Genomic DNA, 57,671 nt, shown 5'->3' with positions numbered 1-57,671 from the left:
TGCATTGATCATTGAAACTAGAGCTTCCTCGTTTTCCACGAGATCTTTGTATTTTGCTTTATGTTTACCACCAGTAAAGACACGTCCTAGTGATGTCGACACACTGTCACTGGCTATATTTTTAACATCGGTTATGCCAGCAATTGGTAGTGGTAATCGGTCAAATCGAACAACCAGAGACTGTCCTAAATTCTGTGTAACTGCCTACACTTAATGCCGTAATGGCTAAGGAAAGGCAACATGGATAAGAAAGCACTTGAAGCTTTTGCTAAAGAAGCAGCAAAAGGAATTAAAAGCCCTGAAGATTTAACCGAATTCAGTCAGATGCTCAAAAAGATCACTGTTGAAGCAGCTCTCAATGCTGAAATGGATGAGCATCTTGGCTACGAAAAACACCAACAATCCAAATCAAGAAATAGCCGTAACGGAAAGAGTAGCAAGCGGATCAAAACCGAAGATGGGGAGTTCGAACTCGATACACCTCGTGATCGCAATGGCTCTTTCGATCCTAAGCTCGTTAAAAAACACCAATCTCGATTTACATCTATGGACGATAAGATTCTGTGGCTCTATGCACAAGGCATGAGCACGCGTGACATCGTCAATGCCTTTGAGGAATGGTACGGCGCTGAGATTTCACCGAGTCTCGTTTCGCGAGTGACAAACGCCGTCATCGATGAAATTGTTGTGTGGCAGTCCCGTCCGCTTGATGCCCTTTACCCCATAGTATACCTTGACTGCATTGTGATTAAGGTGCGTCAAGATAAACGTATTATCAACAAATCCATCTTCCTTGCCCTTGGAATTAATACTGATGGGCAAAAAGAATTGATGGGCATGTGGATAGCAGAAAACGAAGGTGCAAAGTTTTGGCTTAATGTTTTGACGGAGCTTAACCAACGTGGCGTTGAGGATATACTTATAGCTTGCGTGGATGGCCTCAAAGGTTTTCCTGATGCTATCAATACCGTGTTCCCTGAAACACATATTCAGCTATGCATCGTTCACATGGTACGTAACTCTCTGAAATACGTCTCTTGGAAAGACTATAAAGCCGTCACGGCTGACTTGAAGCGAGTATACCGTTCGGCAACAGAAGACGAAGCGTTACTTGAATTAGAGCGTTTTGGTGAAACCTGGGACGCCCAGTACCCTCAAATAACCAAGTCTTGGCGTAATCACTGGCAAAACTTGAATACGCTATTTAACTACCCGCAAGATATTCGAAAAGCCATTTACACAACTAATGCGATTGAATCACTCAACAGCGTGATACGTAAGGCTTTGAAGAAGCGTAAAATCTTCCCAAATGATGAAGCGGCAACTAAGATGGTTTATCTAGCGATTAAAGATGCCAGTAAAAAATGGACGATGCCCATTCAAAACTGGCGTCAGGCGATGAGTCGATTTATCATCGAGTTCGAAGACCGTGTCGAGAAGCACGTTAACTAAATGTCAGTTACACAGAATCTGTTACAGCCTCAACAACCAGTCTAGTCTTAGTTTTGGGGTCGAACGGAAATGCAGCCCTACTACCATCAACAAGCTTATATGACCAAAATTTGTCTGTATTATCTTTTTATGAATCTCTACTATAGACGATACTTTCCCCAAGATATTTACTGCATCTTTTCCAGATATTTTCATATTTTGCTATGTACTTATACGTACTTTAATTACCAAACTTACTCAAAATTGCATTATAAGTTAGCTACTTTTTTCATTAGTAATTGTTTCGCTACATCGAGTTTATCTGGGTCAACTTTGTTACTTAACTTATCTCGTTTTTTGTTTCCAAGAAAATAGGCAACGCGCTCGGAGTTTGCTCCGCTTGGATGTGGTAAGCCTAAGAGAAGTTGGCTACTTTGAAGTACGCCTTGCTTAACCATATACTCACACGCTTGCGATGCTGCTACTCCTAAAGGTAACCATAGACAATCAGAACCTAGCTCTTGTATCTCTTCCGCTAAATATGTATCGAGCATATTTAGTAAGAAAGGCGATGAAGTGACACGTGGTGTACCATTGTAATTGTTCCCATTAGCGAGCACAGTTGGATAACGAATAGCACTGGTATAGTGGACAAGTTCACTCTTCGCCTCAAACAATTCTATACAACTATCTAATCCAAGGCGTTTATTCAATCCGATCTCATCCATCATTGCACTTAATGGTTTTCTAAATCCTTTAAAACTAGCCACCTTCTTTGCTGAGTTCGAAGCCACCTCAATGCTATCACCTGCAATCAAATGGTTACGAGCAATTCGATTAGCTTCCATTGCTTGAGTTTTTCCTGGAGTAATTCCACAAATGACAATTTTTGCACGGTTGTTAATATGTTCAAAAGGAGAATAATAAACCGATATTTTACTGTCTTCGTGAAGTCTCAAACTTGATGACCATGGCTCATTTGAGTTGCATGATTTAATGGCGTCTATGAAGTGGTTTAACGTTTTCTTTTCCATGATTGCTCTTCCATTATTTTATAATCAGTGTGTTGTGGTGATTACAACACCGTCACGAGATAATACTATGTAAGGTTCTTTTTCGATTGTTTAAATGTACTCTCTCAGCTCAATTTATGCGCGACCGTTATAACTATGCCTCTCTCTGAAACAATGGCGTAATTATCTTTTTCGACCAATTGCATACAAGCTTTGAAGACTCTACGTAGTCTCTTTTTCTCTCTGTGGTCGAGTTCCAAAGATATAGCTCCTTGGATATGTTTTATTTCACAACCAAACATGTTCAATACTTCAATACAATCTGGAGTGATGCCTCTTTGCTGAGATCTTAGTTTTGCATGTTCAGTAAGTTCAATCATTCTGAAATCCTCTTTCTAAATTATTCCTAATCAATAACACCGAAATTAACAGCAGATTTAACTCCGCGGGTGGATTCAGTTTATCTTGATTGAGCTCAGTCCTACTAAGCTCGCGGGAGTTTTTATATCACGCCCACTCATCCGCACTTTATATCCTTTTTGAAGGTAACCCAAAATATCTTCTATAGAGTCTATGTAGATATAGTCCTCAGCGAATCGAGTCATGCTGACAACGTATTTGCCATTACTGTGCTTATGTGGGACTTGAATCTGGCCTTGATTTTTCCCAGACCGAGTTATGTAAGTTAATATTGTTTGTGATCTCTTGGGAGTTACCGATACTCTGTCGAGAGGAGACTTTGTTCCACCTTCTATTTCTAAAGAGAAACTCTCAACAAAGTGTTTCCGTTTTGTAAGCCATTCAATTGCGTCAAAACGGGTCACTAATTGCTTTCCATCCTCTTTGAAGGTTTGTAAACGATCTTCTTGCGAATATGCTGCGTTTCGAATCGAATTAACGTTTTTTACATTAGCTAATAGCGCTATTTCGTAAAGGTTAAAATCTTCAGCATGAGCAAATGGGAAAAAGACGCTAACAGTATCCCAGTCTTCATCAAGATTTATCCCCAAATCTAACTTTAAACGCGCGAGGTATTTGTGCAACATAGTCAAAACGAGGTAAGACGGCGACTCTGCTGAGAATAATTGCTCATATATAAAATCATTCATGTGCAATATAGGCAACATTCTTAATAAATCATCGTCAGAAAGGGTTCGCTGAAAGGCAATATTTCCTAATTGACCATATTGGTACATCGCATCAAAGAGCTTGTAAATTGGCACACTTTCAAGCATTTCTTCTGGATTTTCAACATAGTCCCATGTTTCAACAAATGCATTATGCTCCATTTCTTGAATCGCTTTCCCAAATGTCTCGGAAGACGCTAATTCAACCGCACCGATAAGCGTAAAACACGCTTTTTGGTACGTTTTATGGTCAATAAATCCAGTTACATCAAGTCTCGGTATCAATGAATAACTACGAGTTTCGGCGATGCTTTCACTATCAATTTTTTTAGTCATCATGCCTCCTTGGTAGGCCGTATAGTGTCTTACAATTACATCTTGTGGCTACTTAATGTATATTAGTCCGCATATTTTGCCTATGCAAATTTTTTAATAATTTATTTAACAGCGAAGTTCAACTAACCTAAGGTACCCACTAGGCATGTAACTGGTAATACGAAAAGTAACTCAAATAGCGCTTTGTTGAAGTGAGTGGTCAATCAATCGAAGTAAAGAATAAAAAAGTGAGCCAGTCATGTAACCAAGTTAGCAAAAGGTGGATTCGCTCAAAACGTGAAGTCATAACAGGGTGTTTCCAGCACCCTCTGACTAATGACCGTTTGAATTCTCACTTGTTGTCAAATAGGCCGCGAGCACGCTTTGGTATTTGATATCGAAGTTGCCAAATGTCGTTAGCGCTATGCATAAGTTATCGCATAATTTAATACCTGCGTTTAGTGCCAGTCCAAAATGCGGGTTACGATATGGAGATCCCAAAAACGAATGGCAAAAGAGAACTATTGGATAATCAGAGAGTTAAGGAGTTTTTATCGGAGGAAGTTGAGTGGAGGCTCTGTAATCTACTCACATCATTAAATGATATACGTATGTTCCCTTTATTTGTGTGATTCATAGTGATGGTTTCAACCTTACTCTAGCAAACTTTGGGGCAAAAGTAATTCAGTCCTATTGAGTCAAAGCGCAAAAAACACAAATCATGGATATTGATTAGTTTTCAAAATACAGCTTTCAAACAAGGGTTGTCTTCTAGAGTCAACCTACCTCAGTTGGCAAACAAGGGGGGTGGTTTTCCAAAACCTACCTACCCCAACTTTCAAAAAAGAGAGGAATACCGTAACTAATAAATATTATTAACTCACTTCTGGACACAACATAATTAGAGTTCATCAGGGTCAATCGTAGCGGATTCGACTCGATAGCCTCGTACGACTTGTAGAAAGTCGATGAGGTTCATTTCAAGCTACTCATCAAAGAGCAATTTACTAATAAAAGACAACTACACGATTGGGCTTGTTCAACACCCAGATAAAGTGTCGGCTGGGCGACACTTATCCTTATTTTTTATGTTATGTTACGTTTGTTTGCCTCCTCAATTTATAGATTTTAACTAAAAACAGACCAAAACTAGTATAATGATTGCAGCATAAAGTACTAAGGCGTATTTTGTTTTATGGTAAAAAGCAGAAGCTCCAGCAGCTGACATGCCGACTAGATCATCTAAGGAAGCCTTGGCAATCTCTTTGGCTTGATTCCTTGCATTCTTGATCCATCTGTACAATATTTCATCGTCAAATACATACTCTTCTTCAGCACTGCTTGAGGTGTACATACTAGAAGCTTTGAATGACTTATATTTTCCCAACTCTCTGTCATACTTAATGCGTGCCTCATCATCAATTAGTATTAATCGAGCCTCATTAATAATTACCATTCTATCTTTGGCATCATTAGAATTATTTTTATCTGGATGCCATTTAAAAGCTTCCCTTTTATAAGCTTTATTAATTTCTTTAGTGGACGCGTTGTCACTTACATTTAAAATCTCATAATAATTAATCATCAAGATTCTTGTTTAATACAGTTTTATTAGAATCTTCTGATGATTTTCCTTCATATTTATATATAGCTCGAATTGCGGCGCCAGCTCCACCAAATAAAATAACCATTTCTAATGCTCCTAACCTTGATTGCATTATTCCTTCAACTATTAGTTTTATGCTACTGGCAAGTATGAGTATAAAAACGATCAGGGCAGTTTTAATAAAAAGTCTCATTAATTTTTTCATTTGTAAATTCTCATTTTAGATTAAACATTTTCCAATATAGGAAATAAAGTGCTGACTACGTCAAGTAACATAACATTGTTAATAACTGGTCCGCTCATTTTCCGCTTGCCTAGCTTGCATTAAAGCTACTACAACCCAATGAAATATAATGCATATACTTCACATTTCGCATTCTATTTTTACATAAAAACGAGCGTGCATGTTATAACTTTTTAACAATGCGCGTTATCTTAGGAAGATAAACACTAATCCTATGATTGACAATCACTTATTAGATCTTGTGTCGGCAAAATGAGACTGGGCTTGTAACCACCCCCTAAAATAGGTGTATTCCGATTTAGAGTTCTTCCGTTTAAACTAACTTAAAACATAAAGGGGCAAAAGTAATTCAGCCATATTGAGTCAAAGCGCAAAAAACACAAATCATGGGTATGGATTAGTTTTTAAAATACAGCTTTCAAACAAGGGCTGTTTTTAAGAACCAACCTATCTCGACTGGCAAACAAGGGGGGTGGTTTTTAAGAGCCTACCTACCCCAACCTTCAAAAAAGAGAGGAATACCGTAACGAATAAAGGTCATTAACTCACTTCTGGATAAAAGTGAGTTTCGGAAAATAGGAAACGGGCAACTAGTGAATAACTACAGGTATGAAAAGCCATTCATTTGGTGGTGATTTAGTCCTGTTTAGTCGCTTCTATAGATTGAGAAAGCTCTTGAGCAAATGCTGAAAAGGTACGAGGTTTACGACCCGTTACTTCTTCAACGGTATTGGTAGTTAGGCCATAATCACCTTGTTGGAACCAAGTGATCATTCCCCCTATTTTGTCCGATAACCAGTCACCTAACCCCGCCTCTTTTAATGCACCGACAAGTGCAACTTCAGGGATGTCAATGTAAGTAATCTTTTTACCACTGGCATCACTCAATAACTGTGCATGCTGAGTTGAAGTTAGAGCTTCCGAGCCAGTAATATGATGAGTTTTACCTTCATGACCACTTTCTGTCAGAGCAACAACTGCAACCGCAGCGACATCGTTAATATCAACAAGGCTAAGTGCGGTGTCACCTAATGATGAATAGAAACGGCTCTCAGCGTTAATGCTTGGCAGGTTAGCGTAGAAGTTTTGAAAAAAGGTGTTGGGCTGAATCAAGGTATAGTCTAAACCCGATTGTTTGATCAGGTTATCTGTATACGCGTGCTCTCTGATCACTTCTGAAGTTGCATCTAAACTTGCTTTCAGGCCCGACTGCTTAACAATGTGTTTTACGCCAGCTTCTTTTGCAGCCTGAATGACATTTTTCACCCAAGTTGTTGCTGAAGGATGAATAGGCGTTAACAAATAAATTTTTTGGATATCTTTAAATGCGGAAATCAATGAAGAGACATCATTGAAGTTTCCAATACGAATACGTTCTTTTTCTAAATTGAGTTTTGAGGCTGCTTCATATCTTGTTGCCATAACGTTAAAATCAGCTTGCTTGTCTTTTAACTGATTAATAATTGCTGAACCTGTATTGCCTGTTGCGCCCAAAACTAAAATTGTCATCGTGAATTATCCTGTGGTTTATAACGAAATAACGAGCCCGACTGCTCGTGAATAAAACCACTATAGATTAAACCGATAATTTTAAGTACACTGATGAACGGGAAGGATAGTCCCGAAAAATGGGTTAATAAATCACTCTCAATCATCGGGTGAACAGAATGAAATACAGCAGTGAGTTAGTTGTTTTTATTGAGGTGGCGCGTCTTGGCAGTTTTGCAGAAGCTGCACGTTCACTTAACCTACCCACAACAACCATCAGTCGGAAGATTCAACTACTTGAAACAGAGCTAGATGTACGATTATTTAATCGCACCACCAGATCGCTATCTCTTAGTGAAGTTGGAGAGCGCCTATTGCCTAGGGCAAAGCTAGTGGTTGATACTGTGCGTGAATTGAAAGATGAAGCGACATTTCACAAAGCGAACCCTGTAGGCACTTTACATATTTCTGCACCTGCAACGGTGTTTTACCTTCTTGCGCCGTTGTTTTCGGCGTTTTCAGCTAAGTATTCAAGCATTAAACTAGAGTTTGACTCTTCAAGTCGAACCAAGGATTTAACCGCAGAGCGAGCTGACTTTGCCCTACGCCTTGGACCACTTAACGATTCCTCACTCATTGCTCTCCCCATATCTCGATTAAACTATTCTCTAGTCGCTCATAAGCAACTAGTAGAAAATCAACCGTTAATTAAGACACCTGAAGATCTGTTAAAGTGGCCTAGTATTCTTAACCACAATGATGGTTTGATATTGCCGTGGCGCTTTATGGTTCAGGGAGAGTCAATTGACCTAACTATGGATCACAGCTTGTTATTGGATGATCTTCTAATATCGGTACAGATGGCCTTGCAAGGTGCAGGAGTTGCGTATCTGCCCACTGGATTAGTTCAACAGCATATAGATGAAGGAAAACTAATAAGCTTGTGTAAGGAATGGATCCCACAAGGAAGAGAGTTATATCTGGTATATCCCGATAAGCAACACTTACCTTCTAAATCTAAAGAGTTCATCCATTTTATCAAAAGCAAAGGCAAAGAAATTACAGTGTTGTTAAATGGTAAGTCTGTTTAGCATCCAAAATGTTCATCAATAGATGAACATCCCCGGAGCTAAACATTCATGAGGTTATGGTTCGCTATCTAAGAACGGAGAGAGCAACCTGCAATATAGCCCTAACATCCTCACTGGTTTCGCCCTTCATCATCTGTGATTGAGCAAAACTGATTTGGGCATAAATATAGATAGCAGCAAATCGGCTATCCATATCCATCATTTTGAACTCACCTTTCTCTTTTGCCGCATCAATCCATTGTTCAAATGCCTGTATGACATTTTCATAGGTTTTATCGATTTTCTCGATTGTTGATTCACCTAAGTTCAAACGCGACTCTTTCATATTCGCAAACAGGCACCCTTTGAGCATTTCAGAGGTTTCATCTGCACTCGTACTGTAGAGTGCTAAACTTTGTAGGGTGTCATTGAATGGCGCATCCAAACTCAAAAAGCTGAGCATCGGGCCGAGTATTGTCTTGTCGTAACGCTCTAGCACGGCATGCATCAAACCATCTTCGTTTCCAAATTCGCGATAAATACCTGGCTTAGATACACCTGCCAGTTTGCACAATTCATTGATCGACACCTGCTTGATACCGAGTTTCCAATAACTTTGTTGTGCAATATCTAACACGTGGTTACGGTCGAATTTTGTGGGACGACCACGAGATGCTTTCTTTTCTTGATTCATATTTTGATACCGAGTGGTATTTTATTGTTGACAGGTAAATGACTTAGCAATAAGATACCACCCAGTACTTATTTAGGCAAGAAACTTCAAGGCTCCTACTATGGCAAAACAAATCGTTCTATTGACTGGTATTTCAGGTTTTATTGGTCTTCACATTGCTAAACAACTTTTAGACCAAGGCTTTCACGTTCGTGGCTCTATTCGTAATATGAAAAAAGCACAGAGCATCACAAATACGCTAGAGAAAGCATCAGTGAATATAAGCGAATTGTCATTCATTGAGCTAGACCTTACGTCAGACAAAGGCTGGGATAATGCCGCCAAGGGGTGTGACTATGTTATGCACGTCGCTTCACCGTATGCAGCGGCTGAGCCAAAACATGAAGATGATATGATCAAGCCTGCTGTCGATGGCTCACTTCGCGCATTACGTGCAGCGAAAAAGGCGGGCGTGAAGAGAGTCGTATTAACCAGCTCTACGATGACGATGATGGCCACAATGAAGAGTGGCACATTCGGTCCCAATGATTGGGCAGATATCCACTCTAAAGACATTGGCACCTACGCAAAAAGCAAAACCTTAGCGGAGCAAGCTGCTTGGGAATTTATGGAAAAGCAACACTCTGCAATGGAGCTTGTAACCATTCATCCTGGTGCAGTATTTGGGCCTGTATTAGGAGATAACATTACAGGGCAATCCATGACAATGATTGATCAAATGCTACGTGGAAAAATCCCAATGCTCGCCGATGTGACTATGCCTATGGTCGATGTTCGTGATGTGGCAAATATCCATGTACAAGCAATGACGGCTACTAAGGCTGCCGGTCAGCGTATTATTGCTTCTCATGCCGAGGCAACTCGCCTTGTAGATATTCCCAAAATACTCAAAGAGCATGGCTACAAGGGGCCAAGCACACGCATCGCGCCAAACCTATTAATACGTTTTATGTCTCTATTTGATAATGAAGCAAAAGGTATGGTGGGTTTGCTGGGCATGAATGTTCGTGCTGACAACAATAAAGCACAAGAGCTATTTGACTGGAGTCCTCGTCCGTTTTCAGAAACTGTACTTGATGCTGCAAAATCGATTATAAAGACTCAGGAAAAGTCATAGCTTAGAGAGAGCTATAGAGCTTTCCTATACATACTGAGACGCCCAAAATTATTGTCAGCTTTGGGCGTTTCTTTTAGCCAAATTGGAAATGACTTTCCCATATCATCATGTCATAAGTGTGTATTCGACTAGCGACTTCATTACATATTCTAATGGTGTACGAAAAGGCTTCTAGCTTGGATAGCGGCATTTCTGCGTTACGATGATCTGCCCCGTCAGCACGGATTTGGATAGAAGTATGTCAGTACTTCTCCTAAATTAGTAATTCATAGATAACTACAGGTATGGAAAGTCGTTAACTTTATGTCCAGTATAAATGGTACAGATCACCACAGTTCAAACTAAAAACTAACACATCACTTTATATATTAAATGATGTCCTATACTTATTTGAAATCATTGACTATTTCAAAATAATTATTAAACAATACACATATTGGATAAGGGACTATCATGCGTAAATTACTACTTGCGACGACCATTGCCTCGCTACCTACAGTGGCAACCGCATCTATTGAAACCAAAGACTGGCATGAATTTGCATCTAAAGACGCTCAAAAACATGTCGTCGATAACATCGTACTCGACTTTTACGCTTCACCAAGCGGTACGGGCTTTACCAAAGATTCTGAAGTGGCGAACTATATTGATTTGGCTCATGAGCGTGGCATCACTGGCGCATCGGTGACCCTTGGCGCACCACATACACCTAACCTGCTTGCGTTTAAATCTGAGCACGGAAAATGGACTAAAGCGTCTTCTTCAGCAAAAACACCGATTCGTTACGTTAAGAGCGTCGATGATTTTCAAAAAGCGCATGACAATGGCGAGTACGCCATTATGTGGGCAAGCCAAACGACCATGCCGTTAGAGGGTGATGCAGCAAACGTGGCCGTCATGGCTGAGTATGGCGTCAAAACCATGCAGCTCACTTACAACGAAACCGAACTGACAGGCTCTGGCGTGATTTCAATGATCAACGGAGATACCAGTGGTTTGACTGAGTTTGGTAAAGAGGTACTTGATGAGATGGTTAAGCATGGCATTACCGTCGACCTCTCTCATACTTCTCATTACACAACGCAAGGCATTACTGACTACATGCAGAAACATCATAAAGGTGTGCCTGTCATCTACTCACACTCTCCTATCGCCTCTACTTATGGTTGTGAGCCACATGAAACACTGACGGAAACAGAAAAGCGTATGGCGCAGAAGAACCTAAAAAAAGGTGATCCAGACTTTCGCCTAGCCGCTTGTTACCGCCTTCTTTCTGACGAACAAGCGAAAACTGTTGCTAACATGGGCGGTGTTATCGCTGTGACCGCAACCGAGTGGATGATGGATGGTGTGTGGCCTGAAGACATTACACCTAAGCAGTTTGCCGAAATGATTGATGGCGCTGTAAAAGTCGCCGGTATCGATCATGTAGGCATCGCAACCGATGATATGATGACCACAGCGAAAGTGGTTCCTTTCACCATCGCAAACCCAGATAAGTACGCGGATAACGGCTACATGGTTAATGCCTTTAACAAAGGTTCTACAGGCTGTGCGGAACTGTCAAAACACATAGCAGGTGTCGTCGATAGCTTATGGGCAATGGGTTATTCGAATGATGATTTAGCCAAGCTATTCGGTGGCAACCTAATGCGAGTTTATGAGCAAACATGGAAATAAAACGGACCTAATTCCAGACTATAACAGTAATGCTCACAGCTAGAATGATGTGAGCGTTTTTATTATTCAATCATAATAGATAGGACAACTTGGATTGATCAATCCAGTCCACAGTATGCGGCTACAACCTTTGTTGAGCAGTTTAACTATGGAGTGAAAGATGCTTTATTACTGAAGTGTGATGTCCCTGTTCCTACAGTCTCAGATAGTGACCATTTAGCACCATCGTAAGAAAGGAAATAATCATTCTGGTAATCAACCAGTAGCAACGCGATATTATTCATTATTAGGTAAGTTTTAACTTAAACCTAATCCGCCATCAGCACCAATCACCTGACCGGTTATCCAAGAGCTTTCTGGCTCAGCCAACTTAACAATCCAGCGACTTATATCTTCAGCATTGCCACGTCGCCCCATTGGGATCATGGATTCTTCTTGTTTTTCGACCTTATCAGCTTGCTCTTTAGAAAGCCCCATCATCCCAGTCAATGCACCTGAATAGGTTGGTCCAGGAGCGACCGCATTAACTCGAATGTCAGGAGCAAGCTCTAGCGCCCATGATTTAGTCAGATAATCGACCGCGGCTTTGCTTGCACCGTAATGAGATAGGCCCGCAGCAGGCATATGACCAATCGTGCTCGAAATGTTCACAATATTGCCTTTGTTTTCCTTGATATATGGTAGGCTAGCTTTTGAAAGCAAACTGGTAGCGACAACATTAATAGAGAATATATTGGCAATATCTTCACCATTCATTTCATCTAGGTTTGCATTAGTTCCAGCTCCTGCGTTGTTAACCAACACATCAATGCGTCCCCATTTTTCTATCGCAGCGTCAACGATGATCTGAGCACTAGATTCATCAGAACTATCCGCAACAATGGTTTCTATGCTTGCATGGCACTTGGCGACTTCAGCCAAAGGCTCTGCCCTGCGCCCTGTAATTAAGACATTAGCCCCTAATCGAGCAAATTCTAACGCGGCAGCTTTACCTATTCCGTTGCTTCCGCCTGTAATAATGACAACTTTATTGTTCATAATAATGTCCGATTTTAGGTAATTAAGCTTCAGCAAGTGGACGAAGGAAGATTTGCTCGCGTAAAACTTGCCAGCGTCCATCTTCAAATCGCAGTTCAATGTTGCAAAGTAATTTCATTTCTTCGCCATTCATTCCGCTGTGCTTGCGGCTTAATACGCACACAGCTGAGTCACCTAAAATGTGGTAATCATGCCATTCTGCCCATGTGTTTAGCTGGGTTTTGCCTTCTTCCGCTTGCTTAGCAAAGTGCGTCTTAAACTCAATTTTATTAAACGTTTGTACTGTGCTATCAGGCATAATCAGCGTGGTATGAAAGTCTTCGTGATAGATAGTATCTAGCGCTTCGATATCGAAGCTAGTTGCGCGGTCAATTAGGTGATCCATTGCTTCACGAATTGCTTGTTTAGTATGAGTAGCTTTCATTATTTATCTCTTCTATTGCTTAGTTGATCCCGAATTCAACTCCGAAGTGCGACATTCTTAATATTCAAGTAGCCTCCATCATTTCTCTAAAAATGACAGCAGGTTGCTTGAACCCTAAACACTTTTTTGGACGATAATTAATTCGTTGTTGCGCCCTTTCAATATCATCATCACTAACCGTTCTTAGATCTGTTCCTTTCTTTACGTACTGTCTCAACAGGCCGTTAGCATTTTCATTCGCTCCTCGTTCACAAGAGCTGTAAGGGTGTGCGAAGTACACGTCGGTTTCTAATGCCCGTGCTATTTCTTCATGACCTGCAAACTCACGACCATTATCTGCGGTAATAGTATGAACGAACTCTTTATAAGGCTTCAGCATTGCTATGGTTGCGTTAGTCACGTCTTTTGCTGACTTAGAGGGCACTTTCTGTGTCAGATAAAAACGCGTTTGACGCTCTAAGAGAGTGACAATTGCCCCCGTTCCATGCTTGCCTAAGACCGTATCAATTTCCCAGTCACCAAAGCGTTCACGACTATCAACAATGTCAGGCCTTTCATCTATTGAAACTGCGTTTTTGATTGCAGGTGCTTTCTCTGTCTTGCCCCGTCGATACCGCTTATGGCCTTGGCGCAAGTGCTTAAATAGCTTTCCACCTTGTCGCTTATTACGAGCGACGAATCGGTAAATCCACTCATGGCTCACTTTAGCCCCTGCGCGGGTTAAGACATTAGATATTTGCTCTGGACTCCAATCGATAGACAACAGAACCTCTATAAAATCTATACGCGATTGAGGTACTTGATACTTACGGGCTTGCCGTCGTTTTTCTATTGATTGATGATGTGCTTTGTCTGGCCGATATTGTTCTTTCTTGCTACATCGCTTCAGCTCTCGATAAACGGTTGAGCGATGGCATTTAACTGTCTTAGCAATTTCAGATATTGAAATTCCCCGTTCCAAAAGGGCAGAAATTTGATATCTTCTTCCCTCGGTCAACTGCTGATAATTCATAGTAGTTCTGCTTGTTTCTTTGGCGAGAAGAGCGTACCACTTTCGGCAGTTGGCTTCCTCTTCTATGCCTTTCCATGAATGTCGCAGTTATTATCTGAAATCGGGATACAGCAAATATTACCCCTACTTGATTAGCTATAGAAGATAGCTAAAATGAACACCATCTATTCCAAAAATGAATACTATATGGATCAAATTGGTGCGATGCGTGTGTTTCTACGCGTAATACAAACAGGCAGTTTCTCGGCAGCAGCAAGAGAGCAAAATACTTCTCAGGCAACTGTCAGCAAAAAAATATCAGCTCTAGAGGATAAGCTTGGTGTAAAGTTGATAACACGAACGAGCCGAGAGTTGTCGCTAACACAAGCAGGTCAGGAGTATTTCGGGCATTGTGCGAGTATTTTGCAGGAAATCGATGAGGTTGAAGCAAGTATGCGTTCACAAGTCAGTACACCAAAGGGAACACTACGTATTGCTGCTCCCGCCCCAATAGCTCGAATATTGTTGGCTCCGCTTATTGCTGAATTTCTAAATGAGTATCCTGAGATAGAGGTGGACTTGGTCATTGATGAGCGCCATATCGATCTGGTTGCTGAAGGCATTGATATCGCTATTCGCGCTAAGAAACTGGAAGATTCATCACTAATCGCAAGGCCTTTATTTCGTAACCCCTTAAAATTGGTTGCCTCGCCTGATTATCTGACAAAGCATGATAATCCAACTAGGCCAAACGATCTAAAATCTCACAACTGTATCGTTTACACTTTCAACCGCTCATTAAACAATTGGCACTTTATCGAAGATAATCAAGAGATTTCGATACCAGTTCGTGGCACAGTCCGCAGTAATAGTGGTGAAACCAATTTAGAAATGGCACTTGCTGGGCTAGGTATTACTCAACTACCTATATGGATGATGGAGCGTTATCTGGAAAATGGCGAACTGGTTCAAGTATTGAATGATTTTTCGAGTGATACGGTTCCAATTAACGCGATTTATCCGCATAGCCGCCATATACCTTTGAAAATACGTTGCTTTGTAGACTTCATCCAAGAAAAGCTACGGGGTAAATACCCATAGACTACCCATACTTAATGCACCCCGCGATATAAATATAAACGTGTGACCTTCTTGCCACTAGATAAGATCCATGTTTTGTCGCTATCATGCTAGACACATGTGACTAGCACTATCCAGTTAAAACACGCCTTAGCCAAATATCAACCCAGAAAGCCAAGATGTTGCCGAGCTACAAGCGATGCTAAGAACGCTGTTGGCGTCAGAAACCCAATTGAAACAAGAGCGCCAGTCGCTACTTGAACAGCTCAAGCTTGCCTTCGACCGTCAGTTCGCTAGACGCTCAGAGGCGTTAAAACCTTACGATGAATCACAAGGTAACCTCTTCAACGAAGCGGAATGTGAAGCTGCTAAGGAAGAAGAGGTTGAAGTGGTCACGACGACGACCACAACGAAAAAGCGTGGTAAACGTAAACCTCTACCTAAGACTTTGCCTCGTGAGGTTATCGAACTCGATATAGACGACCATGAAAAGCAGTGCGCTTGCTGCAATCATAACCTTCATAAAATCGGTGAAGACCGCAGCGAGAAATTAGAGTTCACGCCAGCGGTACTCAAAGTTCTGGAATACGTTCGTCCTAAATATGCTTGTCGTCAATGCGAGCAAACTGAAGACAACAACCGCATCGTTCAAAAACCAGCACCGCAGAGCATTATCCCTAAAAGCTTCGCGACAGAAAGTTTATTGGCCAATATCATCCTTGGTGTCGTCAGACAATAGAGTCTGATCAGAAAGGCATCCAGATAAGACCGATTCTGACGGTAAAAACCGTAAAGATTGATCACTTTTAGAAACGCTTGTGCAACATTACGCTCAGACTGGACAATAAAGTTTGATCGCTTTTCTACGTTAAGTTCAATAAAATCAATGTTCTGCTGACTGATACAGCTACCATCCTTTGCCAAAATGAACAAACTTTATTGGCTTCCGACAATTGGGCAAAAGTAATTCAGTCCTATTGAGCCAATAGCACAAAAAATGCAAATAATGGATATTGATACGTTTTTCAAAATACAGCTGGCAAACAAGGGGTGGTTTTTAGAATCGACCTACCCCAGCAGTCAAAAAAGAGAGAAATACCGTAACTAATAAGGGGCATTAACTCACTTCTGTCGGGTGGACGACACTTGTTACCAAGTGCCGTCTCCCTAAGAACCGTACGTGCAACTTTCACTGCATACGGCTCAAGCCTCCACTAAGGCATCATTGATACCCAGCAACTTATAACGCAGTCGGGACAGGCTCTTTCCAAGAGTTACGAGCTAGCCTTTTGGGTTTTCTCTTAGCCAAGTATTCTTGGTACTGAGGGTCAAAAGGGGTCGCTGCATTCCTGATTTTTACGTGTCGCTCTATAGGCACTTTAGCTATTTGGAACAAATTTAAGTGACAGTCCATGTTCATAATTTTCTGCCAACCGTGAAATTGCCACTGGCCTTTACGATTAAGAAAATACTTATGAACAACCCAGTCTTTGGACTTGGTTGGATGACGCCTAACTGCCCAGTGCCATAGCGCTTGGAATAGTTTGTGGCCGACATACCCGAATACTTGTTTAGCAACACAATGGCGATAGTAGTTCGCCCATCCTCTAAGTTTCGGATTTATCAACTTGATAAGATCGTTAACAGGGATGGTTGCGTGCTTTTTAATAAGTTCACGTAGATTTCTCAAGAATAACAGCGTGTTGGATTTGCTCGGTTTAATGAGTAATTTCCCTTTGTACTTCCTGTGATTGAAGCCCAGAAAGTCAAAGCCATCATCAATATGAGTGATCTTCGTTTTCTCTTCGGAGAGGGTTAACCCTCTTTCTGCCAAAAAGTCAGCAATCAACGGTTTGATGTCGTTCACTAGCACTTCCTTTGAAGAGCAAGTGACCACGAAATCATCCGCGTAACCGATAAAGTTGGCTCTAGCCCCCTGTTTCAGGGCTGTAGATTTTATTTGTTGTTCTATCCCCGCGAGAGTCATTAGCATCAAGGTTGGAGAAATTATTCCACCTTGAGGTGTACCTTCATCGGTATCGTAGAACAGTCCCTTATCCACATAGCCAGATTTTAACCATTGCTCTAACATACGTTTATCTACCGTGATATTGTTCATAAGCCATTGATGCCCGATTTTGTCGAAGCAAGCTTTAATATCTCCCTCAAGGACCCATTTCGCTGATTGCTTTAGAGCCAAACATTTGAAGCACTGACTGACGGCGTCAGCCGTGCTGCGATTTGGCCTAAAACCATAGCTATTGAGGTCGGCAAACGTTTCGGACACAGGCTCTAGTGCTAGAAGGTGGAGGGCTTGTTGCGCTCTATCAATCATGCATGGAATACCCAATGGCCTGAGCTTGCCGTTCTTTTTGGGAATGTAGATACGTTTGAGTGGTTTTGCAGAGTAAGCCTTGCGACTCAGTTGATTGACTGCTTTCATACGGCGTGCATCTGTGTTCCAGGTGACACCGTCTATTCCAGGCGTTTTACTGCCTTTATTCTGAGAGACTCGCTTAACCGCAACAAGTTTGGCTGAGCGAGAATGAGTCAAGAGCCACTGTAAGGACTTCACCTTACCGTATTTCTTTTCTCTCGTTGCTTTTGCGATACGCATTTGAAGCTTCAATACGTGTGCTTCAACGGATTTCCAATCGATGGACTGCCATTGAGCGCCGTCAGAAGATGCACTAATCTCTTTCGAGATCATCATTTGCTTTTCTCCTTGAATAAAGTTCTTCAAATTATCTCGCAATGGGAGACCAGTCGGAAGTGGGCTCACTTTTGTGATCAGACACAGGTCTGTATCTACATCATTACAATGTAGCTTTCGCTTTTTCCGACCTCCTATACCTGCATCACTATCGGCCACAAAGGCTTTCCCAAAGGGAGTGATTCAGGCTTACCCTGTTCCGTATGTTACGTAAAATGTCAGTTTAGATGCCCACTATAGTGCGGAGAGTACAGCGACCACGAAAGAGTACTGTCCAACCTCTTTCCAACTCTCATTGCCTTTTGGCCACAGCGTATTAACCACTTCCGCTGCTTCATCACATAACGCACCTTGAATGGATTCACATACGTTCATCATACTGACTACCTAGCACTTACCCGAATTGTGGTTTTCAGGAGGAACGTCCTCTTACGATTCTTTTCCCACTCGGCCAGACGGCCAAGTTTCGTTACATTGTCCGAGCCGCTGCTTTATTCAGGCTCGTAGGTTCATCTGGTGATACAGACGGTTCACTCATAAAGCGGTGAACAACGCTTCATACGACTTCAGGTCGCACGGACAGAAGTGAGTTAGATTAATTACCCAAATTCGTCTCTGTCAGATTAGGATGAGTATCTTGAAGCCTTTTATCTGCGCATAACAACGAAAAAGTCATTAGATCTTTTCTAAGGGCTTACTGGAATGAATGTTCAAGCATAAGCATAAATCTCGGTAGTTTGGCTTCATGTAAGCGAAAACGCCCTGTACGAGATAATTCAACATCAATGCCATCAACTTCCATATGAATTATGTCAATGACAGCTTTAGTATCACTGTAATTATTCAAATAGAACGGATGTAAGTCCTCTGAGCTTACAATCTTTGTCTTAGCTAAAGTGTTAGCATCACAATGGATGTTGGACAGCGACATAGATTTAATTACATGTTTGTAGCTTGCATCAAAAATTAGCAACAACGTTTTCAAATCGAATTCAGCGGGCTGTAAGTTACAGTCAGAACCAAACAGTGTCCTTATCATTTCAAATGGGTGTTTCATGCTTCTAGGTGGATCTATGACATAGACTGCATGCTTAGTTCCAAATCGAATACAGAACTTCACTTTAATGTAAGAGACCGATTCAATAGTCGAAACGCTACCATCAAGTGTTTCGATTTCTTGTTTAAGGATTTGGCGTTCTGTGAATTGGATGATGAATTCTTCATCGTCATCAATTACTTCAAACCCAAAGCCTGTGTCATGATCATACTGCCTATATGCGAGGTTCGCACGGACAATCTTTTCTATAGGTATCTGATCGACCTTGTATAGTTTTACCTTAACCATCAACTAGCCTCCTGCTTGTCAGGTTCTGGTGTTGCAGATTGAAATTGTTGTGCGTATCCTTCTTGAATGATGTCGTTTACCACAAAGATATGCTCTTCTAGGTGTGCAATCACTTGGTCAAATTCTGCGTCATTTGGCTTTTCTTTAGTATCAGGCATGCCTGATGTTTCTTTGCTAATGATTTTAAACTTCAGATCTTTTGCTTTGTATTTCTCATCAAAAGCCAGTTCAAAGGTGATTACAGGTGCGCCCGTTAAGAATATAGCTTTCGACTTCCATTTGATCTGACTACGGTAAAAACCATCTTTACATAGATCTTCGATCTGTGTGGTATTCACTAATGATTTTCCGTCATATGAAGCATTATCGATAAATGTCTTATTGTCTTTATCATCGGCTTTTGCATCCAGTTCAAAATCATCACGTTCTTCGTCAGAGTCATCATCCAATTCAACAGACGTTGGCTGTTCTAATGCAGTGTGGATCTTACTTACACGTACTCTTTCTAGCCCAGCGTAGCTAAACCCTGATTTACTCGTGTATAAAGAGTCGAAATCGTACATGTTTTCAGCAAAAGCGTTGCGATGCTGAGCTTCAGTAATACTTGATAGATCAATTTCACGAATGCAAATCTTGCACTTCTGCTTTTCTTGGTACTTATCAATTACTTCCCCAAGAATTTCTTTAATTCGCTTTGTGTAGTTAAAACGAACCGAAACATAGCTAGGATATACAATGAAACGAATTTCACCACCATACATCTTACGTTGTTGGAACTTACTGCGCTTGAAATCAAATTCCGTATATTCGATTGATATCACGTACATGCCGGGAGAGGCAAAGTGTTCAATCGTTTCGCTACCAAGCATTGGTGGACGCTCTTGCTTAACAATCTCGACAACGTCATATAGGTCGTCAATATTGAAGTTATCGAAACCTTCAACATCATTAAAAATGCGTTTTACAGAAAACAGATCCTGACTGGAATTTGAAGCAAGTTTCTTTTGAATCTTTTCTACATGCGAGTAAGAAAATGGTAAATCGGAAATCTTTTCTACTAGGTCTTCACGTTCCAGCTTCTTTGGAAAAATTAACCCTCGATCAAAAGCAATTTTTCGCAGTGCGCCTTCAGCCATTTTCGCTTTGTTTGAATGCAAGGCAGTGTAGATGTCGCTTTCATTTGCGAATAGTGTTGCTTGGTACTTATTCATTATTTTCTGCCTTACTCAAAGTTACAAATGCGATTGTGCTGTTCACTACCAACTTGGAAATCATAAATCGATACCGTTTTGGTATGGATTGGAATCGAAATGATGTTCTCTCGAACCGTATTAAGCTGTTGACTGTTAAACGAATACTTTCCTGCGTAGTAAGTAATGGCGTTTTTTAGATACGTACCTGAAGTTGATGAAAATGGTGTGCTGATGTAAATGCGATCAAACTGATTCAGCAATTGATAGTTAAAAATGTATTCGAGAACAAATACAAATGCTTCTTTGGACTTAACATCTTCATCCCAAAAAATGTTTAGAATCTTCTTACGGACGGTGATTACTTTATCGCCTTCGATGTGCTTAAAAAAATCATGCTCGTAAGAAAACATCAACATACCAGATGTAATCATTTCCAATGACGCAGAAGAGCCCCCCCCTTTCACGGACAGCTTGTTGTGCTTGTCAGGGTAGAAAAAACTACATTTCTCTCGATCAGGAATCTTCTGCCATAAGATTTCTTGTGCGGTAGTATCAGCTGGAATATTTCTACGCTTGTTGATTTCTTCAACAGTACTAAGCAAGAAACGAATCAGCCTAGGATCGAAAACTGCCTGCATATTTCGGAGCATTCCGATCAGTCATTTCGGGATTATCCGATCACCTATTTCGGTTTAAACCGATCGCTGATTCCGCGATTATCCGATCACTTTTAGCCTAACTCCGAAATCGATGATCGGAATAGCGAAAACTGCGATCGGAATGCCCGAAATCCTTACTTTTTCTCTTTTAAATCAATAGCTCGCTATTCTTTACTTCTTAAACAAGCAAGTAAGGAAGCGACAATGGCCAAAAAGAGAACTCCAATGAACAAAATTAAAGAGGTATTACGCCTTAAGTACGACTGCGGTCTCTCAAATCGTGGTATCGCTTCTTGCCTTAAACTCGGCCCGTCCACCATATCGGAACTCCTTACTCGCTTTAAACAAAGCCAACTTGGTTGGCCTTTACCCGACAGTTGTAGCGATGCAGATCTCACTCAGGTGCTGTATCACGGTAAGAAACCCTGTCGAGATAAAGTCATGCCAGACTTCACTCAGTACGCAGTCGAACTCAGACGTAAAGGCATGACAAAGATGCTGCTCTGGCAGGAGTATCATGAGCAACATCAAGAACAAGCTTACGCTTACACTCAGTTCTGCGAGCACTTCACTCGTTGGTTCAAAACCCAAAAACGCAGCATGCGCCAACTTCATGTTGCAGGTGATAAACTGTTTATCGATTACTGTGGACCTCGGCTTCAGGTGGTCAACCCTGACACTGGCGAAGTGCGCGAAGCGGAGGTGTTTGTCGCGACTTTAGGCGCGTCCAATTACACTTATGTTGAAGCCTTCCCTAGTCAAGGGAAGCCCTACTGGTTAGAAGCACACGCGAATGCGTTCGAACACTTCGATGGTGTACCACAACTCTTAGTTCCCGATAACCTACGCAGTGCGGTCACTAAAGCCAATCGTTATGAGCCGAGGCTGAACGACAGCTATCAAAAACTGGCGAATCACTATCAAACTGCTGTGATGCCAGCTCGCCCCTACAAACCGAAAGACAAAGCCAAAGCAGAGAATGCAGTGCTCCTAGTAGAGCGCTGGATCATGATGCGGCTACGACACCAAACCTTCCATACCTTCAAAGAGTTGAATCTCGCCATCCGTGAACTCATGAATGAGTTAAATCAGCGTCAGATGAAACAGTATGGCGCTAGCCGCCAAGCGTTGTTCGAAAGACTCGACAAACCTGCATTAAGACCACTGCCTAAACAGCGTTACCTGTACACCGAAACTAAGCGAGCCAAAGTTGGCCCTGACTATCACATCGAATATCGCCGTCATTACTACTCAGTTCCTCATCAACTTGTTGGTCACCACGTTGAGTTGGAAGCCTCTAATCGCTTGGTACAGATCTACCATCAAGGTAACTTGGTGGCCCAGCATCCACGTAGCCAAAGAGAGCGAGGAAACAGCACCCAACCAGAGCACATGCCAAGCAACCATCAACATCAAAAGTGGTCGCCAGGGCGCTTGCTTAGCTGGGGATCCACTATCGGCCCAGCCACACGAGAAATCGTCAATAAGATGCTGAACTCCAAGCCTCATCCAGAGCAGTCTTATCGTTCCTGTCTTGGCTTGCTCAGCCTCAGTAAAACCTATGGTGAGTCGCGCCTAGAGCAAGCCTGTAAAGATGCGCTAATGCTGACAAAATCCAATTACACCTTCATCAGCAATTTGCTGAAAAACAATCGTGAAGGACAGCTGAGCAAAGACAGCACAAACACGCCAAACCTTGTTCATAGCAATGTTCGTGGCCCGAACAGTTATCATTAGGAGAAAGGATATGAATGCACTGAACGACCAACTTAAAACCCTACGCTTGAGCCATGCAGCGAAAGCATTAGAGCAGCAGCAAGAGCAACTGACCACCTACGCAGAGCTGGACTTCGAGGAACGGCTAAGCCTGCTTCTGGACAGTGAAATCCTGAATCGTAACCAGACCAAAATCCAACGCTTAAAACGACAAGCCAAGCTGAGAGTGGATGCGCAGCCGAGCCAACTCATCTACAAGGAGGGACGAAACCTCAATCGTAAACAGATGAGCGAACTTCTGACGGGCAGTTATCTATACAAGCACCAGAACATATTGGTTACAGGCCCAACAGGCGCAGGAAAAACGTATCTTGCCTGCGCACTGGCAACCAGCGCCTGTGACCAACAACAAACGGTTAGGTACTACCGATTAACACGCTTGCTTGACGACCTGACCGCGGGTCGTATGGATGGTAGCTATCAAAAGCAACTGCAATCGCTAGCTAAGAAAGCGTTACTGATCCTCGACGACTGGGGAATGGAAAAGCTCACTCAAGAGCATGCGGGTCACTTACTAGAAGTGCTTGAAGATCGTTATCAAAACAGCAGCACAATCGTCATCAGCCAATTACCCGTAAAGGAGTGGTACAACATGATAGGTAACGCTACCGTTGCAGACGCGTTAATGGATCGGCTCGTACACAATAGTCATCGAATAGAACTGGGAGGTGAATCAATGAGAAAACTGGCGCAATCCGATCACTTAGAGTAAAAATAAGAAGAGAGAAAAACGGCAGGATCTGGTGATCGGAATAAACCGAAACAGCTGATCGCAATCACCGAAATACGCAACTGCCATCATAGAGTTTTCAGGCATGCTGTATTCTGAATTAGGAACACCACTTAGCTTATCAAATAGTTCGTCGTCGTATTCATTGTCGTGGTTATAGATAAATAGCATGCCATGAACCTTGTATTTGCTAGGTTGTTTCAGCAAATATTTACCACGCCATTCAGGACTTTTTTGCGAGCACTCTACCTGTTGAGCAAGGCTACTAATAGTTGAACGGATACCCCTGTAGTTTTCAATTGTAGACTTCTTGTACGATTTAAGATCTGTTTGAACGTAGATCGTTACTTCACTGTCATACGGGTCTGAATAAGAAAAAACGATATCAGTAGGATGTGTTTTTTCCTTTGGTTTCTTTGCTTCACGCTGCGCCTTGGTTAAATGCGAATCCATGCAGCATTTCCAGTTTACGTCTGTTTCATCACCTGTACGCCACTTCATTTCATTAAAGATTTGACTAGAAATGATTTCTGCAATTGCGCCGATATGTTTAGTTTCAGCCACTGACTTTACCTATAATTCCCTGATTGTTATCCACCTATTTTATCGACACTCCTACAGATGAACAACGAGTCACTACGTGAAGTTGCATACTTTAAGTAAGGTTTTTGCCATCTGGATGACCAAATTAAAAAATCGTTTACTTCATCTAGGTTAGAAAGCTTTCGATACCAAATAATAAGAAACTCTCATTTCTAACAATTTGGACTTCAGATTAGCGTTTGGATGAAAAATCCACACCGAGAGAATAATGATGAATGTTTGTGTTAACTCATAATGGGGCATTTCTGAGTTACGAATTATCCGCTGGGAAGTTTTTGAACAAAAACGTGTTTGAATTATTGCTGTAATATCGTTGCTATGGATTAATAATAATTAATAGAAAAGTAAGGCTAACTTCTAATTAGTATGTGTTAAATTGAGTATAAGTAACCATGCACATTACGGAACACTATGAGAAGTGAACAAGAGATTTTTGATGAACTAGAGAAGCTTGGCGCCCAAGAAGGTTTTTGGGAAGTAATAGCTTTTTTCTGTTGGAAAGACACTTTCATTCACTTTTCTGGTGAAAAGTTGGATGGAGAAGCTTTCTCACAGGCGTTTGATAGGACTCGCTTATCCAGAACCGAGCTTTCTACACTCATTGGTCTAGCGTGTAAAAGCGGATTCAACGATAAACAATTGAGCTTAGATGAATTAAAAGAAAGAGCTGAACATGTCTGGCAACTTCTTAATGAACTACATCGAAGCTTTTACCCACCACTAAATATTGCAGCCTTGTCTGAAAAATTTGATTCTAAAGATGGTGATGATGCCCCTAATTTTGGTAAGTTCATGCGAGAACTAACCCCAAGTGGTGATAAAAATCATTTTATGCGGGAAGCTATTTTTTACGGAGGGGATGGGGTTTTTAAACATCAATATAGAGATTTAGCCAAGCGTCGCTATTCTCTTGATGAGAATTGGGTTGAAGAAAACAAAGGCTTTAAAATTTCTCAAGCAGTTGATGTTATTTCAGCTATAGAACAAATTCAACTAGAAAAAGCCAATCAATCAGTATCTTCAGGAAAAAGCTGGCCATTACAATACCATCTACCTATGTTCATTTTTACTATCTATGAAGTCGTAACACTAAGTGGTTTAGATGAAGAGGTTGTTGAGGCTGTGATCGCAGCTCTATCTGCCCAGCCCGAAGAAGGAATGAATTGCTTTAAATCTGTGGACGACTTCAATCACAAAAATGCGTTTCCTATAATAAAAATTAATGACGATACTTTTGTAAACTTTCAAGCCTACAGCTTATGGGAAGCTCTTTATGAAAGTCCATTCTTTTGGTTTAACGAAGATAAAACTTATAAATCTATCGCAAGTAAACACAGAGGTGCATTTACTGAGGATTTTACCGCTGAACGCCTTGCACTCATATTTGGCGAAGAGAACGTTCTAACCAATATCGATATATTCGATGGTAAAGGCAAAGCTGGCGAAATTGATGTTTTGGTCACATTTGGTCGTTTCGCTATAGTAGTGCAAGCTAAGTCTAAGAAGCTCACTATTGAAGCTCGTAAAGGTAACGGTAAACAGCTTGAAGACGATTTTAAAAAAGCAATTCAAGACGCCTACGACCAAGCTGACTTATGTAGCCAACTGTTGCAAAAAGAAGGATACATTTTCAAAGACGAATCTGGCAAGCAGGTTAAAATTCAATCTGATTTCAAGACGATATTTCCTGTTTGTATTGTATCAGACCACTTTCCAGCTCTTGCTGCCCAAGCGCGACACTTTCTAAAACATCAAACAACCAATGTAATAAAACACCCTTATGTAATGGATGTGTTTTTGATTGATATGATTACGGAAATGTTGCCATCTCCCCTCTGGGTTCTCGACTACCTAATCAAACGGAGTGACTATGGTGATTCACTTCTTTCTAATCATGAACTAGTCATTCTCTCAACTTACATCAAGCAAAACTTATATTTTGAGGAAGAACCGACACTAGTTATGCTTGACGATGATATCTCCACAGATCTGGAATTAGCCATGTTAACCAGAAGGGATGGTCATGATGGTGAAAAGACACCCGAAGGTTTCCTCACAGCTCATAGAAAGTCTTATGTTGGGAGTATAATCGATGGCATTGAGTTTTCGGCAGATTATTGTCTTCAGAAGCTAGGGTTACATCTTCTATCAATGAATGGTGATAGCATTAATCTACTCAATGAAGCTATTACAAAGATGATTGCGCAATTTAATATAGATCATCGTCACCATGATATCTCTCTTCCTTTGTTAGAGGAAAAAACTGGCTTAACTGTCCATTGTAATGAAGATGACAATGTTACGGCCTATAAGAAACTAGTTACGCATTGTGAGAAACGAAAATATACATGCAAAGCAGAATCTTGGGTTGGGTGCTGTTTTAGCCCAACTAAAGATAAATTTCGATTTGCTTCATACCACGAAAGCGAGTGGAGCCAATCAGTTGAAATGGAAAGGATAGTTGCGGATCTAAGACCTATTTCACCAGAGCATCATATAAAAGATGTAAGAAAGCTATCCTTTGGTGGACAACCACAGATAAAACGTGGAAAAGTTGGAAGAAACGCACCTTGTCTATGCGGCAGTGGCAAGAAGTCTAAACGATGCTGTGCTCCATAATTCTGACGTAGATTTTGAGGTAAGGATCCAGTAGTTTATGAGTCTCGCCCACATTGCGGGGCTTATTCGTATTAAAATTACTTATGGATTGAAGTAGTGCCTGAAACTCACTTTGGGGCATTTCTGCGTTACGATGATCTGCCCCGTCAGCACGAATTTGGATAGAACTTTGTCAGCTATATTACTAAATTAGGATACAACGGATTAACCTAATAACCTCACCTCACACTTGGCAATTCGCCCCATCAACCAATACACAAACCAAAGCCAAGCGTTCACGCCACTGCTACAAACATGATATGGCATGCGTTGGGATCACCAAGCCTACATGACCCATTTATCGCGATAAACTTCAGATTGGATAATGCGAGAACACACTAAATAAGGATACCCCCCTTAAAGTCACAACATAATTAGAGTTCATCAAGGTCAATCATAGCGGATTCGCCTCGATAGCCTCGTGCAACTGTAAAGTCGATGAGCTGATCCTTATTCGTTATATTCACTCTTATGTCTAAGTGAATAACTGACCGACTGTTTTCATCGGAATGAACATTCTTAGACGACCGTTGATTTCGCAAAGAATCTCGAAACCATATTTTGCGTAAAATGACTCAGCTTGTTCAGTTAAACAATCAACAACAATGGCATAAGCTCTCATGTGAGAGTTAATTTCCCAAAGATATTCGAGAGCTTTGATTAAGCTAACTTTACCTAATCCGCTGCCATGAAATTCTTTATGAACTGCCAATTGAGCTAAAAGGAAAACAGGTATTGGATAGCGCGGTAATTTTTTAGCCATCGCTTGTGGCAACGTATCACGGCTAATCGAACTTGGCGCAATACTATAAAATGAACAAATTGGATATTTTTGATTGGGTAATGGCACAGAAGCAGGCAAAACCATTGTACGACTTATACCTGCTTGCATATGTTTAGCAGCTTGAGTTTGGATAAAATCATTTAACTCTTTTTCCCCACAGTCAAATGATGCTCTATCGTGTTGTGATTTATCCAATTCTTTGAAAGTTTTGGAATAACTCACTTAAACTCACCACTTTTAGTAAATGCAGTTGCTTCAAGTAATGCTTTATTCGGAGCCTTAGCCTCGTCACAAGCAGCCATGAATTGATCAAATACATTTGCTTCAACAGTGATACCTTCATGCTCAGAAATCACCTGAGTTGAATCTTCGTCCATTAAACGAACAACGTATTCAGTTAAGCTTTTTAAACCAAGTAAAGCTGATGCTTTCTCAGCCTTAGCTTTGATTTCTTCATCCAAACGGATATCAAGTCTTGCAGTAGCCATAAAACCTCCAATTGTACGGAGTGATTCCGCAATCAACCTGAGTATAAAATTCAAACCATCAAAGCGCAACCTGTACGGAACTAATACGGATTTAATTCTTAATCTTTGTGAATATAGACATAATGCCCCCACGAGGTGCTAACCCTCAAGATCTAGGGCGAATAAAGTCAAATAAATCCGCGTTAATCACTTTCATCAAGGTAAATTTCATAACAGATTCAACTCGATAGCCTCGTACGACTTGTAGAAAGTCGATGAGGTTCATTTCAAGCTACTCATCAAAGAGCAATTTACTAATAGAAGACAACTACACGATTGGGCTTGCTCAACACCCAGATAAAGTGTCGACTGGGCGACACTTATCCTTATTTATTATACGTTTTTATGTAAATTTACGGCTTTATTTACTAAACCAGCATATCCTATTAAGTAGCTTACCAAATGAGTATAAACATCGTGGTACCTAGGGAAAGCGCTTTTATTCCCAATTGGTGTTTCGAAGATAACCACCTGATTATTTGAAATATATTGTTTAATAAACTCTTCGTGGTCTTTCTTATTATTACTTATACCTGAGTCTTTGATAGTTTTAGAAACAAAAATTTCCACATCATCCAACTTACCTTGTGAATGTACAATCGCATGCCTGAGCTTTTCAATATACAAAATAGCAATTTTAAGATGAATCCCAGATTTGTTATTTTTCTCATGCTTTTTTAAATATGGGAGGTTGTCTGTGAAATAAGTTAATACCTTCCTTAGATCTCTCTTACTTTTATCACTGTTACTCATTAGGTTATAAGTAGTGTTAATGAATTTCTCAAACTTCTCAAAAGCATTTGAAAGAAGCCAACAATATTGATTATTCTTATGCTGTTCAGTTAATGTTATGAGTTTTGATATTTCTGTTTCTCTGATTGCATATTTTTCAAGCTCTCCAGTAAATATATTATAAGCACCAAAGGCATCACTACTAATAACTGTTGACGGTAGGTTACTTTTTTCATACTCGCCTAGTACTTCAAATTCTCGCTTAAAAGAATTATTAACAACCCTTTGCATTAAAGATATATCTGCGATTTCTTCCAACAATCTTTCATATTTGAGTGCAATTTCTTTATGGATAACGCCTCCTTAAAACGTATAACATTATTAATAACAGGCCGGCTCGTTTTTCCGCCAGCCTAAATTACAACAAACCTACCATAACCCACTAAAAATTAAAGACTATATATATAATTCTTATTTCACCGTCACATAAAAACGAGCTGACCTGTTATCACTTTTTGATGTGGCATGTTACCTTGGGGAGCTTTGGCATCAACTTACCTATTAACAACAATTTACTAATTGCTCTGCAAAAAAAACAAGGCACTACCCCTGATAAAACAAGGCATTTAATACTTTTGCCGTCAGATAAGCCCAATAATCTGTTCAGATAGGAAGTTCTGTGAGTAGCTGAGAAAATTTGCCCCTATGACTTACGTTTCCCTAAGGAAAAGTAAGTCAACTACCAAACTGAATGCTGTGTAGAAAAACCAACTTAAAACACAATGGATTACTTTGACCTGTCCCAATAGAACCCAGTCACTGCATTGACTATGTTCTATTTTTGATACAGCATTGAGACTTATTCTCAAAATTAAATACAACAAAGGTCATAATGAAATTTATCAGGGTTGTTCTCGGACAGGTTATCTTGCTACTTAACTTTATCTTCACCCCGCGCGGGGTCAAACGCTCGCAACAGGCGCAACTTGCTGCCAATCAAAAGGTGGACAACTTAACTCTTTACCAATTTGAGGCGTGCCCATTTTGTGTGAAAGTGCGTCGTGAACTCAAACGCCAATCGGTCAATATCACCTTAAAAGATGCAAAAAATGACTTGCAGGCGCGTGAAGAGTTACATACCGGTGGTGGGAAGATAAAAGTGCCATGTTTAAAAATCAATCATCAAGGTGTGGACACATGGATGTACGAATCTAAAGACATTGTCGCGTATCTACAAAAAGAGTTCGCTTAAAATATCACCAAGCTATCGTGTCAAAATACAAAGCAGAGTCCTCGCTCTGCTTTGGTGTACTTCTACAGACTCTAAGCCCTACCCGCACAATACAAGGCTCCACTATCCCCACCATTGGGACATTAATGCCCTTCAAAGGGTTCCTCTGCGGACAATCTTGATCACCACCATTGAAATAGTTAGCGCAAATTTCGCTAAAATAGTAGGATTGATGAATATCAACACATTGCATATACAGGCATAGTGTATACAACAATGGTGTATACGCACCTGACTATAGGGAAATGGAGAGCCACATGCTAAAAGGGACGTTAATTGCAGGAGCTATATTGTGTTCACCTTGGCTTCACGCGCAGGTAATAGAATCCACCTATTTGTCCGGATTTGGTGACGTTAAATACCCTTTACAATTTAAGCACTTAAATTATGTTAACCCAAATGCCCCAAAAGGGGGTCACGTTACTTATGGCGCTATTGGCACCTATGACAGTTTTAATCGTTATGGCTCTAGGGGGAAACCCGGAGCGATGACGGGAGAGATCTACGATACTTTGATGTTTTCACCCAGTGATGAAATCAATACCTCTTACCCCTTAATTGCGCAAAAAGTTCGCTATCAAGATGATTACTCTTGGATGGAAGTGGACATCAACCCTAAAGCCAAATTCCATGATGGAGTGCCCATTACCGCCCATGATGTTGAGTTCAGTTTTCAAAAGTTTCTCGATCAAGGGGTGCCTCAGTACCGTACCTATTATAAAAAAGTCAAATCTGTAAAGGCGCTCAACGACACCACCGTTCGCATCGAAATGAATGAAGCCGACCACGATGTTCTGTTTTCACTCGCTCAAGGCCTTATCGTATTACCCAAGCACTTTTGGAAAGACAAAGATTTAAGTCAGCCATTATCGCAACCGCCACTAGGCAGTGGCCCGTATAAAGTTGAGTCTTTTAAATCTGGACAAAGCATTACCTATTCAAGAGTTAAAGATTATTGGGCAGACACCCTACCGGTAAACGTGGGTCGCAATAACTTTGATACCATACAGTACGATTATTATCGTGACGACACTGTGATGCTGGAGGCTTTTAAAGCCGGTGAATATGACTTACGACAAGAAGGCACGGCCAAATTTTGGGCCACTTCCTATACCGGCAGTAACTTTGACAAAGGGTATATTGTAAAAGAGGAAATCCCGCACCAATTGCCACAAAACATGCAAGGTTTTATCTATAATACCGAGCGCGCTATTTTCCACGATCCTAAAGTACGTGAAGCCCTGACCTATGCGCTGGATTTTGAGTGGATGAACAAAAATATGTTCTACCAACAATATTCACGTACCAGCAGTTATTTTCAAAACACCCAATATCAAGCCAAAGGCAAACCAAGCAAGGCAGAACTGGCCGTGTTAGACCCCATTAAACAGCAAGTTCCCCCAAGAGTATTTGATAGCGCCTATACTCCCCCTAAAAGTGATGGTTCTGGTCGAATACGAACACAAATGCGCACGGCGATTAAGCTACTAAAAGAAGCGGGGTGGGAAATCAAAAATGGCGTACTGACCAATAGTAACACCGGCCAACCTTTTGAATTTGAGTTGATGGCCTACAGTCCAACCACAGAGCGTATTGCCGATCCTCTCAAGAAAAACCTCAGTCATTTAGGGATCACCATGAAAATTCGTACCGTTGATACCACGCAATATCTTAAGCGCTGGCATGAACGTGATTACGATATGATTTTCTCGTCCTATTCTGCTAACGCCTACCCTAGTGCCAATCTTAAAATCGCTTGGCACAGCCACTTTGTGGACAGCACCTATAATCAGGCGGGGGTACAGGATAAAGCCATTGATTACTTAACTGAAGAGATCGATACCCATCAGCTTGATCCAGAAAAACTTAAGGCGCTAGGACCGGCCCTTGATCGCGTACTTACTTGGAACTTTTTCGCCATTCCAGCGTGGCATTCAGACTCGTTCCGCGTTGCCAGTTGGGATAAGTTCTCGCGACCGGATGTTCGCCCTGAGTACGATCTGGGCCTTGATACTTGGTGGATTGACAATGACAAAGCAAAAAAATTACCCGCGAAACGTCGCTAATGTCACCTTGTGAGGGGGATTGCCCCTTAATGTTAAACCAGAGTAAGCAAACTCGAATAAACAAACCACACTAAATAAACTCAAGAAAAGAGTGTTATGTCAGCTTATATAATCAGACGTCTACTGCTTGTTGTGCCAACACTATGGGCCATTATCACCATTAACTTTTTTGTGATACAAATTGCTCCAGGTGGCCCTGTAGAACAAGCCATTGCGCAAATGGAAGGCCTAGACTCTGGTGTGATGGAGCGCTTTACTGGTGGCGGTCAAGAAGTGGAATTATCGGCGGCGAATAATGACGCCCAAACCACAGGCTATCGCGGCTCTCGGGGAATGGACCCAGAAGTGATTGAAGCCATTAAACAGCAATTTGGCTTCGATAAACCGCTGCATGTGCGCTATTTTGAGATGCTGAAAAACTACATCACCTTTGATTTTGGCGAAAGTTTGTTTAAGGGCGGTTCTGTGATTGACCTTATAGTGGAACGCTTACCCGTCTCCATCTCCCTTGGTCTTTGGAGTACTTTGATCATCTATTTGATCTCCATTCCTTTAGGCATTATTAAAGCCATTCATCATGGCTCTCGGTTTGATATTTGGAGTAGCGCCTTAGTCATTGTAGGCTACGCCATTCCCGGTTTCTTATTTGCGATCATCCTAATCATTCTCTTTGCCAGTGGTAACTATTTCGATTGGTTCCCGCTGCGCGGTTTGGTTTCTGCAGATTTTGACTCCCTCAATTGGTATCAAAAAGTCATCGATTATTTCTGGCATTTAGCACTGCCTACCCTAGCTATGGTCATCGGCGGCTTTGCCACTTTGACCATGTTAACCAAAAACTCCTTTCTAGATGAAATTAACAAGCAGTATGTCGTCACCGCAAGAGCCAAAGGGTTGGATGAAAAAAGCATTCTTTATAAACACGTATTTCGCAATGCTATGCTCATTATCATTGCGGGCTTTCCCAGTGCCTTCATCAGTATTTTCTTCACCGGCTCCATGCTCATAGAAGTGATGTTTTCTTTAGAAGGCATCGGCTTACTTGGCTTTGAATCCACCATTCAGCGAGATTACCCAGTGGTATTTAGCTCTTTATATATCATGACGCTACTGGGCTTATTGCTGAGTATTATTTCTGATCTCACCTACTCATGGGTCGATCCACGCATTGATTTTGAGGCTCGATAAATGAACCCGTTAGTTGCATTACGTATTCAACGATTTAAAGCAAACCGCAGAGGGTATTGGTCGCTGTGGCTGTTTACCCTGTTATTTGCCATTAGTTTAGTGGCGGAGTTAGTAGCCAATGATAAACCACTGTTTATTAGTTTTGATAATGGCTGGTATTTCCCTATCGCTAAACACTATTCAGAAATTGAATTTGGTGGCGAATTTGCAGCAGAAGCCGACTATACCGATCCTTATGTACAAGATCTGATTAATGAAAAAGGCTATATCGTTTGGCCTGTCATCCCGTTTAGCTATGACACTATTAACTATAACTTGTCACAACCTGCCCCCTCGCCACCCGATGCTGTCAACTGGCTCGGCACCGATGATAGAGGGCGGGATGTGCTGGCGCGAATCATTTATGGTTTCAGAATTTCCGTATTATTCGGCTTTATTTTAACCATCGTCAGTAGCGTTATTGGTGTCGTTGTTGGCGCAACCCAAGGCTACTACGGCGGTAAGCTTGATCTTATTGGTCAACGTTTTATCGAGGTGTGGTCTGGTATGCCAACCTTATTCTTGCTGATCATTTTATCAAGCTTTGTTGAACCTAATTTCTGGTGGTTGCTCGGCATTATGGTGCTATTTAGCTGGATGAGCTTAGTGGGTGTGGTGCGTGCGGAGTTTTTACGTTGTCGAAACTTTGATTATGTCAAAGCCGCTCACGCCTTAGGGGTCAGCGATAAGCGCATTATTAGTCGCCATATGTTACCCAATGCCATGGTGGCAACATTAACCATGATCCCGTTCATTTTATCCGGGTCGGTGACTACTTTGACGTCTTTGGACTTTTTAGGGTTTGGACTGCCAAGTGGCTCCCCTTCATTAGGTGAGTTACTGGCACAGGGAAAAGCGAATCTACAAGCACCTTGGTTAGGATTCTCAGCATTTATCGTGTTATCCATAATGCTCAGTCTATTGGTGTTTATTGGAGAGGCGGTACGTGATGCTTTTGATCCACATTCTCAGGCATAAAAAAGACGCCATCACAGCGCCTTTCATCATTAAACGTACAATTAGTTTGCTTGTTCAGCGAGCTTTAAACGCTCAATGGATTGTTTTAACTCATTTGCTAGCTCGATGGTTGTAGATAGATTGAGCGCATTTTTCTCAGCAAGGGATTCAAGCGTTGCAGCATGATCGGTGACATCAAGAACCGTAGCGTCTAAAGAGCGTAAACATTTTTGCGCTAGTTGAAGGTGCAATTCCAGCTCTTTAGCGAGGCTATACGCTGATTTGTAGATTTCTTTTGGCATTTTAGCCTCCTGAGTCAAATTGAGAACAATATTTTTGTACTTTAATACTACAAATAACTTTATATGAAATACATTTGCACGGCTACTGTTAATTTTAAAAAGTGCGAGCTAATACGCAGATATTGTTTAATAACTGAACACAAACTGACAGTATCATGAGCTTTATGAGCACGGTTACACAGTATCAGCAACAGGTTGCCCTTTATGCAGGAACAACGACAGGCCAGCACGAATAGGAACAGTACATGACTCAGCCATTACTTAACATACAGCAACTTTCTGTGGCCTTTGGCAAGAAAAATGCCCCTAGAACAGTAACTTATAATGTCAGCCTTTCGGTATCTAAAGGCGAGACTTTAGCCCTGGTAGGAGAAAGTGGATCGGGTAAATCGGTGACGGCTAATGCCATCTTACGCTTATTACCGAAACACAGTACCCTCTATCAAAGTGGTACTATTCACTTTGATGGTGAAGAGTTGCTATCCCTGTCAGAGCGCCGGATGCGTGGGGTTCGGGGGGCGCGTATTGGTATGATTTTTCAAGAACCCATGATCTCACTCAACCCCCTACACAAAGTTGGACGCCAACTGGTGGAAACGGTTGAGATACATCGTGGACTGAGAACAAAGCAAGCCAAATCCCTCGCCCTCACTTGGCTCAACAAGGTGGGGATCCGCCATCCTGAACAAAAGATTAATGCCTACCCTCATCAGTTAAGTGGCGGCGAACGCCAACGCGTGATGATTGCCCTTGCCCTAATCAATGAGCCTGAATTACTCATTGCCGATGAACCTACCACCGCACTTGATGTATCAGTGCAAGCGCAAATTCTAGACCTGCTTAAACAGTTGCAACAAGAGTTAGGCATGGCGATGCTGTTTATTACCCACGATCTCAGCATAGTGAAACGCATTGCAACACGAGTGTGCGTCATGAAAGAAGGCCGCTTAGTGGAAACCGCAGATTGCCAAACCCTATTTACCGCGCCTCAACACCCTTATAGCAAAATGCTCATTGAAGCGGATCCCTCTGGAGAGCCGGTTTCTGTCCCCAGTCCCCCCTCTTCTCTTGTGGTGGCCAAAGATCTTAAAGTGTGGTTTCCCATTACCGGTGGCATATTCAAACGAGTAGTGGACCATACTAAGGCTGTCACTGGAGTAAACTTTACGCTTAAAAAAGGACATACCCTTGGCTTAGTGGGGGAAAGTGGCTCAGGAAAATCCACTACCGGTATGGCAATCTTGCGCCTAATAGACAGTGAAGGTGGCATTGTATTTGATGAGCAAGAGCTTTCAGCGTTAAATCGAAAACAAATGCTCCCCCTAAGACGACGTATGCAAGTGGTGTTTCAAGACCCGTTCTCAGCGCTCAATCCACGCATGTCCGTGGCACAAATTATTGGTGAAGGCTTGCGCGTACACTCTCAGTTAAGTGAACAACATATTGATGATGACATTTGCCGCGTCATGCAAGAAGTGGGATTAGATCCAGACACACGTTATCGCTACCCCAATGAGTTTTCGGGGGGACAAAGGCAACGTATCGCCATCGCCCGTGCGCTAATCCTCAAACCAGAATTTATGGTATTAGATGAGCCGACCTCTTCATTGGATCGCACGGTCCAAGCACAGGTACTACAGTTACTGAAAGATCTGCAGCTAAAATACAACCTCACCTACCTCTTTATTAGTCATGATCTCAACGTAGTGCGCGCCTTGTGTCACGACACTATGGTGCTCAAAGGAGGGGAAGTCATTGAGTATGGGCAAACTAAGCAGCTATTTAACTCGCCACAGCACCCTTACACACAACAGCTAGTGACACTGTCACGCACATAAAAGTGCCCTTCTATGCCAGTCAACTAAGGACATCCAGATGAAAGCCCTAGATCAACTGAACTATTGCCACACCTACGCCGATCTAGGCTCCGCCTTTGGGACACACACCTTACCATCAGCTCTGCATGAACCCTACCTTATTCATGTCAATCCAAGCCTTGCAAATAAATTAGGCATTGATATCACTCGTACCAAGCGCCAAGATCTCATCGCTCTACTAGCGGGACAACGTCTTGTTAAACAATGGCAACCCATAGCCATGAAATATACGGGTCACCAATTTGGTCACTATAATCCCGATTTGGGTGATGGTCGTGGGTTACTGCTGGCTGAAATATTGGATGCCAACAATCAAAAGTGGGATTTTCACCTAAAAGGCAGTGGGCAAACCCCCTATTCTCGACAAGGTGATGGACGAGCCGTTATTCGCTCAAGTGTGCGGGAATACCTCATTAGTGCGGCCATGCAAGGCTTGGATATCCCCACCACCCAAGCTCTGGCCATTTTGGGCTCGGCTACCCAAATACAAAGAGAAGAGCAGGAATATGCTGCCACTTTATTACGCGTATCCCCAAGCCATATTCGATTTGGTCATTTTGAATACTTGTTTTATAGCGGGCAACATCAACAGCTTAAAACCCTCGCCGATTATGTCATCCAATGGCACATGCCATTTATTGACAATAGCCCACATAAATACCTGCAGTTATTTCAAGAAGTGATTCGGTTGACGGCGACTATGATCGCAAAATGGCATGCTTATGGCTTCTGCCATGGTGTGATGAATACCGATAATATGTCCATACTGGGCCTTACCTTTGATTATGGCCCTTTTGCTTTTCTCGATGCTTACCAGCCGAAATTTATTTGTAATCACAGTGATTACAGTGGCCGCTACGCCTTTGAACAACAACCGGGCATTGGACAATGGAACTTATCAGCACTAGGTTATGCTTTATCGACACTTATTGATAAAGAGCAAATAGAACAAGCACTACAAGCCTATCCCCATCAAGTACAAAGCCAATACCGAGCGCTGATGAGACAACGATTTGCCCTTAAAAGTGAACAAAGTGACGACCGTCAGCTTATTAATCAATGCTTAAGCCTCATGGAAACGCACGGTATGGATTTTCATCATACATTGCGAACCCTAGCTGAGACCAATGCGGACCATTGGTCCACCTTGCGCTATCCCCCTTCGTTTAAGCTGTGGTTGAATTTGTATCAGCAACGTTTAGGCCAAGATTATCCTGATGACCAACAGCGCCAACAGACAATGCAATCGGTCAATCCCAAATATCTACTGCGCACCCATTTGGCGCAACAAGCCATTGAACAAGTAGAAAGTGGCCAGTTTACCGTACTTGATACTTGGTTAAAGGTGCTAGAGAACCCATTTATAGAGCACGACTGCGATCCAAGTTGGGCCTTACCTCCTCTGCCCAATCAAAAAGGCATTGGCTTGAGTTGTTCATCTTAATCTCATGAATATTACGGCATGGGTTATGGGTGTTCTGGCATCACCCATACTTTTGAAAAATCAAACCAACCTAACGCGTTGCACTTGGCGTTTTGTAAGGCGCCGCATTGATCTTTGCTCACCCCTAGCCAGCAATGAAACATAGGGATAATCAAATGATTTTCTACCACATATCGCCCAATATCTCGCGCAGGAAAAGAGTCGCTTGTTTGTTGCTGCCACTGCTGCACCAATTGCTGAAGGTGAGCAAATTGAGACTCAGTACTGAGCGCTTTTATATCACTGTATTCCAGCAACCAACCACGTAAGGTATCTTCTCTGTGGGTACCTAACCCCATAGGTTTTATCCATAGGTCTATGGCATTAATGTCTTCTGGTATATGTTGGTAGCGAACAAATTCTACCGATAAGCCATCTTGTTTTAACAATCGGGCAATGCTCTTCGCTATAGTAGGAAATACCGGATGTTCACTGTGGTAGGCAATAGTGACCGTTGTGCGCTCAGGAGGCGCATGTTGTGTGGCGGGTTGACTGTGATACCAACCCGGCCTTAAACCGTGTGCCGGTAGCAAGCCTAATTCAACAATGGATTGTTGAGGCAATTGTTCAAATAGGCGAAACGTGGTCAATGCCGCTGAAAAATAGCGTTGCCATAAAGGGTCTTGCCCTAAACCACTGCGCTGATTCACTGCAATATAGGTACAGCCAGGATCGAGCGCCACATCATCGTCTGTTGTTTGGCTTGGAATATTGGGCTGTGACAAGCTTGGATATACAATGCTGGAATGAATTTCATCTATCACCCACACTTCCACTCGGTCCACTAAAGGGCGATACCCGTAATAACTGTCAAATGCTTCTAAAATTAATCGCTTATCATCGTTAACTGCGACGCGATATGGCCCAGTACCGGATGGGAGTTGATCAAAATCCTCCCGCAATTGATGATCATGAGGGACAATTTTGGCCACCGTTTCCGCTAACAATATATCCAAGTAAAAGTCAGCTCGGCTAAGGCGAATATCTATCACCAAAGGGGAAGAAGTCGTGACTTGCTCGATATGTTCAAACATAGGCAAACTTGATAATGCTTGAAGTTGACTCACCACATGTTCTGTTTGTAGCAAAGTACCATTATGAAAGCGTACTTTGGCTCTAAGATAAAACCGCCAATGACAGCCCTGTATATGCTCCCAAGTATGGGCAAGATCGGGGATCAGTTGATCATTTTCATCTAATTGCGTAAGCCCACTAAACACTTGTCGAATAATGTTTTGCTCTGAGCGGCGATGAGGTTTCGCCGGATTGAGCATCGCTAAGGGCCGATAGTACGGAAGCCTTAATACTTGTTGCCCTTGGCTGTGCTGCACGCCAAGGTAGTCTTGGATGACTTGGGTAAGACGATTGGCATCTTGATTAAGTACTTGCAGTGCTTGACCAATACGCCCCTCTTCCAGGTAACGTTTTGCCAGCCCTTCTCCCACATCTTGCCGATTTTGCTTAAAAATAAGCTGAGATTGCTTACCCCTACCTGCGGAAGGTTGCCACTCAACCCAACCGGCTTCACTCAGTTTATTGAGTACGATACGCGCATTTCGACGAGTGCAGCACAAGATGTCCGTAATATCTTCTATTTGGGTATCACTATCTTGTCCATTAAAATGTTCAAACAAGGTTTCAAACTGAGCTCGAAGACGGGGGCTACTCATAAAGAGGAAATTCCAATTTTAAAACAAACACACAATTTCCTCATTTTAGCACGAACTCCCCTGCAATTAGGTAATAGCAATGCCGGTAACTTGAGAAATTTGTTCAATTATGGCCAAATCTAATTTTAATGAGAAACGACTCTGAGCATCGGCCACCACCAATACTTGTCCCATTAATTGCAGCGCTTCGGTTTGTGCTTCAAGAGTTAACCTTTGCTCACCGGTGAAGCGGATCATCAATTCATGGGCCGTCACTACAATTTTCCCTGACTCAAAATCTAACGTCATAACACGCCCTTTTGTTTTTTATTCTGTCTCACCATCACCGTATGACGAGCAATACAAACCAAATCACCGCTTTTATCTTTTATTTCAATGGACCAAAGCTGTGTACTGCGCCCTAAATGAATTGGAGTCGCTACCCCCGTCACCACACCCGAGCGCAACGCTTTAATATGGTTGGCATTGATCTCCAATCCCACGCAGTAACTCTCTTTATCACAACATAGATTTGCCGCAAGAGAGCCGAGAGATTCCGCTAATACCACCGATGCCCCGCCATGTAACATACCTAACGGTTGATGGGTGATCGGCGCAACCGGCATTGTCGCTGATAAGCTGTTTTCTGATATTTGCGTGTAAATAATGCCTAAATGCTCAATAAGCGTATTTTTTGATGACTTATTTAACGACTCTAAACACATTTCACGCTTCCAGATACTCATTCCTTACGCTCCATTTATGTGATTTTCTTTTAGTATCTTATTCTTTTTTAACTCTTTTATGTGTGTTTTTTCAATCTTGCGTGCAAATTTTTCTGTTTGGACCACACTTGAATATATTCACCACAAATCATCTGGTAAAGAGGAATTAAAGGCCGTCATTCTATGCGATGTAACATAATGCGATTATCCACAATAGCCACGCTTCTACTCACCGCTTGTGCCACATCTCCTACGGGGAGGAATCAAGTGGTTCTGTTTTCCGATACGCAAATGTCGAGCCTAGGTAGCCAATCATTTGCAGAGATGAAAAATGAACTCAAGATTAGTAAAGATAAAAAAACCAACGCCTATGTACAATGCGTCACCAATGCCATTATTAAGCATGTCCCCATCCAAGGCAGTTTCAGTGAATGGGAAGTGGTGGTGTTTGATAGCCCGCAAGTGAATGCGTTTGCCCTACCTGGAGGCAAAATTGGCGTATATACCGGATTGCTGGATGTAGCGGTCAATCAACACCAACTCGCCACGGTGATTGGTCATGAAATTGCCCATGTATTAGCCGATCACAGTAATGAGCGAATGTCTCATGCACAAATTGCCAATACAGGGCTGCAAATCAGTAACATTGCATTAGCAAGCCAAGACTATAGAAATGAAATTATGGCCTTGATGGGTGTAGGCGTACAATACGGTGTGTTATTACCCTATGGCCGTACGCAAGAGAGTGAAGCGGACATTGTTGGACTAGAATTAATGGCGAAAGCGGGCTTTGACCCTTACCAAAGTGTTGAGTTATGGAAGAACATGGCAAAAGCTTCAGGGGGAAACCATACTCCTGAATTGCTTTCCACTCATCCCTCACACGATACTCGAATTAAGGACTTAACAGCAAAAGCGGCCCGTATACCGACCTATTCAGGACAAAAGCCCACTTGTGCTGGCGCTAGTTAAGGTCAAAAGGTTCTTTTTAAGGGGTTATGCACACGGTGCAAACACAAGTTACCATGACATTCATCGGGTTCTACTTTCATTAGTGGGTCGAAATATGCATAATGTCGCCAATTACACGAGATAAACAAGGTTAATACATGTCTATTGAATCAACATTGCGCCAACGTAGTGGCGATAAATGCGAACTTTGCGGCGCAACAAACGATCTACAAACTTTTGCTGTAGCTCCTCACTCTCAAGCCACTGTTGATCACGGTGCTCTGCTATGTGACACCTGCCGCACTCAAGTTGAAGACGCAGATCAAATGGATGTGAACCATTGGCGTTGCCTAAACGACAGCATGTGGAGCCAAGAAGCTCCAGTGCAAGTGCTAGCATGGCGTCAACTTACTCGCCTTGCACGTAGCGAAGGTTGGGCACAAGACCTTCTAGATATGATGTACATGGAAGAAGAAACTAAGCTTTGGGCTGAGACTGGCATGGAAAACGACGGTAAAAAACACGTCGATTGCCACGGTGCTCCACTAGCCAAAGGCGACACGGTAACCATCATCAAAGACCTCCCTGTTAAGGGGTCTTCAATGGTCGTTAAAATAGGCACAATGGTAAGAAACATCAGCCTTGCGCAGGATGACGTCGAATTATTCTCAGGTAAAGTAGACGGTCAATCTATGTGGTTACGTTGCGAATTTTGTCGTAAAAAGTAACTGAGCAAACACAAGATTAAGGCACTCATTATGAGTGCCTTTTTTTATGTCCAAACTACGCTCAGGCCGTGCTCTGATTTTACCATACATGGAAAAAACGCCCTATAATGCCCCAAAAATGCCCCAAGACAAGATCAGACTATTAATATTTACCCCAAAGATAATTGTTCGTTCTTTAAGCCGTTACGATTATGCATAAAACGTATAATCTTGTGTCCAGATGATCCCAACACCTGCAGTTTCATGTTTTACGGCAATCCACCCCTTTAATATGGAACTAAACTAGGAAGATGCGTAATACAGTCGTGGTCAATAAATAACCTCGGTCACGCCGTTCGCTAAACTTTAACCAAAGCGTTGAATATAACTGTGCCTCATTAAAACAAAGGGCTCGCAAATTGCGAGCCCTTTGTTTTCTTCTAAGCAAACTTTGCTTTGCATATCGACAATTTTTACATCAACCGTTTTGCTCTTTTAACTGTTTAATGATTAGATCATATTCTGAATCAATCACTTGCTGAGTAGCGCCGTAGTGTCGTGTGGTAATGGTAAAATCCCCTTTATACGCTGATGTGTCGATATTGTTGATAGCATCATCACCACAGTTAAATGAGATGGTCACTGTCCCATCTTTATTCTTGTCCCATGTATATGAGTTTACAGCTACAGCGCCTTCAATCAGGTACTTCTCTGCGTCATACGCGGTTACCGAAGTAAAAAAGGTATTTTTAGGGTCTTCAAACGTGGTAGTGACACATTTATCTGCGTGAATAAATGGAGAGTTCACATACTTATTACCCTCATTGGCCACAGGTGATGCCCCGCCCCAACCCGCGGCATTCTCTAAGTTCCATTGCTGTAGATCGGTGACTTCACTTGGTGTGCGAGGAAATGTGTAAGTAAACTTACCCGTCTCTTCTACTATGCCATCCACTATGCGTTTACGTTTCCAAACCTCTTTGTCTACTTCTTCGAAGTTATATTTTGGCAATACATAATCTGTGGCAAAATCGAACAAGGAAACATCCACTGAGTGCAATGATTCTCTAGCTTGCTCAATGCCATTTTCAAGACCTGAACGATAAATTAGAAATGCCGTTTTCGTATCAGTGACCTTAACGGTATGCACACCGTCTTCCACGATTAAATACTCACCGTGTCCATTTTCAGTAATCACTTGCACAGATAAGTAGTTATCCGTTTTAGGGATTTGAAAGGTAACTTTGCCCTCTACCGCATGCAAAATTGCCACAGCATATAGGGTGTCGTCATTCATTTGCACCGTTGGCGCTTTATTACCACGCGGAGGTAAATTTTCTAAAATAGCAAACTGCTGGTTTGCTCCGGCTTTCATCCAATTTCGGTACATACGGGCCGTTTCTGCATGAGCAAAGTTGGCCTCTGTAACGGGAATAAAATGTTGAGTTGCCGTATCTGCTGCAAGGGTAACACCAGAAGAAACACTCAATGCAATAACTGTAGCTAGTACTAATTTTTTCATCATATTCTCTATAAATTGAAGTTGTTAGTGTCTGTTCGATAATTCCTATGCAATAAGTATAGGTAGGTTTTAGACAACAAATAAAATCATTAGTATTGATAAGTGATATTACTCGAGCGCATATCTAAATGCGGCTTTCCCTCACCAAAATCGAAATCCTAGTCATTCATATCGCCTGCTAAAACATCAGTTTCAATGCCATATAAGGGGTCAAATTGAACAGCAATATTGCGATTTTGTAATGGGCTAAGTATGAAAAATACAAGCTAGGCAGCTGTGCTGGGCTCACCGCAGTCAGTTTGCTATGAAATTGCACGGCAAACTCTTTAAACCTATAGAGAAATAGCGTTGCCAATACCAACAGGCCAATATTAATAATACTGCACCAACCTAAAAACGTTGTTATTTGATGGATATCCACCATCTAATTCCCCTATCAGTTTTATATGTAACCATTTGAAATATAGTAACTATTTCATAAAATATCTATAAATAATACCGCGATGCCTGAAAATACATAGACCGGGATTAAATCAAGCACTAAACACAGTTGATTAATACAATTTCTGACAAAAATCATAGGACTCCAAGCCAATTTAGTTTTGCTAACAAACTAGCAAAAATTGCAGGGTTTAATGACATCAATGATTTTGGTCAGCAAATGCTTATTGCAAAATCGGATCTGAGCCATCTTTCTGCATTGAATATCCTTACTATGGATTACAACAACGTTGAATTTGGTGGTAAAAAAATGGGCATTGGTGTGGCAGAAACGCTGACCGCAGATCAACTCATTAAGCATAAAGATGAGTTCCATAAAGCCATATAGCAATACAAGTAAGCCCAGGGTTTAGATGACCTCTTCTTCTCTATCACAGATACTCAACACAAACGTGCCAATCTATGGTGGGTAGACAATGTAGAAAAAGGGTACTTAAAGTGGCGCTCAATACTAACCTTAATTAGGTAGTTATGTTTGATTTTTGTGGGATTGATCTGTTTTAAGTTATGCCTTTATTGTAAATAAATAGTCGATTAGTTTAGTATGCTGAGAGTTGCTCTACTTTAAACTTATGATTATATAGTTAATATCTAATCATAAGTTTGTAATATTTAAATTTAATATTTTAAGGATCGTTTTATGGCAAAAATTAAAGTTCATGCTGGTGATTTTCTTGAGGGTGATGGGGTATTAAGTTTTAATGCTCTAACACTTAAAACTGATAAGCACAATATAATAGGCGAAACTATTTTGATTTACCAATTAGAAAGTGTTGATGTGGCATCAGAAGAAAACGTAAAAAAAATGGCCGGTACTATTGGGTGGGGAACAGTAGGAGCTTTGGCTCTTGGTCCTGCGGGGTTATTAGCAGGTCTATTATTAGGTGGGAAAAAGAAAGACATCACTTTTATAGCTAAATTTAAGGATGGTAGGAAATTATTAGCCACAACAGATAGTAAATCTTATACCAAGCTCCAATCTGCTGTTTTTTAATATATACTCGTGAACATTGAAGCTACTTGATTTTGCTAAAAATCACATTGACTCCTCAACAGAAGCAGCAACTCGAACAGATACACGACTCTAATAGTGGTGGTCGAGTGCGTGACCATATAAAAGCGGTATTACTTGCTTCTGAAGGTTGGAGTCAGACTATGATTTCTCAAACTCTTCGTATCCATGAATTCACTGTAGCCTGAAAATGGGGGCAGCCAAAGCAAACTTTCTGCTACCCAGACGGAGTAACTTATTGAGCATTTAACTGAGAAAACCTATTCTCACACTCATCAAATTGTCGCCTACGTTAAAGAGGCGCTTGGTCTTGGTTATACAATATCGGGTATGAGCAAGTAGCTTCATCACAATGGTTTAACTCCAAGCAACCTGCTGTCATTTTTAAAGAAATGATGGGGTTTACCTGAATATTGAAATTTACAATAAAATTAATTATAAACCACCTAACGACTATGTCAGATGTATAGGTCAGTCAACAATTAATCAGCAAAGAGTGAATACGCATGCACCCACCTTAGGTAAAACGGCCAGTTTTGTTCCTGCACTGCTATTTTTATTCTTTATTGAGACGTAGATATATAAAATGGAGACATTATGAAATTAATAAAAACCTTATTACTTATCACTACAACATGCACTTTGTTTGCTTGTTCTGACGAAAGTACGGCACCTCAAACAGCAACTCCCAATATGAAACCAGAAGGTGAGCAAATACCTAGGAGTTTATCGGAAGGTGCAAAATACTACCTTGTTTCAGTAGAGTCGGATGGAGAGTATTTACGATCAATTCATAGCCGAATTAGCTCAACTAATCATGGGTATTCAGTAACTCGTATTGACTGTAATAAAAGGCGATATCAAGACTTAGGATATGGAGAAAATAACAAAGCTAATATTACTATGTACAATAATGTAAAATGGAATAATATAGTTTCAGGCTCTAGTAAGTATGACCTTGTTTCATTTGTTTGCTCGAAGACTCCATAGTAGTACATATAACTTGGAGTTAACGATATACTCGCTTTTGATGGCCTATTCTCTCGTAAACGTCAAATTAGCCCTGCAATTCAAAAAGCTATCGAATAGTCATACCTTTCACCTATATAAGCTTTAACTTTCAACGCCTTATATAAATAAAAATGCCCATAGTGAGTCACCTTACTATGGGCATTCTTGATTAAAAAAGAGCATTAACGTTTAGCGTTGTTTCTTTCTGCGCTTAAACACCACACAAAAGTTACCACGACGGGTTCGACACTTAGAGCAACGTTCACAATCTACAGGGGCGTGATCTCCTTCCTTCCATCGCTTAATCAGTTGCGGTTCTGCAAGTAATGGACGCGATAAAGCAAAGAATTGAATGCCAGTGTCGGTTGCGATGGATTCGATAGCGGCAAGATCACTGAGTCCGCCAACAGTAATAACAGGGACACTCACCTCTTTACTGATGGCATCTCCGTACTCATGAAAATATCCTTCCTGACGCAAAGTATAACCATCATAAGACTCACCTACCATTTCACTGGCTTTTCCGTGAATATTGCCAGAAACCACAAGAGCATCCACTCCCATCTGTTCCAGTTTCTTACAAATAAGGCGTGTTTCATCAAAGGTTTGTCCGCCTTCAAAAAACTCAGTGGCCGTCAATTTAACAAAAATGGGAAAGTCATCCCCCACTAAGCGACGCGTTTCTTGATAAATTTCACAGAGAAAGCGCATGCGGTTCTCTAAACTACCGCCGTACTCGTCATCACGTCGGTTGTAGTAAGGGCTCAAGAATTGATTAATTAAATAAGTATGTGCAGCGTGAATTTCCACACCATCAAATCCGGATTTTTTGGCGCGTAAACTCGCATTTGCAAACGCGCTGACAATCGTGTTGATGTCATCTTTAGTCATGGCTTGTCCCTGAGTTTTTGTGCCTCTTTCAGGGATATCGCTTGGGGAAAATATAGTACGCTCACCTAAGTTATAGGTTGTTTTTGTTCCGCCATAAGCAATTTGTTTGACAATTTTCGAGCCATAGCCATGCACCAAATCCGTCAATTTTTTATAGCCATCAATAAAGGTATCGTTATATATACCCATCATTCCCGCATTGGGTTTTTCATCTGCGACTATGTTGGCATAACCGGTAACGATAAGACCCACCTCACCCTTTGCCAGTTCTTCATAGATGTCATAAAGTTTGTCGGTCATATAGCCTTCTTCAGTGGCCATATTTTCCCATGTTGCACTACGAACAAAACGGTTTTTTAGGGTCATGTTGCCAATGCGTGCAGGTGTAAACAAAGTGCTCAAGTGCAATCCTCTAAAGTAATAATAACATCGTCAATATGGGTGACATGTTCTATGCTAGTCGCGCAAAAAATAAAACGCACAATAGCAAAGATGATATTGTGCGTTATTGATTAATCGCATTTATTGTATCTAAAAGATGGGACGGTTTTAGATATAGTAAGCTTCTACCGTACCTTTTAAAGTAATCAAAATTGGCTGACCACGACGGTCAAGGGCTTTTGGCGACGGAATTTTCACCCAGCCTTCACTGACACAGTACTCTTCAACATCTTTTCTTTCTTTACCATTAAGGCGAATGCCTATTTGATGATGAAAGCACTCTTCTACAAAGTGTGGGCTACGTGGGTTACCCGAAAGATGATCCGGTAGTGTTGGCTTTGCGTTAGTGTCGCTCATATTCATGACCTGAAATATATAAAGGATAGATGGGGTATTGTAGTCAAAGCAAGGCTTGTGCTCAAGGGTGAACATGGGCGCTCAATAAAACAGTCATAAACGCTCCACCATTATTCGTTATTGACAACGCCATCCTACCTTTACCGTCCCCTGACAAAAAACACACTCAACGCTAAATAAAAACAGACACTCCCATAACCTTCTCCATAAGATAAAGCATTATTATTAATCTTATTCCATATTAATCTTCATCAAGGATGACACCATGCGCAACAAGTCACTGCTACTTGGCTCATTATTACTGTTAATTCAAGGCTGTGCAGCCACCCATTCCCCTACTGATGCGAGTCAATCCACATCTGGTGCAGTATTAGAAGCGCCCACAACTAACACAACCTTTTCAGATGAAAAGATCGCTTGGCTAGCCAGTGAACAATGGAGCTATCACGGCAATGGTTTAGTCAACAATATAGGTTGGAATGACCGCTCACATAAAGGCGACACTAACTTAGTTGCAAGATACAGCACCGATCCAACGACCTGCCAAGGGACATTATTTATTACAGGGCCTTTTTATGGCAATAGAATTAGCGGTATTTTTAACGTAAATGGTCAAGATGTTCACTTTAAATTCGTCAGTAAAGCCAATGCTAATGCGCGCATGTACCGCGCAAAAAACAGTGAAGGTCGTGAATTTTTACTTAAACAGTTTGCTACACAATCCCCTGTCATCATTCAATCAGATATAGGGACTATTGCTACCTTCCCTAGCACAGGGTTCAATGATGCTAGACAAGTTATTGACCAAGAATGTGCCATTAAACTACAGCGCGAGAAAAATGCTCTATAGATCGAATGAGCAAGACCCCAATAAAGTACTTAATAAACAATAATTTGACTAGCGCAGTCAACAAACTCATTCTCACTGGCATATAGTGTTCCCACTACAACATTATATGCCTCCTTTTTAATACCGTATCGGCAGAAAAAGTTAATGATAAAATGTGTGGTTAACATATGTGGGCGAAAAAATCATATCATTATTTGTTGACACCTCACTTAATCTTGGATTTTTATTCATTTCTGGAATATTTAATGTGCGCGCAACACGATTCAATAAATAAACGTAATACTTTATTTATTGAATTCGAGAACATTATTTCAGCCTATTTGTGAAGATATTCAAATCTCATATGAAACACACCGCTAAAGGTTCAGTTGATTATTAAAATCAAAAGATAACTTCTTATTATTCCGTCTTATATCACAACAACAATATATATAACCTTTATTTCAGCTATCACGAACATTTACGTGCTGGAATTTAAGGAATTAATACATGAAAACATTGACCCTAACGACTATCGCTATTGCTTCAGTCTTTGCTGCAAGTGCAAATGCTCATGAGATATACAAAGGTGATGCACTTTCACTTTCTGTAGGTGGTCGAGTTGAAGCTCGCAGTGAATTCTCTGATCAAGGCAAAGATAAAAGTATTCAAAAACAAGACGACATTTCTCGCGCTCGTCTTAACATTCAAGCAAGAACTCAAATCACTGATGATGTATTTGCTCGTGGCTATGTAGAAAAAGAATTTACTAAAACAGAATCAAACGAAACTCGTTATCTTTATGTTGCCGTAGGGAATGACAATAACGAAGTGCAATTCGGTAAAACCGATGGTGCACTTTATCAAATCGTTAACTACACAGATATCCTAAACACTTACGGCGCAGAAGCGTCTAACGCAGAAACCACAGCATACCGTGCTGACAACCAGTTCCTTTATATTGGTAGCTACGATGCTTTAACTGTCAATGCGTCATTTAATGGTGGTGGTCAAGGTGTTAAAGATAACGTTGGTAACACAACAACAGCCCATTACGGCTATGCCCTTTCGGCTAGCTACGACTTTGGTTTCCTAAATGCTGGTGCTGGTTACGCTAAAGAAATTCACAACGGTACATTCAAAGACAGTGATAGCATGCTATTGAGCTTAGGTTCAAATATCACTGACTCTCTTTACGTGGGTGGATTATATGTTAACGGTACTAAGTTCGGTGATGACTTTAACGGTTACGAATTAGCGTCTTCTTACGCATTTACTGATAAGTTATCTCTTGCTGGTACCTTCACCAGCGTTAAGTTTGACTCTCAATCTGATAACAGCACCAAAGCGGCACTTGATCTCGGTTATCAAGCCACTGAATACTTCAAAACTTATGTTGGTGTAAGCAAAGCGTTCACATTGAACGAAGAGCTTAAAGGCATGTTAGGTGCTAAAGTTACGTTTTAATCACTCACTGGTTGATTAGTACATTTCTAATCACACTGAGTTGTTGAATATATTAGGAGTTGCCATTGGTAACTCCTTTTTTATGCCTTCTATCCATAACAACGTAAACGCTCAATAAAGCAGTGAAGCCTATGCAAACTTCACCCACCGATTTCAAAGCTTCAGGGCATTAAATCCGACATATCATCGGTTGGTGGGGTAAAGGACATCAAGCGGACGGGACTGACACTCAACAATTTCATCGATGACGGCGTTTGTCACTCGCAAAACGAGACTCGGTGAAATCTCAGCACCGTACCATTACTCAAAGGCATTGACGATGTCACGCGTGCTTATGCCTTGTACATAGAGCCTCAGAATCTTATCGTCCATAGATGTAAATCGAGATTGGTGTTTTTTAACGAGCTTAGGCTCGAAAGAGCCATTGCGATCACGAGGTGTATCGAGTTCGAACTCCCCATCTTCGGTTTTGATCCGCTTGCTGCTCTTTCCGTTACGGCTGTTTCTTGATTTGGATTGTTGGTGTTTTCGTAGACAAGATGCTAATCCATTTCAGCATTGAGAGCGGCTTCAACAGTGATCTTTTTAAGCATCTGGCTGAATTCGGTTAAATCTTCTGGGCGTTTAATTCCTTTTGCTGCTTCTTTAGCAAAAGCTTCAAGTGCTTTCTTATCCATGTTGCCTTTCCTTAGCCATTACAACATTAAATGTAAGCAGTTACACAGAATTTAGGACAGTCTCTTGCATAACGGTGATGTTCATGCGGTTTACGTGTTTGGCGACGATTATCTGATCATATGTGAGGCCTTTTTTCTTCCTAAATAATAGGTAGCTCTTAATATCCTGTCTATGAAAACTCATTACACTCTTCGATACCTGTTATTACTATGACGCATCATCGCGAAGCCATTTACTCAGGTTAAGATTACGAAACCTCTTTCCCTGAAAGGGTCGTAAAGCACCTTTTATGCTCATTCGTGACACGGTCCAAATATCATAGGGCATGATCTTATAGCGCATGGTTCAACATCTTTTTACCGCTCTTCCAAAAGGCTAGTAGATTGAGCTACTAGCCTCTTTAAACTAATCCAATTTCAAGAACTGCCTAACCCTTGGTGAATCAGGGTTGGTAAAGAATTTCTCTGGTGGATTCTTTTCTATTAAGATGCCCTTTTCAAGAAACACTACCTGGCTTGATACATTTCGCGCAAACTCCATTTCGTGCGTGACCACCACCATGGTATAGCCCTCTTTTGACAGTTTTTGCATCACTAACAGAACCTCATCCACCAGCTCAGGATCAAGCGCTGATGTTGGTTCATCAAACAATAAAACCTCTGGCTCCATCGCAAGAGCACGAGCAATAGCAACACGTTGTTTTTGACCACCAGAGAGCATGCTTGGGTAGCTATCGAGCTTGTGTGACATACCTACTTTTTCTAATTGCTCTTTAGCAATGGCTTCAGCCTCAGTCTTCGACATTTTCTTAACGTGCAATAAGGCTTCCATCACGTTCTTAAGTACAGTGAGGTGTGGCCATAGGTTAAACCCTTGAAAGACCATGCCGATTCGCTCACGCATCTTTGCCAAGTCACGATACTTAAGAGGCTTATTGGTTTGAGGACAAATGCCTATACGTTCATCGCCAAGGTGAATCGTGCCGCGCTCAGGTTGTTCAAGCCAGTTCATACAGCGCAGAAGCGTTGATTTTCCCGAGCCTGAAGAGCCAAGGATGCTCACCACCTCCCCTTTCTTAATGGTTAAATTAATATCTCTTAACACCTCTATGCCATCAAATTGCTTAGATAGGTTCACCACCTTCACGATATCTTCTGCATCACTGACAACGGCTGGTTCAGAGTGTTTAACGGGCAGTTCAACAACGGCCGCAACCTCTTCATAGGATTCAACGGTTTTGGTTTCTAACGTTTGATTAAGCATGGCTTAGCCCTCTTTCCTGAACTTTGTTGAGCGTAATTTTAGTGATCTGTTCAACGACAATACTGATCAGCCAGTACAGTGCGATGGCGACAATAAACGCATTGAGCGGGATAAAATAAGTCGATTGGATGCTATTGGCAGCCGCGGTGATCTCTCCTACCGTGATAATGCACAAGAATGCCGTGTCCTTTAGGCAGATAATCAGTTGATTGGCAATTAAAGGCACAGATTTAAACAGCACATTGGGCACAACTACGCGAGTGAAGATTTTAAACTTAGAAAAGCCACAGGCTTGGGCTGCTTCTATATACCCTGAATCTAATCCCTTTCTAATCCCGCGAAAGATTTCACAAAAATAAGTGCCGTGATAAAGGCTTAATGAAACCAGTCCTGCGGTGAAGGCGTCCATGCGAATGCCCACTTCTGGCAACCCGTAGTACAACAAATAAGCCAAGATCAAAAATGGTAAAGTTCGCATAATATTAATGCTGAGTACCACACCGCCTTTTAGCCACTTAGTGCCATTTTCCAAAACATACAACAGCGCAATACCGAGTAGAAAACTCACTACAGAGGCAATAATAAATAATAGAAAGGTATTGCCAAATCCCGAGATAAATACGTCTTTTTGCTGCCAGATGATTTCCCATTCAGCCATAATTACTCCTTAATGTGATGGTATTAGCTCGCTAGATAGTCGGCTTTGCGTTCGGCTATTTCTTGCAACTTAATCAGCGCACCTATGATGAACATGTACAAGACACCTGCACATAAGATTGGAACTAAAGGCTCGTAAGTCACGGCAGAGATGCGATTGGTTACGCGAGTTAAATCAACAACACCAATGACCGCAATAGCAGGGCTTCCCTTAATCAAAAATGACATTTCATTCACTAGCGCAGGAAGACTCATGATCACCATCTGCGGGAACATGATTCGCCTAAAGTAAGTCAGTCTCTGCATGCCAAGTGCTTCGGCTGCCTCTTTTTGCCCATTAGAGAAGTTAATAAAGGCGTTTCTCCATATCTCGGCATTAAAAGCTGAAGTGTTTAGGGTTAAGCACAAGATGGCAGAAAAGTGTTTGTCGAGATTGATACCGAAAGAGGGAAAAGAGAGAAAGATAAATAATGCTAACGTCACTAACGGAGTGGCTCGCGCCCAACTCACATATATCCCTAATACTTGGTCAATGATGGGTAACTTAGCCATTCGAACAAGGGCAATCACAAGCCCAATAACAACCCCTAACGCAATCGACACCATCGATATCCATGCGGTTGTCCACGCCCCTTGAAGCAATTGCATCCATGCGTAGTAATCCATATACACCTACTTGTCTGCTTGAATAATTAAACGATTTTCGAAAGTAGGACTAAGGCTAAGGTAAGGCAGTGTGTGCTTTATTTGAACCTTGGTCGCTACTGATTGACTGACGTTTTACTGCTTTGTTTTTTACTGCACGGCTGTCAATTTGTGGTATTGCTCAACAGAAACAATCGCTTCCGTAGGTAAGTCGTCAAATGACTCCCCAAACCATTTCTCTTGAAGCTGCGCTAAACGGCCAGTCTCCTTTAGGTGAGCAAAGAACTCGGTTAGGTACGCAAGCAGCTCAGGGTTATCTTTTGGAACAGGCCAGCTGACAAAGCCAGGCCCTGACACGGCTTCGCCTTTCTTAAACACCTTAGATTTAGCTTTGACGACTTCATTAACCGATACAACGCTGTTGATGACATAATCCACTCGGCCATTAGCAAGATCAGCGTAAGCCTCTGGATAAGATTGATACTCAACGATCTTACCTAGGTCTTTACCCTGTGACTCAAGCATTTCTTTAAGCTCAGGAAGCCTTTCTAAAAGAGCACTCCCCGCCTGTAAACCCACGGTTTTACCGTCAAGATCGCCAATCGTATTGGTGCTGTCATCCTTTGCTCTTGCGACGAAATAATGTTGTGCCGAAGCAATAGGTGGCGTGAAATCAAAGGCTTTGAGGCGGGCATCGGTCACAATCGCCCCTGTTAACGCCAAGTCATACTGCCCTGCAGAAACAGAAGCTAATAAACCTGTCCAAGGTAGGATGTCTTGCTTAACCTCAAACTCAGAATAAGCGCGAAGCTCATCTAACAGATCCTTATTAATGCCACTCGCCTTGCCTTGATCAATGAAGTTAAATGGAGAGTAGTTATCTTCTGTTGCCACCTTCAAACCATTGCTAGCAAACGATGGAATCCCATCTGCGAGTGCCAGACTCGACATACCTAGAGTCATCGTTACTGCTGCGACTGCTACCCATTTTCTCAGTTTCATTCCCTGTCTCATAATTCATTCCTTGCTGTAATTTGTGGACACCTTCACTTTAGAGACAGGACAAGGAGGTGAGTTAGATCCAATTTTGTAGACCGATTGGGACAGCCTTGTAAAACAACAAGATAATACTAAAGAGGTAGTCTGGCTTACTTCTTGCACAAGTTAATGAAATACCATGAATAATAACCACAAAGAGGTTGGCTATATGGCAATCAATTACAGCTGTTTCATTGAATTCGATTCGAAAAGAAGCCTACAAGAACAGGTACGGGAATACTTAGTGAAGGCGATACTTGAAGGGGTGTTCTCTGCCGATGAGGCTTTGCCCTCTTGCCGTAAGCTCTCTAGCCAGCTAAAGGTGTCACGTAATACGGTATCTCTAGTCTACGAAGGCTTATCTGATGATGGATACCTAATCAGCAAGCCAAGAAGTGGCTACTATCTATCTGAAAAATATCGATTAAGAATGCAAGAGGTCGAAGATGAGTTGGATCATTTTGAGGCAGATAACCCAGCCAACGCACCAAACTGGGCTAACCGATTAAAGGTGTCTACCGAACGCTTTCCTCGTATTGTTAAGCCATCACATTGGAGTTGCTATCAATATCCCTTCATTTATGGGCAGCCTAGTATTAACGACTTCCCATTATCTCAATGGCGAGAATCGGCACGCAAGGTCATTGCCGACCCGCACGACCATAGTTGGCTTTGTGACAAGGTAGATAAAGACGTTGAATTGCTTGTAGAGCAGATACGCACACGAGTACTACCTCAACGAGGCATCCACGCCAAGAGTGATGAAATACTGATCACTATTGGCTCTCAAAATGCCTTGTACCTCGTGTCACAACTTTTAATGGACAAAAAAACTCGTGTCGGAGTTGAAAACCCGGGCTATAAAGAAGCGAACAATATCTTTGGTTTAGCTGGCGCGCAGCTACACCCGCATGCTGTCGATGAAGATGGCTTGAAGTTGAATGAGCTCTCTTCCATGTGTGATTACTTCTATGTCACCCCTAGCCATCAGGCGCCAACTGGGGTAACCATGAGTAAGGCACGACGTGATGAGCTACTGCAACAGGCGAGAGCCAACGATGGCATCATTATTGAAGATGATTATGACTCGGATAGTAATTCTGAGTGGGCACCTCTACCTGCACTCAAAGCGTTAGATAAAGACAATCGCGTTATCTACGTTAGTAGCTTCTCTAAAATACTTGCTCCCGGATTACGCCTAGGCTACATAGTGGCACCTGAAGAGTTAATCTACGAGCTTCGTACATTACGCCGTCTAATGTATCGTCACCCACCAAGCCGGGTACAGATGGAAATGGCACACTTTATCTCACAAGGGTACTACGACAGCTTTCTTCGTCGCTTTAAAAATAATACTCGTCAGCGCTGGCAAACCATTAATGATGCCGTTGAGCACTACCTTCCTGACTGCGCACGACTGGCAAAGAACAACTACAGCAACGCTTTGTGGCTTGAAACCCCAGATAAAATCAGCAGTCAACGACTTGCCTCTCGAGCCTCATCACACGGTGTGCTAATAGAGACCGGCTACTCTCACTTTATGGACAACCAGCAATCTCATCCAGAAACCAATACCTACTTTAGGCTTGGGTTTCATGCCATAGATAAGGCGCTAATCACCCCAGGAATTGAGCAACTTGCAAGAGTGATACAGGGTTAACCTCACACCGTATTAAGTTTGATTGAATGCGCCAACGCCAAGACAATTGTCTTGGCGTTTTTTTGACTGCTTTTTCTGGGCTAAGGGTTCCAAAAAAGATTAATCAAACTCAGCCAATACTTGACTAATAATTGCCACACCCTGAGCAATTTCATTTGGTTTGATGATCAATGGTGGCGCGACATGAATACGATTGTTCACGATAAAGGTCAGTAGTCCTTTCTCTGCAAATTTAGACTTCATTGATGCAATTTTGCTGTTGCTCAATGGCTCACGGGTAGCTCTGCTTTCAACTAGCTCTAACGCCCAAAACATGCCTTTACCGCGAATATCACCTATGATTTCATGCTTCTCCATCAGTTCAATGAGCGCCGGCCCCAGAACATTATTTCCGACCTCATCGGCATAGCGAACAATGCCTTCTTCTTCCATTGCATCTAGGGTAGCAACAATCGCTGACATCGCTAACGGATGACCTGAATAGGTTAGGCCTCCCATGAAGAAATTACTCTTGAAGTATTCTGAAATCGGTTCGCTGACCACAACGCCACCAGCAGGTACATATCCTGAGTTAACCCCTTTAGCAAAGGTAATAAGATCGGGTACGACATTGAAATGCTCAAACGCGAACCAACGGCCAGTACGACCAAATCCCACCATAACCTCATCAAAGATAAGTTGTATGCCATGCTCTGTGGCAAGTTCTCGTACGCCTTGCAGATAACCCTCAGGTGGCAATAAAAAGCCTGCTGTTCCCGGAATGGTTTCTAGAATAATTGCAGCTATCGCATTGGGTCCTTCACATTCAATGACGCGTTTAAGGTGCTGCAATGCTCGCTCACACTCTTGCTGCTCTGTTTGCGCATTAAACTCGGTGCGATACAGATAGGGATTAAAAAAGTGCACATGCCCGCGGCTGTATTCATTGGGCACACGGCGAAAATCACCAGTAGCCGCAATCGCTGATCCCGTATTACCATGATATGAACGGTAAGCTGAGAGCACTTTGTCTCGACCCGTAAACTGTCTAGCCATACGAATAGCATTCTCATTGGCGTCAGCTCCAGCATTGGTAAAAAACACTTTTTTAAAATTATCAGGGGCTCTATCTAGAATACGCTTCGCCGCTTCGCCGCGAGTCACGTTTGCGGTAGCAGGAGCGATGGTAACTAAAGTTTCTGCTTGAGCCTTGATAGCATCAATCACCTTAGGATGTTGTTGACCAATATTGGTATTGACTAGCTGGCTACTAAAATCAAGGTATTGCTTTCCTTCAAAATCCCACAAACTGCACCCTTGCGCGCTCGCTATCGCGATAGGTGGCGCTGACTCTTGTACAGACCAAGAGTGAAATACATGTTTGTCGAGATCCACGACGTATTGATTTGATATCTCGGGTGCAAATCCATTCATTTAATTTCTCCTA

Annotated in this window: 53 protein-coding genes and 5 pseudogenes; 24 read left to right on the top strand and 34 right to left on the bottom strand. The window is 41.8% G+C overall.

Annotation, left to right across the window (positions count from 1 at the left end; all coding sequences use genetic code 11):
* Positions 1-240: 240 nt before the first annotated feature.
* Positions 241-1,452 carry an IS256 family transposase gene (locus OCU56_RS13825; RefSeq protein ID WP_261875316.1) on the top strand — a complete coding sequence of 404 codons (1,212 nt, stop codon included), beginning with the start codon at positions 241-243 and terminating at the stop codon, positions 1,450-1,452.
* A 248-nt stretch (positions 1,453-1,700) separates the two neighbouring features.
* On the opposite strand, the gene OCU56_RS13820 is transcribed toward OCU56_RS13825, so the two are convergent.
* The 6 genes from OCU56_RS13820 to OCU56_RS13795 all read right to left on the bottom strand — a co-directional run bounded on the left by OCU56_RS13820 (position 1,701) and on the right by OCU56_RS13795 (position 7,245).
* Positions 1,701-2,465: a hypothetical protein gene (locus tag OCU56_RS13820; RefSeq protein ID WP_261875315.1), complete on the bottom strand. Its 765-nt coding sequence runs from the start codon at positions 2,463-2,465 to the stop codon at positions 1,701-1,703.
* Between the two features lie 104 nt (positions 2,466-2,569).
* On the bottom strand, positions 2,570-2,824 hold the full coding sequence (locus OCU56_RS13815) for a hypothetical protein (RefSeq protein WP_261875314.1): 255 nt from the start codon (positions 2,822-2,824) through the stop codon (positions 2,570-2,572).
* A 75-nt stretch (positions 2,825-2,899) separates the two neighbouring features.
* Positions 2,900-3,910, bottom strand: a complete 1,011-nt coding sequence (locus OCU56_RS13810) for a hypothetical protein (RefSeq protein ID WP_261875313.1) — start codon at positions 3,908-3,910, stop codon at positions 2,900-2,902.
* Positions 3,911-5,018: 1,108 nt separating this feature from the next.
* A complete protein-coding gene (locus OCU56_RS13805; protein WP_261875312.1) occupies positions 5,019-5,471 on the bottom strand; it encodes a J domain-containing protein in 453 nt (150 codons plus the stop codon).
* Positions 5,464-5,697, bottom strand: a complete 234-nt coding sequence (locus tag OCU56_RS13800) for a hypothetical protein (RefSeq protein ID WP_261875311.1) — start codon at positions 5,695-5,697, stop codon at positions 5,464-5,466. The genes OCU56_RS13805 and OCU56_RS13800 overlap by 8 nt, the downstream gene beginning before the upstream one ends.
* Before the next feature lie 675 nt (positions 5,698-6,372).
* On the bottom strand, positions 6,373-7,245 hold the full coding sequence (locus OCU56_RS13795; RefSeq protein ID WP_261875310.1) for an SDR family oxidoreductase: 873 nt from the start codon (positions 7,243-7,245) through the stop codon (positions 6,373-6,375).
* 158 nt (positions 7,246-7,403) lie between these two features.
* Between OCU56_RS13795 and OCU56_RS13790 the strand changes: the two genes are divergently transcribed.
* Positions 7,404-8,315 (top strand): LysR family transcriptional regulator, encoded by a 912-nt coding sequence (locus OCU56_RS13790; RefSeq protein ID WP_261875309.1) that lies wholly within the window; start codon positions 7,404-7,406, stop codon positions 8,313-8,315.
* Positions 8,316-8,379: 64 nt separating this feature from the next.
* On the opposite strand, the gene OCU56_RS13785 is transcribed toward OCU56_RS13790, so the two are convergent.
* Complete coding sequence (locus OCU56_RS13785) at positions 8,380-8,988, bottom strand: TetR/AcrR family transcriptional regulator (protein ID WP_261875308.1); 609 nt, start codon at positions 8,986-8,988, stop codon at positions 8,380-8,382.
* Positions 8,989-9,088: 100 nt separating this feature from the next.
* On the opposite strand from OCU56_RS13785, the gene OCU56_RS13780 reads away from it, so the two are divergent.
* A complete protein-coding gene (locus OCU56_RS13780) occupies positions 9,089-10,105 on the top strand; it encodes an SDR family oxidoreductase (RefSeq protein ID WP_261875307.1) in 1,017 nt (338 codons plus the stop codon).
* A 453-nt stretch (positions 10,106-10,558) separates the two neighbouring features.
* The gene (locus OCU56_RS13775; RefSeq protein WP_261875306.1) at positions 10,559-11,785 is read left to right on the top strand and encodes a dipeptidase; all 1,227 of its coding nucleotides are present in this window, start codon (positions 10,559-10,561) and stop codon (positions 11,783-11,785) included.
* 197 nt (positions 11,786-11,982) lie between these two features.
* On the opposite strand, the pseudogene OCU56_RS13770 reads toward OCU56_RS13775, so the two are convergent.
* From OCU56_RS13770 to OCU56_RS13755, 4 genes and pseudogenes are all read right to left on the bottom strand, one after another.
* Positions 11,983-12,069: pseudogene (locus OCU56_RS13770) on the bottom strand (cysteine hydrolase); the annotation flags it as partial.
* 13 nt (positions 12,070-12,082) lie between these two features.
* The gene (locus OCU56_RS13765; RefSeq protein ID WP_261875305.1) at positions 12,083-12,823 is read right to left on the bottom strand and encodes an SDR family NAD(P)-dependent oxidoreductase; all 741 of its coding nucleotides are present in this window, start codon (positions 12,821-12,823) and stop codon (positions 12,083-12,085) included.
* Between the two features lie 22 nt (positions 12,824-12,845).
* Positions 12,846-13,247: a nuclear transport factor 2 family protein gene (locus OCU56_RS13760; protein WP_261875304.1), complete on the bottom strand. Its 402-nt coding sequence runs from the start codon at positions 13,245-13,247 to the stop codon at positions 12,846-12,848.
* 64 nt (positions 13,248-13,311) lie between these two features.
* On the bottom strand, positions 13,312-14,259 hold the full coding sequence (locus OCU56_RS13755) for an IS30 family transposase (protein WP_261874150.1): 948 nt from the start codon (positions 14,257-14,259) through the stop codon (positions 13,312-13,314).
* 153 nt (positions 14,260-14,412) lie between these two features.
* Here OCU56_RS13755 and OCU56_RS13750 point away from each other — a divergent pair, with 153 nt between their 5' ends.
* Both OCU56_RS13750 and OCU56_RS13745 read left to right on the top strand, forming a co-directional pair.
* Positions 14,413-15,339, top strand: a complete 927-nt coding sequence (locus tag OCU56_RS13750) for a LysR family transcriptional regulator (RefSeq protein WP_261875303.1) — start codon at positions 14,413-14,415, stop codon at positions 15,337-15,339.
* 178 nt (positions 15,340-15,517) lie between these two features.
* Positions 15,518-16,042, top strand: a pseudogene (locus OCU56_RS13745) (IS66 family transposase zinc-finger binding domain-containing protein); the annotation flags it as partial.
* A gap of 516 nt (positions 16,043-16,558) precedes the next feature.
* Here OCU56_RS13745 and ltrA read toward each other — a convergent pair.
* From ltrA to OCU56_RS13720, 5 genes are all read right to left on the bottom strand, one after another.
* Positions 16,559-18,031: a group II intron reverse transcriptase/maturase gene (gene ltrA / locus OCU56_RS13740; protein WP_261873931.1), complete on the bottom strand. Its 1,473-nt coding sequence runs from the start codon at positions 18,029-18,031 to the stop codon at positions 16,559-16,561.
* Between the two features lie 234 nt (positions 18,032-18,265).
* Entirely contained in the window at positions 18,266-18,409 is a 144-nt protein-coding gene (locus OCU56_RS13735) for a hypothetical protein (protein WP_261873930.1), read from the bottom strand.
* A 316-nt stretch (positions 18,410-18,725) separates the two neighbouring features.
* On the bottom strand, positions 18,726-19,376 hold the full coding sequence (locus tag OCU56_RS13730; protein ID WP_261875302.1) for a hypothetical protein: 651 nt from the start codon (positions 19,374-19,376) through the stop codon (positions 18,726-18,728).
* Positions 19,376-20,587, bottom strand: a complete 1,212-nt coding sequence (locus OCU56_RS13725) for a hypothetical protein (RefSeq protein ID WP_261875301.1) — start codon at positions 20,585-20,587, stop codon at positions 19,376-19,378. The genes OCU56_RS13730 and OCU56_RS13725 overlap by 1 nt, the downstream gene beginning before the upstream one ends.
* An 11-nt stretch (positions 20,588-20,598) precedes the next feature.
* Entirely contained in the window at positions 20,599-21,207 is a 609-nt protein-coding gene (locus OCU56_RS13720; RefSeq protein ID WP_261875300.1) for a hypothetical protein, read from the bottom strand.
* 225 nt (positions 21,208-21,432) lie between these two features.
* On the opposite strand from OCU56_RS13720, the gene istA reads away from it, so the two are divergent.
* Positions 21,433-22,965, top strand: a complete 1,533-nt coding sequence (istA, locus tag OCU56_RS13715) for an IS21 family transposase (RefSeq protein WP_261874252.1) — start codon at positions 21,433-21,435, stop codon at positions 22,963-22,965.
* Between the two features lie 10 nt (positions 22,966-22,975).
* Positions 22,976-23,716, top strand: coding sequence for an IS21-like element ISVch3 family helper ATPase IstB (gene istB / locus OCU56_RS13710; protein WP_068699098.1), 741 nt, complete (start codon positions 22,976-22,978; stop codon positions 23,714-23,716).
* Here the strand turns inward: istB and OCU56_RS13705 are convergent.
* Positions 23,708-24,298 carry a class I tRNA ligase family protein gene (locus OCU56_RS13705; RefSeq protein WP_261875299.1) on the bottom strand — a complete coding sequence of 197 codons (591 nt, stop codon included), beginning with the start codon at positions 24,296-24,298 and terminating at the stop codon, positions 23,708-23,710. The two genes, istB and OCU56_RS13705, sit on opposite strands and share 9 nt — an antisense overlap.
* A gap of 450 nt (positions 24,299-24,748) precedes the next feature.
* Here OCU56_RS13705 and OCU56_RS13700 point away from each other — a divergent pair, with 450 nt between their 5' ends.
* Positions 24,749-26,956 (top strand): NERD domain-containing protein, encoded by a 2,208-nt coding sequence (locus OCU56_RS13700; protein WP_261875298.1) that lies wholly within the window; start codon positions 24,749-24,751, stop codon positions 26,954-26,956.
* A 514-nt stretch (positions 26,957-27,470) separates the two neighbouring features.
* Here OCU56_RS13700 and OCU56_RS13695 read toward each other — a convergent pair.
* The 3 genes from OCU56_RS13695 to OCU56_RS13685 all read right to left on the bottom strand — a co-directional run bounded on the left by OCU56_RS13695 (position 27,471) and on the right by OCU56_RS13685 (position 29,356).
* Positions 27,471-28,001 (bottom strand): GNAT family N-acetyltransferase, encoded by a 531-nt coding sequence (locus OCU56_RS13695; protein WP_261875297.1) that lies wholly within the window; start codon positions 27,999-28,001, stop codon positions 27,471-27,473.
* Complete coding sequence (locus tag OCU56_RS13690; protein ID WP_315973189.1) at positions 27,998-28,267, bottom strand: type II toxin-antitoxin system TacA family antitoxin; 270 nt, start codon at positions 28,265-28,267, stop codon at positions 27,998-28,000. The genes OCU56_RS13695 and OCU56_RS13690 overlap by 4 nt, the downstream gene beginning before the upstream one ends.
* A gap of 372 nt (positions 28,268-28,639) precedes the next feature.
* On the bottom strand, positions 28,640-29,356 hold the full coding sequence (locus OCU56_RS13685) for a hypothetical protein (RefSeq protein WP_261875296.1): 717 nt from the start codon (positions 29,354-29,356) through the stop codon (positions 28,640-28,642).
* Between the two features lie 574 nt (positions 29,357-29,930).
* On the opposite strand from OCU56_RS13685, the gene OCU56_RS13680 reads away from it, so the two are divergent.
* From OCU56_RS13680 to OCU56_RS13665, 4 genes are all read left to right on the top strand, one after another.
* Positions 29,931-30,290, top strand: a complete 360-nt coding sequence (locus OCU56_RS13680) for a glutaredoxin family protein (RefSeq protein ID WP_261875295.1) — start codon at positions 29,931-29,933, stop codon at positions 30,288-30,290.
* A 296-nt stretch (positions 30,291-30,586) separates the two neighbouring features.
* Entirely contained in the window at positions 30,587-32,395 is a 1,809-nt protein-coding gene (locus tag OCU56_RS13675; protein WP_261875294.1) for an extracellular solute-binding protein, read from the top strand.
* Positions 32,396-32,491: 96 nt separating this feature from the next.
* Positions 32,492-33,583: a microcin C ABC transporter permease YejB gene (locus OCU56_RS13670; RefSeq protein WP_261875293.1), complete on the top strand. Its 1,092-nt coding sequence runs from the start codon at positions 32,492-32,494 to the stop codon at positions 33,581-33,583.
* The gene (locus OCU56_RS13665) at positions 33,584-34,600 is read left to right on the top strand and encodes an ABC transporter permease (RefSeq protein ID WP_261875292.1); all 1,017 of its coding nucleotides are present in this window, start codon (positions 33,584-33,586) and stop codon (positions 34,598-34,600) included.
* 41 nt (positions 34,601-34,641) lie between these two features.
* Here the strand turns inward: OCU56_RS13665 and OCU56_RS13660 are convergent, their stop codons facing one another.
* Positions 34,642-34,881, bottom strand: a complete 240-nt coding sequence (locus tag OCU56_RS13660; protein WP_261875291.1) for a hypothetical protein — start codon at positions 34,879-34,881, stop codon at positions 34,642-34,644.
* 245 nt (positions 34,882-35,126) lie between these two features.
* On the opposite strand from OCU56_RS13660, the gene OCU56_RS13655 reads away from it, so the two are divergent.
* Positions 35,127-36,719: an ABC transporter ATP-binding protein gene (locus OCU56_RS13655; protein WP_261875290.1), complete on the top strand. Its 1,593-nt coding sequence runs from the start codon at positions 35,127-35,129 to the stop codon at positions 36,717-36,719.
* 37 nt (positions 36,720-36,756) lie between these two features.
* On the top strand, positions 36,757-38,202 hold the full coding sequence (locus OCU56_RS13650) for a protein adenylyltransferase SelO (protein WP_261875289.1): 1,446 nt from the start codon (positions 36,757-36,759) through the stop codon (positions 38,200-38,202).
* A 23-nt stretch (positions 38,203-38,225) separates the two neighbouring features.
* Here OCU56_RS13650 and OCU56_RS13645 read toward each other — a convergent pair whose 3' ends face one another.
* From OCU56_RS13645 to OCU56_RS13635, 3 genes are all read right to left on the bottom strand, one after another.
* Positions 38,226-39,911 (bottom strand): SgrR family transcriptional regulator, encoded by a 1,686-nt coding sequence (locus tag OCU56_RS13645; RefSeq protein WP_261875288.1) that lies wholly within the window; start codon positions 39,909-39,911, stop codon positions 38,226-38,228.
* Positions 39,912-39,977: 66 nt separating this feature from the next.
* Positions 39,978-40,199 carry a DUF3389 domain-containing protein gene (locus OCU56_RS13640; protein WP_261875287.1) on the bottom strand — a complete coding sequence of 74 codons (222 nt, stop codon included), beginning with the start codon at positions 40,197-40,199 and terminating at the stop codon, positions 39,978-39,980.
* Positions 40,196-40,636: a hotdog fold thioesterase gene (locus OCU56_RS13635; RefSeq protein ID WP_261875286.1), complete on the bottom strand. Its 441-nt coding sequence runs from the start codon at positions 40,634-40,636 to the stop codon at positions 40,196-40,198. Before OCU56_RS13635 ends, OCU56_RS13640 begins: the two co-directional genes overlap by 4 nt.
* A gap of 177 nt (positions 40,637-40,813) precedes the next feature.
* Between OCU56_RS13635 and OCU56_RS13630 the strand changes: the two genes are divergently transcribed.
* Together OCU56_RS13630 and OCU56_RS13625 are read left to right on the top strand one after the other, a co-directional pair.
* Positions 40,814-41,587 (top strand): M48 family metallopeptidase, encoded by a 774-nt coding sequence (locus OCU56_RS13630; protein WP_261875285.1) that lies wholly within the window; start codon positions 40,814-40,816, stop codon positions 41,585-41,587.
* A 137-nt stretch (positions 41,588-41,724) separates the two neighbouring features.
* Positions 41,725-42,294 (top strand): PhnA domain-containing protein, encoded by a 570-nt coding sequence (locus tag OCU56_RS13625; RefSeq protein WP_261875284.1) that lies wholly within the window; start codon positions 41,725-41,727, stop codon positions 42,292-42,294.
* A gap of 457 nt (positions 42,295-42,751) precedes the next feature.
* On the opposite strand, the gene OCU56_RS13620 is transcribed toward OCU56_RS13625, so the two are convergent.
* Both OCU56_RS13620 and OCU56_RS13615 read right to left on the bottom strand, forming a co-directional pair.
* Positions 42,752-43,798, bottom strand: a complete 1,047-nt coding sequence (locus OCU56_RS13620) for a DUF1254 domain-containing protein (RefSeq protein ID WP_261875283.1) — start codon at positions 43,796-43,798, stop codon at positions 42,752-42,754.
* Positions 43,799-43,973: 175 nt separating this feature from the next.
* Positions 43,974-44,219 (bottom strand): DUF6868 family protein, encoded by a 246-nt coding sequence (locus OCU56_RS13615; RefSeq protein WP_261875282.1) that lies wholly within the window; start codon positions 44,217-44,219, stop codon positions 43,974-43,976.
* A 177-nt stretch (positions 44,220-44,396) separates the two neighbouring features.
* Between OCU56_RS13615 and OCU56_RS13610 the strand changes: the two are divergent.
* From OCU56_RS13610 to OCU56_RS13595, 4 genes and pseudogenes are all read left to right on the top strand, one after another.
* Positions 44,397-44,735 (top strand): annotated as a pseudogene (locus OCU56_RS13610) (DHHA2 domain-containing protein); the annotation flags it as partial.
* Positions 44,736-44,936: 201 nt separating this feature from the next.
* Complete coding sequence (locus OCU56_RS13605; protein WP_261875281.1) at positions 44,937-45,290, top strand: hypothetical protein; 354 nt, start codon at positions 44,937-44,939, stop codon at positions 45,288-45,290.
* A 32-nt stretch (positions 45,291-45,322) separates the two neighbouring features.
* Positions 45,323-45,647: pseudogene (locus OCU56_RS13600) on the top strand (helix-turn-helix domain-containing protein); the annotation flags it as partial.
* Positions 45,648-45,905: 258 nt separating this feature from the next.
* Positions 45,906-46,298 carry a hypothetical protein gene (locus OCU56_RS13595; protein ID WP_261875280.1) on the top strand — a complete coding sequence of 131 codons (393 nt, stop codon included), beginning with the start codon at positions 45,906-45,908 and terminating at the stop codon, positions 46,296-46,298.
* A 210-nt stretch (positions 46,299-46,508) separates the two neighbouring features.
* Here the strand turns inward: OCU56_RS13595 and OCU56_RS13590 are convergent, their stop codons facing one another.
* Together OCU56_RS13590 and OCU56_RS13585 are read right to left on the bottom strand one after the other, a co-directional pair.
* Positions 46,509-47,612, bottom strand: a complete 1,104-nt coding sequence (locus OCU56_RS13590) for an NADH:flavin oxidoreductase (protein ID WP_261875279.1) — start codon at positions 47,610-47,612, stop codon at positions 46,509-46,511.
* Between the two features lie 147 nt (positions 47,613-47,759).
* Positions 47,760-48,014: a DUF3297 family protein gene (locus tag OCU56_RS13585; protein ID WP_261875613.1), complete on the bottom strand. Its 255-nt coding sequence runs from the start codon at positions 48,012-48,014 to the stop codon at positions 47,760-47,762.
* A gap of 259 nt (positions 48,015-48,273) precedes the next feature.
* Here OCU56_RS13585 and OCU56_RS13580 point away from each other — a divergent pair, with 259 nt between their 5' ends.
* Positions 48,274-48,858 (top strand): hypothetical protein, encoded by a 585-nt coding sequence (locus OCU56_RS13580; RefSeq protein WP_261875278.1) that lies wholly within the window; start codon positions 48,274-48,276, stop codon positions 48,856-48,858.
* A 489-nt stretch (positions 48,859-49,347) separates the two neighbouring features.
* On the top strand, positions 49,348-50,304 hold the full coding sequence (locus OCU56_RS13575) for a porin (RefSeq protein WP_261875277.1): 957 nt from the start codon (positions 49,348-49,350) through the stop codon (positions 50,302-50,304).
* A gap of 195 nt (positions 50,305-50,499) precedes the next feature.
* Here OCU56_RS13575 and OCU56_RS17565 read toward each other — a convergent pair.
* The 5 genes and pseudogenes from OCU56_RS17565 to OCU56_RS13545 all read right to left on the bottom strand — a co-directional run.
* Positions 50,500-50,981, bottom strand: a pseudogene (locus OCU56_RS17565) (transposase); the annotation flags it as partial.
* A gap of 406 nt (positions 50,982-51,387) precedes the next feature.
* On the bottom strand, positions 51,388-52,245 hold the full coding sequence (locus tag OCU56_RS13560) for an amino acid ABC transporter ATP-binding protein (protein ID WP_315973188.1): 858 nt from the start codon (positions 52,243-52,245) through the stop codon (positions 51,388-51,390).
* The gene (locus tag OCU56_RS13555) at positions 52,238-52,903 is read right to left on the bottom strand and encodes an amino acid ABC transporter permease (protein ID WP_261875275.1); all 666 of its coding nucleotides are present in this window, start codon (positions 52,901-52,903) and stop codon (positions 52,238-52,240) included. Before OCU56_RS13555 ends, OCU56_RS13560 begins: the two co-directional genes overlap by 8 nt.
* Before the next feature lie 23 nt (positions 52,904-52,926).
* The gene (locus OCU56_RS13550; RefSeq protein ID WP_261875274.1) at positions 52,927-53,568 is read right to left on the bottom strand and encodes an amino acid ABC transporter permease; all 642 of its coding nucleotides are present in this window, start codon (positions 53,566-53,568) and stop codon (positions 52,927-52,929) included.
* A gap of 129 nt (positions 53,569-53,697) precedes the next feature.
* The gene (locus OCU56_RS13545) at positions 53,698-54,561 is read right to left on the bottom strand and encodes a transporter substrate-binding domain-containing protein (protein ID WP_261875273.1); all 864 of its coding nucleotides are present in this window, start codon (positions 54,559-54,561) and stop codon (positions 53,698-53,700) included.
* A 193-nt stretch (positions 54,562-54,754) separates the two neighbouring features.
* On the opposite strand from OCU56_RS13545, the gene pdxR reads away from it, so the two are divergent.
* A complete protein-coding gene (gene pdxR, locus OCU56_RS13540) occupies positions 54,755-56,245 on the top strand; it encodes a MocR-like pyridoxine biosynthesis transcription factor PdxR (protein WP_261875610.1) in 1,491 nt (496 codons plus the stop codon).
* A gap of 99 nt (positions 56,246-56,344) precedes the next feature.
* On the opposite strand, the gene OCU56_RS13535 is transcribed toward pdxR, so the two are convergent.
* Positions 56,345-57,658, bottom strand: coding sequence for an aspartate aminotransferase family protein (locus OCU56_RS13535; RefSeq protein ID WP_261875272.1), 1,314 nt, complete (start codon positions 57,656-57,658; stop codon positions 56,345-56,347).
* Positions 57,659-57,671: the final 13 nt, after the last annotated feature.

Source organism: Vibrio rarus, from assembly GCF_024347075.1.
In the GTDB taxonomy this organism is placed as follows: Bacteria; Pseudomonadota; Gammaproteobacteria; order Enterobacterales; family Vibrionaceae; genus Vibrio; species Vibrio rarus.
The sequence above is the reverse complement of the archived record's forward strand: the minus strand, read 5'-3'. Positions and strand labels throughout refer to the sequence as shown.

What these genes read in the sequence shown, in the direction of transcription:
- OCU56_RS13700 (WP_261875298.1), top strand. Translation starts at nt 24,749, where the DNA reads ATGAGAAGTGAACAAGAGATTTTTGATGAACTAGAGAAGCTTGGCGCC.
- OCU56_RS13690 (WP_315973189.1), bottom strand. Translation starts at nt 28,267, where the DNA reads ATGGCTACTGCAAGACTTGATATCCGTTTGGATGAAGAAATCAAAGCT.
- OCU56_RS13615 (WP_261875282.1), bottom strand. Translation starts at nt 44,219, where the DNA reads ATGGTGGATATCCATCAAATAACAACGTTTTTAGGTTGGTGCAGTATT.
- OCU56_RS13750 (WP_261875303.1), top strand. Translation starts at nt 14,413, where the DNA reads ATGAACACCATCTATTCCAAAAATGAATACTATATGGATCAAATTGGT.
- OCU56_RS13680 (WP_261875295.1), top strand. Translation starts at nt 29,931, where the DNA reads ATGAAATTTATCAGGGTTGTTCTCGGACAGGTTATCTTGCTACTTAAC.
- OCU56_RS13805 (WP_261875312.1), bottom strand. Translation starts at nt 5,471, where the DNA reads ATGATTAATTATTATGAGATTTTAAATGTAAGTGACAACGCGTCCACT.
- OCU56_RS13780 (WP_261875307.1), top strand. Translation starts at nt 9,089, where the DNA reads ATGGCAAAACAAATCGTTCTATTGACTGGTATTTCAGGTTTTATTGGT.
- OCU56_RS13560 (WP_315973188.1), bottom strand. Translation starts at nt 52,245, where the DNA reads ATGCTTAATCAAACGTTAGAAACCAAAACCGTTGAATCCTATGAAGAG.
- OCU56_RS13575 (WP_261875277.1), top strand. Translation starts at nt 49,348, where the DNA reads ATGAAAACATTGACCCTAACGACTATCGCTATTGCTTCAGTCTTTGCT.
- OCU56_RS13655 (WP_261875290.1), top strand. Translation starts at nt 35,127, where the DNA reads ATGACTCAGCCATTACTTAACATACAGCAACTTTCTGTGGCCTTTGGC.
- OCU56_RS13585 (WP_261875613.1), bottom strand. Translation starts at nt 48,014, where the DNA reads ATGAATATGAGCGACACTAACGCAAAGCCAACACTACCGGATCATCTT.
- OCU56_RS13630 (WP_261875285.1), top strand. Translation starts at nt 40,814, where the DNA reads ATGCGATTATCCACAATAGCCACGCTTCTACTCACCGCTTGTGCCACA.
- OCU56_RS13760 (WP_261875304.1), bottom strand. Translation starts at nt 13,247, where the DNA reads ATGAAAGCTACTCATACTAAACAAGCAATTCGTGAAGCAATGGATCAC.
- OCU56_RS13825 (WP_261875316.1), top strand. Translation starts at nt 241, where the DNA reads ATGGATAAGAAAGCACTTGAAGCTTTTGCTAAAGAAGCAGCAAAAGGA.
- OCU56_RS13625 (WP_261875284.1), top strand. Translation starts at nt 41,725, where the DNA reads ATGTCTATTGAATCAACATTGCGCCAACGTAGTGGCGATAAATGCGAA.
- OCU56_RS13735 (WP_261873930.1), bottom strand. Translation starts at nt 18,409, where the DNA reads ATGATGAACGTATGTGAATCCATTCAAGGTGCGTTATGTGATGAAGCA.
- OCU56_RS13820 (WP_261875315.1), bottom strand. Translation starts at nt 2,465, where the DNA reads ATGGAAAAGAAAACGTTAAACCACTTCATAGACGCCATTAAATCATGC.
- OCU56_RS13665 (WP_261875292.1), top strand. Translation starts at nt 33,584, where the DNA reads ATGAACCCGTTAGTTGCATTACGTATTCAACGATTTAAAGCAAACCGC.
- OCU56_RS13545 (WP_261875273.1), bottom strand. Translation starts at nt 54,561, where the DNA reads ATGAGACAGGGAATGAAACTGAGAAAATGGGTAGCAGTCGCAGCAGTA.
- OCU56_RS13785 (WP_261875308.1), bottom strand. Translation starts at nt 8,988, where the DNA reads ATGAATCAAGAAAAGAAAGCATCTCGTGGTCGTCCCACAAAATTCGAC.
- OCU56_RS13640 (WP_261875287.1), bottom strand. Translation starts at nt 40,199, where the DNA reads ATGACGTTAGATTTTGAGTCAGGGAAAATTGTAGTGACGGCCCATGAA.
- OCU56_RS13580 (WP_261875278.1), top strand. Translation starts at nt 48,274, where the DNA reads ATGCGCAACAAGTCACTGCTACTTGGCTCATTATTACTGTTAATTCAA.
- OCU56_RS13795 (WP_261875310.1), bottom strand. Translation starts at nt 7,245, where the DNA reads ATGACAATTTTAGTTTTGGGCGCAACAGGCAATACAGGTTCAGCAATT.
- OCU56_RS13675 (WP_261875294.1), top strand. Translation starts at nt 30,587, where the DNA reads ATGCTAAAAGGGACGTTAATTGCAGGAGCTATATTGTGTTCACCTTGG.
- OCU56_RS13650 (WP_261875289.1), top strand. Translation starts at nt 36,757, where the DNA reads ATGAAAGCCCTAGATCAACTGAACTATTGCCACACCTACGCCGATCTA.
- OCU56_RS13605 (WP_261875281.1), top strand. Translation starts at nt 44,937, where the DNA reads ATGGCAAAAATTAAAGTTCATGCTGGTGATTTTCTTGAGGGTGATGGG.
- OCU56_RS13790 (WP_261875309.1), top strand. Translation starts at nt 7,404, where the DNA reads ATGAAATACAGCAGTGAGTTAGTTGTTTTTATTGAGGTGGCGCGTCTT.
- OCU56_RS13720 (WP_261875300.1), bottom strand. Translation starts at nt 21,207, where the DNA reads ATGCAGGCAGTTTTCGATCCTAGGCTGATTCGTTTCTTGCTTAGTACT.
- OCU56_RS13645 (WP_261875288.1), bottom strand. Translation starts at nt 39,911, where the DNA reads ATGAGTAGCCCCCGTCTTCGAGCTCAGTTTGAAACCTTGTTTGAACAT.
- OCU56_RS13620 (WP_261875283.1), bottom strand. Translation starts at nt 43,798, where the DNA reads ATGATGAAAAAATTAGTACTAGCTACAGTTATTGCATTGAGTGTTTCT.
- OCU56_RS13660 (WP_261875291.1), bottom strand. Translation starts at nt 34,881, where the DNA reads ATGCCAAAAGAAATCTACAAATCAGCGTATAGCCTCGCTAAAGAGCTG.
- OCU56_RS13635 (WP_261875286.1), bottom strand. Translation starts at nt 40,636, where the DNA reads ATGAGTATCTGGAAGCGTGAAATGTGTTTAGAGTCGTTAAATAAGTCA.
- pdxR (WP_261875610.1), top strand. Translation starts at nt 54,755, where the DNA reads ATGGCAATCAATTACAGCTGTTTCATTGAATTCGATTCGAAAAGAAGC.
- OCU56_RS13595 (WP_261875280.1), top strand. Translation starts at nt 45,906, where the DNA reads ATGAAATTAATAAAAACCTTATTACTTATCACTACAACATGCACTTTG.
- OCU56_RS13755 (WP_261874150.1), bottom strand. Translation starts at nt 14,259, where the DNA reads ATGAATTATCAGCAGTTGACCGAGGGAAGAAGATATCAAATTTCTGCC.
- OCU56_RS13765 (WP_261875305.1), bottom strand. Translation starts at nt 12,823, where the DNA reads ATGAACAATAAAGTTGTCATTATTACAGGCGGAAGCAACGGAATAGGT.
- ltrA (WP_261873931.1), bottom strand. Translation starts at nt 18,031, where the DNA reads ATGATGATCTCGAAAGAGATTAGTGCATCTTCTGACGGCGCTCAATGG.
- istB (WP_068699098.1), top strand. Translation starts at nt 22,976, where the DNA reads ATGAATGCACTGAACGACCAACTTAAAACCCTACGCTTGAGCCATGCA.
- OCU56_RS13810 (WP_261875313.1), bottom strand. Translation starts at nt 3,910, where the DNA reads ATGATGACTAAAAAAATTGATAGTGAAAGCATCGCCGAAACTCGTAGT.
- OCU56_RS13725 (WP_261875301.1), bottom strand. Translation starts at nt 20,587, where the DNA reads ATGAATAAGTACCAAGCAACACTATTCGCAAATGAAAGCGACATCTAC.
- OCU56_RS13730 (WP_261875302.1), bottom strand. Translation starts at nt 19,376, where the DNA reads ATGGTTAAGGTAAAACTATACAAGGTCGATCAGATACCTATAGAAAAG.
- OCU56_RS13800 (WP_261875311.1), bottom strand. Translation starts at nt 5,697, where the DNA reads ATGAAAAAATTAATGAGACTTTTTATTAAAACTGCCCTGATCGTTTTT.
- OCU56_RS13815 (WP_261875314.1), bottom strand. Translation starts at nt 2,824, where the DNA reads ATGATTGAACTTACTGAACATGCAAAACTAAGATCTCAGCAAAGAGGC.
- OCU56_RS13670 (WP_261875293.1), top strand. Translation starts at nt 32,492, where the DNA reads ATGTCAGCTTATATAATCAGACGTCTACTGCTTGTTGTGCCAACACTA.
- OCU56_RS13535 (WP_261875272.1), bottom strand. Translation starts at nt 57,658, where the DNA reads ATGAATGGATTTGCACCCGAGATATCAAATCAATACGTCGTGGATCTC.
- OCU56_RS13555 (WP_261875275.1), bottom strand. Translation starts at nt 52,903, where the DNA reads ATGGCTGAATGGGAAATCATCTGGCAGCAAAAAGACGTATTTATCTCG.
- OCU56_RS13550 (WP_261875274.1), bottom strand. Translation starts at nt 53,568, where the DNA reads ATGGATTACTACGCATGGATGCAATTGCTTCAAGGGGCGTGGACAACC.
- OCU56_RS13775 (WP_261875306.1), top strand. Translation starts at nt 10,559, where the DNA reads ATGCGTAAATTACTACTTGCGACGACCATTGCCTCGCTACCTACAGTG.
- istA (WP_261874252.1), top strand. Translation starts at nt 21,433, where the DNA reads ATGGCCAAAAAGAGAACTCCAATGAACAAAATTAAAGAGGTATTACGC.